Source organism: Streptomyces sp. 4F14, assembly GCF_048159485.1.
In the GTDB taxonomy this organism is placed as follows: Bacteria; Actinomycetota; Actinomycetes; order Streptomycetales; family Streptomycetaceae; genus Streptomyces.
In genome coordinates this window covers 1-54,364 of the sequence record NZ_JBLRVY010000041.1, presented here as the reverse complement: position 1 = coordinate 54,364, position 54,364 = coordinate 1, and the positions used below count along the sequence as shown (strand labels likewise).

The 54,364-nt window shown below is 71.5% G+C and carries 56 protein-coding genes and 2 pseudogenes (1 of these 58 cut by a window edge); 31 read left to right on the top strand and 27 right to left on the bottom strand.

What is annotated here, in order from left to right; translation table 11 throughout:
* Positions 1–52, top strand: the final stretch of a protein-coding gene (locus ACLZOT_RS44960; RefSeq protein ID WP_416975047.1) for a nuclear transport factor 2 family protein. The gene continues 368 nt to the left of window position 1, outside the view; 52 of the gene's 420 nt are visible here — the last part of the coding sequence; its start codon lies beyond the left edge, outside the window; the stop codon is at positions 50–52.
* Positions 53–80: 28 nt separating this feature from the next.
* On the opposite strand, the gene ACLZOT_RS44955 is transcribed toward ACLZOT_RS44960, so the two are convergent.
* On the bottom strand, positions 81–860 hold the full coding sequence (locus ACLZOT_RS44955; protein WP_416975046.1) for an IclR family transcriptional regulator: 780 nt from the start codon (positions 858–860) through the stop codon (positions 81–83).
* 103 nt (positions 861–963) lie between these two features.
* On the opposite strand from ACLZOT_RS44955, the gene ACLZOT_RS44950 reads away from it, so the two are divergent.
* The 5 genes from ACLZOT_RS44950 (at position 964) to ACLZOT_RS44930 (ending at position 6,587) form a co-directional block, all read left to right on the top strand.
* Positions 964–2,154: an FAD-dependent monooxygenase gene (locus tag ACLZOT_RS44950; RefSeq protein ID WP_416975045.1), complete on the top strand. Its 1,191-nt coding sequence runs from the start codon at positions 964–966 to the stop codon at positions 2,152–2,154.
* Positions 2,151–3,251 carry an NAD(P)-dependent alcohol dehydrogenase gene (locus ACLZOT_RS44945; RefSeq protein ID WP_416975044.1) on the top strand — a complete coding sequence of 367 codons (1,101 nt, stop codon included), beginning with the start codon at positions 2,151–2,153 and terminating at the stop codon, positions 3,249–3,251. Before ACLZOT_RS44950 ends, ACLZOT_RS44945 begins: the two co-directional genes overlap by 4 nt.
* 210 nt (positions 3,252–3,461) lie before the next feature.
* Complete coding sequence (locus tag ACLZOT_RS44940) at positions 3,462–5,159, top strand: thiamine pyrophosphate-binding protein (RefSeq protein WP_416975043.1); 1,698 nt, start codon at positions 3,462–3,464, stop codon at positions 5,157–5,159.
* 46 nt (positions 5,160–5,205) lie between these two features.
* On the top strand, positions 5,206–6,024 hold the full coding sequence (locus ACLZOT_RS44935; protein ID WP_416975042.1) for an SDR family NAD(P)-dependent oxidoreductase: 819 nt from the start codon (positions 5,206–5,208) through the stop codon (positions 6,022–6,024).
* 14 nt (positions 6,025–6,038) lie between these two features.
* A complete protein-coding gene (locus ACLZOT_RS44930; protein WP_416975041.1) occupies positions 6,039–6,587 on the top strand; it encodes a VOC family protein in 549 nt (182 codons plus the stop codon).
* 63 nt (positions 6,588–6,650) lie between these two features.
* Here ACLZOT_RS44930 and ACLZOT_RS44925 read toward each other — a convergent pair whose 3' ends face one another.
* The 7 genes from ACLZOT_RS44925 to ACLZOT_RS44895 form a co-directional block, all read right to left on the bottom strand.
* On the bottom strand, positions 6,651–7,592 hold the full coding sequence (locus ACLZOT_RS44925; RefSeq protein WP_416975040.1) for a dioxygenase: 942 nt from the start codon (positions 7,590–7,592) through the stop codon (positions 6,651–6,653).
* Positions 7,593–7,603: 11 nt separating this feature from the next.
* On the bottom strand, positions 7,604–8,671 hold the full coding sequence (locus ACLZOT_RS44920; RefSeq protein ID WP_416975076.1) for a maleylacetate reductase: 1,068 nt from the start codon (positions 8,669–8,671) through the stop codon (positions 7,604–7,606).
* On the bottom strand, positions 8,671–9,267 hold the full coding sequence (locus ACLZOT_RS44915) for a nuclear transport factor 2 family protein (RefSeq protein WP_416975039.1): 597 nt from the start codon (positions 9,265–9,267) through the stop codon (positions 8,671–8,673). The genes ACLZOT_RS44920 and ACLZOT_RS44915 overlap by 1 nt, the downstream gene beginning before the upstream one ends.
* 236 nt (positions 9,268–9,503) lie before the next feature.
* Positions 9,504–10,994: an aldehyde dehydrogenase gene (locus ACLZOT_RS44910; protein ID WP_416975038.1), complete on the bottom strand. Its 1,491-nt coding sequence runs from the start codon at positions 10,992–10,994 to the stop codon at positions 9,504–9,506.
* A 143-nt stretch (positions 10,995–11,137) separates the two neighbouring features.
* Positions 11,138–11,542: a nuclear transport factor 2 family protein gene (locus ACLZOT_RS44905; protein WP_416975037.1), complete on the bottom strand. Its 405-nt coding sequence runs from the start codon at positions 11,540–11,542 to the stop codon at positions 11,138–11,140.
* Positions 11,539–12,504, bottom strand: a complete 966-nt coding sequence (locus ACLZOT_RS44900; RefSeq protein ID WP_416975036.1) for a PDR/VanB family oxidoreductase — start codon at positions 12,502–12,504, stop codon at positions 11,539–11,541. Before ACLZOT_RS44900 ends, ACLZOT_RS44905 begins: the two co-directional genes overlap by 4 nt.
* A 9-nt stretch (positions 12,505–12,513) precedes the next feature.
* Positions 12,514–13,803: a Rieske 2Fe-2S domain-containing protein gene (locus tag ACLZOT_RS44895; protein ID WP_416975035.1), complete on the bottom strand. Its 1,290-nt coding sequence runs from the start codon at positions 13,801–13,803 to the stop codon at positions 12,514–12,516.
* A 219-nt stretch (positions 13,804–14,022) separates the two neighbouring features.
* Between ACLZOT_RS44895 and ACLZOT_RS44890 the strand changes: the two genes are divergently transcribed.
* Positions 14,023–14,664, top strand: coding sequence for a TetR/AcrR family transcriptional regulator (locus ACLZOT_RS44890; protein WP_416975034.1), 642 nt, complete (start codon positions 14,023–14,025; stop codon positions 14,662–14,664).
* A 73-nt stretch (positions 14,665–14,737) separates the two neighbouring features.
* A complete protein-coding gene (locus ACLZOT_RS44885) occupies positions 14,738–15,160 on the top strand; it encodes a GlcG/HbpS family heme-binding protein (protein ID WP_416975033.1) in 423 nt (140 codons plus the stop codon).
* A 61-nt stretch (positions 15,161–15,221) separates the two neighbouring features.
* Here ACLZOT_RS44885 and ACLZOT_RS44880 read toward each other — a convergent pair whose 3' ends face one another.
* Positions 15,222–16,103, bottom strand: coding sequence for a LysR substrate-binding domain-containing protein (locus ACLZOT_RS44880; RefSeq protein ID WP_416975032.1), 882 nt, complete (start codon positions 16,101–16,103; stop codon positions 15,222–15,224).
* Between the two features lie 71 nt (positions 16,104–16,174).
* Here ACLZOT_RS44880 and ACLZOT_RS44875 point away from each other — a divergent pair, with 71 nt between their 5' ends.
* Genes ACLZOT_RS44875 through ACLZOT_RS44865 form a run of 3 tightly spaced genes read left to right on the top strand, consistent with a single transcriptional unit; the run spans position 16,175 to position 18,716 of the window.
* Complete coding sequence (locus ACLZOT_RS44875; protein ID WP_416975031.1) at positions 16,175–17,380, top strand: thiolase family protein; 1,206 nt, start codon at positions 16,175–16,177, stop codon at positions 17,378–17,380.
* Positions 17,377–18,072 carry a 3-oxoacid CoA-transferase subunit A gene (locus ACLZOT_RS44870; protein WP_416975030.1) on the top strand — a complete coding sequence of 232 codons (696 nt, stop codon included), beginning with the start codon at positions 17,377–17,379 and terminating at the stop codon, positions 18,070–18,072. Before ACLZOT_RS44875 ends, ACLZOT_RS44870 begins: the two co-directional genes overlap by 4 nt.
* Entirely contained in the window at positions 18,069–18,716 is a 648-nt protein-coding gene (locus tag ACLZOT_RS44865) for a 3-oxoacid CoA-transferase subunit B (protein ID WP_416975029.1), read from the top strand. The genes ACLZOT_RS44870 and ACLZOT_RS44865 overlap by 4 nt, the downstream gene beginning before the upstream one ends.
* 83 nt (positions 18,717–18,799) lie before the next feature.
* Here the strand turns inward: ACLZOT_RS44865 and ACLZOT_RS44860 are convergent, their stop codons facing one another.
* On the bottom strand, positions 18,800–19,876 hold the full coding sequence (locus ACLZOT_RS44860) for a lipocalin family protein (RefSeq protein ID WP_416975028.1): 1,077 nt from the start codon (positions 19,874–19,876) through the stop codon (positions 18,800–18,802).
* A gap of 354 nt (positions 19,877–20,230) precedes the next feature.
* On the opposite strand from ACLZOT_RS44860, the gene ACLZOT_RS44855 reads away from it, so the two are divergent.
* On the top strand, positions 20,231–20,887 hold the full coding sequence (locus ACLZOT_RS44855) for a TetR/AcrR family transcriptional regulator (RefSeq protein WP_416975027.1): 657 nt from the start codon (positions 20,231–20,233) through the stop codon (positions 20,885–20,887).
* A 565-nt stretch (positions 20,888–21,452) separates the two neighbouring features.
* Here the strand turns inward: ACLZOT_RS44855 and ACLZOT_RS44850 are convergent.
* Positions 21,453–21,803: a YybH family protein gene (locus tag ACLZOT_RS44850; protein WP_416975026.1), complete on the bottom strand. Its 351-nt coding sequence runs from the start codon at positions 21,801–21,803 to the stop codon at positions 21,453–21,455.
* Between the two features lie 211 nt (positions 21,804–22,014).
* Entirely contained in the window at positions 22,015–22,827 is an 813-nt protein-coding gene (locus ACLZOT_RS44845; RefSeq protein ID WP_416975025.1) for an MBL fold metallo-hydrolase, read from the bottom strand.
* 91 nt (positions 22,828–22,918) lie between these two features.
* Between ACLZOT_RS44845 and ACLZOT_RS44840 the strand changes: the two genes are divergently transcribed.
* Both ACLZOT_RS44840 and ACLZOT_RS44835 read left to right on the top strand, forming a co-directional pair.
* Positions 22,919–23,293 (top strand): winged helix-turn-helix transcriptional regulator, encoded by a 375-nt coding sequence (locus ACLZOT_RS44840; RefSeq protein ID WP_416975024.1) that lies wholly within the window; start codon positions 22,919–22,921, stop codon positions 23,291–23,293.
* A 246-nt stretch (positions 23,294–23,539) separates the two neighbouring features.
* On the top strand, positions 23,540–23,815 hold the full coding sequence (locus ACLZOT_RS44835; protein ID WP_416975082.1) for a hypothetical protein: 276 nt from the start codon (positions 23,540–23,542) through the stop codon (positions 23,813–23,815).
* Here ACLZOT_RS44835 and ACLZOT_RS44830 read toward each other — a convergent pair.
* Together ACLZOT_RS44830 and ACLZOT_RS44825 are read right to left on the bottom strand one after the other, a co-directional pair.
* Positions 23,781–23,939, bottom strand: a pseudogene (locus tag ACLZOT_RS44830) (IS30 family transposase); the annotation flags it as partial. The gene ACLZOT_RS44835 and the pseudogene ACLZOT_RS44830 sit on opposite strands and share 35 nt — an antisense overlap.
* Before the next feature lie 73 nt (positions 23,940–24,012).
* Positions 24,013–24,201 (bottom strand): hypothetical protein, encoded by a 189-nt coding sequence (locus ACLZOT_RS44825; protein ID WP_416975023.1) that lies wholly within the window; start codon positions 24,199–24,201, stop codon positions 24,013–24,015.
* 208 nt (positions 24,202–24,409) lie between these two features.
* Here ACLZOT_RS44825 and ACLZOT_RS44820 point away from each other — a divergent pair, with 208 nt between their 5' ends.
* Positions 24,410–25,036 carry a CBS domain-containing protein gene (locus tag ACLZOT_RS44820; RefSeq protein WP_416975022.1) on the top strand — a complete coding sequence of 209 codons (627 nt, stop codon included), beginning with the start codon at positions 24,410–24,412 and terminating at the stop codon, positions 25,034–25,036.
* A 60-nt stretch (positions 25,037–25,096) separates the two neighbouring features.
* Here ACLZOT_RS44820 and ACLZOT_RS44815 read toward each other — a convergent pair whose 3' ends face one another.
* Positions 25,097–25,375 (bottom strand): Hsp20/alpha crystallin family protein, encoded by a 279-nt coding sequence (locus ACLZOT_RS44815; RefSeq protein WP_416975021.1) that lies wholly within the window; start codon positions 25,373–25,375, stop codon positions 25,097–25,099.
* A gap of 103 nt (positions 25,376–25,478) precedes the next feature.
* The gene (locus ACLZOT_RS44810) at positions 25,479–27,170 is read right to left on the bottom strand and encodes a GAF domain-containing protein (RefSeq protein WP_416975020.1); all 1,692 of its coding nucleotides are present in this window, start codon (positions 27,168–27,170) and stop codon (positions 25,479–25,481) included.
* Between the two features lie 198 nt (positions 27,171–27,368).
* On the opposite strand from ACLZOT_RS44810, the gene ACLZOT_RS44805 reads away from it, so the two are divergent.
* The 6 genes from ACLZOT_RS44805 (at position 27,369) to ACLZOT_RS44780 (ending at position 31,038) form a co-directional block, all read left to right on the top strand.
* Entirely contained in the window at positions 27,369–27,710 is a 342-nt protein-coding gene (locus ACLZOT_RS44805) for a hypothetical protein (RefSeq protein ID WP_416975019.1), read from the top strand.
* Between the two features lie 143 nt (positions 27,711–27,853).
* Positions 27,854–28,309 carry a pyridoxamine 5'-phosphate oxidase family protein gene (locus tag ACLZOT_RS44800; RefSeq protein WP_416975018.1) on the top strand — a complete coding sequence of 152 codons (456 nt, stop codon included), beginning with the start codon at positions 27,854–27,856 and terminating at the stop codon, positions 28,307–28,309.
* A complete protein-coding gene (locus ACLZOT_RS44795) occupies positions 28,302–28,466 on the top strand; it encodes a hypothetical protein (protein WP_416975017.1) in 165 nt (54 codons plus the stop codon). The genes ACLZOT_RS44800 and ACLZOT_RS44795 overlap by 8 nt, the downstream gene beginning before the upstream one ends.
* A 775-nt stretch (positions 28,467–29,241) precedes the next feature.
* Positions 29,242–29,595: an STAS domain-containing protein gene (locus ACLZOT_RS44790; RefSeq protein ID WP_416975016.1), complete on the top strand. Its 354-nt coding sequence runs from the start codon at positions 29,242–29,244 to the stop codon at positions 29,593–29,595.
* Between the two features lie 124 nt (positions 29,596–29,719).
* A complete protein-coding gene (locus ACLZOT_RS44785) occupies positions 29,720–30,301 on the top strand; it encodes a hypothetical protein (RefSeq protein ID WP_416975015.1) in 582 nt (193 codons plus the stop codon).
* A 98-nt stretch (positions 30,302–30,399) separates the two neighbouring features.
* Positions 30,400–31,038, top strand: coding sequence for a universal stress protein (locus ACLZOT_RS44780; protein ID WP_416975014.1), 639 nt, complete (start codon positions 30,400–30,402; stop codon positions 31,036–31,038).
* Positions 31,039–31,043: 5 nt separating this feature from the next.
* Here ACLZOT_RS44780 and ACLZOT_RS44775 read toward each other — a convergent pair whose 3' ends face one another.
* The 8 genes from ACLZOT_RS44775 to ACLZOT_RS44740 all read right to left on the bottom strand — a co-directional run bounded on the left by ACLZOT_RS44775 (position 31,044) and on the right by ACLZOT_RS44740 (position 40,682).
* A complete protein-coding gene (locus ACLZOT_RS44775; RefSeq protein WP_416975013.1) occupies positions 31,044–31,535 on the bottom strand; it encodes a flavodoxin domain-containing protein in 492 nt (163 codons plus the stop codon).
* A 12-nt stretch (positions 31,536–31,547) separates the two neighbouring features.
* Positions 31,548–32,216, bottom strand: coding sequence for a CBS domain-containing protein (locus ACLZOT_RS44770; RefSeq protein WP_416975012.1), 669 nt, complete (start codon positions 32,214–32,216; stop codon positions 31,548–31,550).
* Between the two features lie 12 nt (positions 32,217–32,228).
* Positions 32,229–34,898 (bottom strand): GNAT family N-acetyltransferase, encoded by a 2,670-nt coding sequence (locus tag ACLZOT_RS44765; RefSeq protein WP_416975011.1) that lies wholly within the window; start codon positions 34,896–34,898, stop codon positions 32,229–32,231.
* Positions 34,899–34,920: 22 nt separating this feature from the next.
* A complete protein-coding gene (gap, locus tag ACLZOT_RS44760) occupies positions 34,921–35,916 on the bottom strand; it encodes a type I glyceraldehyde-3-phosphate dehydrogenase (protein WP_416975010.1) in 996 nt (331 codons plus the stop codon).
* Positions 35,917–35,947: 31 nt separating this feature from the next.
* Entirely contained in the window at positions 35,948–38,299 is a 2,352-nt protein-coding gene (locus tag ACLZOT_RS44755; protein WP_416975009.1) for a phosphoketolase, read from the bottom strand.
* Positions 38,300–38,326: 27 nt separating this feature from the next.
* Positions 38,327–39,112: a universal stress protein gene (locus tag ACLZOT_RS44750; protein WP_416975008.1), complete on the bottom strand. Its 786-nt coding sequence runs from the start codon at positions 39,110–39,112 to the stop codon at positions 38,327–38,329.
* Positions 39,113–39,138: 26 nt separating this feature from the next.
* Entirely contained in the window at positions 39,139–39,996 is an 858-nt protein-coding gene (locus ACLZOT_RS44745) for a universal stress protein (protein WP_416975007.1), read from the bottom strand.
* A 71-nt stretch (positions 39,997–40,067) separates the two neighbouring features.
* Positions 40,068–40,682: a hypothetical protein gene (locus tag ACLZOT_RS44740; protein WP_416975006.1), complete on the bottom strand. Its 615-nt coding sequence runs from the start codon at positions 40,680–40,682 to the stop codon at positions 40,068–40,070.
* 236 nt (positions 40,683–40,918) lie between these two features.
* Between ACLZOT_RS44740 and ACLZOT_RS44735 the strand changes: the two genes are divergently transcribed.
* The 5 genes from ACLZOT_RS44735 (at position 40,919) to ACLZOT_RS44715 (ending at position 44,500) form a co-directional block, all read left to right on the top strand.
* The gene (locus ACLZOT_RS44735) at positions 40,919–41,383 is read left to right on the top strand and encodes a cyclic nucleotide-binding domain-containing protein (RefSeq protein ID WP_416975005.1); all 465 of its coding nucleotides are present in this window, start codon (positions 40,919–40,921) and stop codon (positions 41,381–41,383) included.
* Between the two features lie 14 nt (positions 41,384–41,397).
* Complete coding sequence (locus ACLZOT_RS44730) at positions 41,398–42,063, top strand: CBS domain-containing protein (protein WP_416975004.1); 666 nt, start codon at positions 41,398–41,400, stop codon at positions 42,061–42,063.
* A 63-nt stretch (positions 42,064–42,126) separates the two neighbouring features.
* Complete coding sequence (locus tag ACLZOT_RS44725; RefSeq protein WP_416975003.1) at positions 42,127–42,828, top strand: response regulator; 702 nt, start codon at positions 42,127–42,129, stop codon at positions 42,826–42,828.
* Positions 42,829–42,866: 38 nt separating this feature from the next.
* Positions 42,867–43,523 carry a helix-turn-helix domain-containing protein gene (locus ACLZOT_RS44720; protein WP_416975002.1) on the top strand — a complete coding sequence of 219 codons (657 nt, stop codon included), beginning with the start codon at positions 42,867–42,869 and terminating at the stop codon, positions 43,521–43,523.
* A gap of 158 nt (positions 43,524–43,681) precedes the next feature.
* Positions 43,682–44,500, top strand: coding sequence for a universal stress protein (locus tag ACLZOT_RS44715; protein ID WP_416975001.1), 819 nt, complete (start codon positions 43,682–43,684; stop codon positions 44,498–44,500).
* 70 nt (positions 44,501–44,570) lie between these two features.
* Here the strand turns inward: ACLZOT_RS44715 and ACLZOT_RS44710 are convergent, their stop codons facing one another.
* Entirely contained in the window at positions 44,571–45,584 is a 1,014-nt protein-coding gene (locus tag ACLZOT_RS44710) for an Acg family FMN-binding oxidoreductase (protein WP_416975000.1), read from the bottom strand.
* A 433-nt stretch (positions 45,585–46,017) separates the two neighbouring features.
* On the opposite strand from ACLZOT_RS44710, the gene pflB reads away from it, so the two are divergent.
* On the top strand, positions 46,018–48,789 hold the full coding sequence (gene pflB, locus ACLZOT_RS44705; RefSeq protein WP_416974999.1) for a formate C-acetyltransferase: 2,772 nt from the start codon (positions 46,018–46,020) through the stop codon (positions 48,787–48,789).
* Complete coding sequence (pflA, locus tag ACLZOT_RS44700) at positions 48,786–49,520, top strand: pyruvate formate-lyase-activating protein (protein WP_416974998.1); 735 nt, start codon at positions 48,786–48,788, stop codon at positions 49,518–49,520. Before pflB ends, pflA begins: the two co-directional genes overlap by 4 nt.
* Here pflA and sulP read toward each other — a convergent pair.
* Positions 49,514–51,196 (bottom strand): sulfate permease, encoded by a 1,683-nt coding sequence (gene sulP / locus ACLZOT_RS44695; RefSeq protein ID WP_416974997.1) that lies wholly within the window; start codon positions 51,194–51,196, stop codon positions 49,514–49,516. The two genes, pflA and sulP, sit on opposite strands and share 7 nt — an antisense overlap.
* A gap of 278 nt (positions 51,197–51,474) precedes the next feature.
* On the opposite strand from sulP, the gene ACLZOT_RS44690 reads away from it, so the two are divergent.
* Genes ACLZOT_RS44690 through ACLZOT_RS44680 form a run of 3 tightly spaced genes read left to right on the top strand, consistent with a single transcriptional unit; the run spans position 51,475 to position 54,206 of the window.
* Positions 51,475–52,320 carry a universal stress protein gene (locus ACLZOT_RS44690; protein ID WP_416974996.1) on the top strand — a complete coding sequence of 282 codons (846 nt, stop codon included), beginning with the start codon at positions 51,475–51,477 and terminating at the stop codon, positions 52,318–52,320.
* A 27-nt stretch (positions 52,321–52,347) separates the two neighbouring features.
* Complete coding sequence (locus tag ACLZOT_RS44685) at positions 52,348–53,370, top strand: zinc-dependent alcohol dehydrogenase (RefSeq protein WP_416974995.1); 1,023 nt, start codon at positions 52,348–52,350, stop codon at positions 53,368–53,370.
* Between the two features lie 5 nt (positions 53,371–53,375).
* Positions 53,376–54,206, top strand: a complete 831-nt coding sequence (locus tag ACLZOT_RS44680; protein WP_416974994.1) for a universal stress protein — start codon at positions 53,376–53,378, stop codon at positions 54,204–54,206.
* A gap of 90 nt (positions 54,207–54,296) precedes the next feature.
* On the opposite strand, the pseudogene ACLZOT_RS44675 reads toward ACLZOT_RS44680, so the two are convergent.
* A pseudogene (locus ACLZOT_RS44675) lies at positions 54,297–54,364 on the bottom strand (DUF397 domain-containing protein); the annotation flags it as partial.

Here is a 54,364-nt window from a genome sequence, read left to right as displayed (position 1 = left end):
GGGGTGGCGGCTCGGGCACATGCAGCTCTCCCGGCGGCAACCTGCGGCATGACGCGCCGATTTCCCCGCGGCGCGCGAGGTCACCACGAGCGAATGGGAATGCCCGGCCGCCAGCCGAGGCTCCGTGACAGCCCCAGTCCGCTCGCGACCAGCGAGGGAACGGCCGCCTGCAGTTTGATCGAGCCTGCGGCCACCACGACGGACAGCGCCGCGACGACCTGGCCGCGGCCGTCAACGATGCGTGTCGCGACCGACTCGGCGCCTTCGCTGAGCTCCTCCTTGACGACAACCGTCCCGGTCGAGCGACAGGACGCCAGTTCGCGACGGAGTTCGGCCGGGTCGACGATCGTCCTGGGAGTGAAGCGCCGCAGCCTGCCCGCCAGTACCTGGTCGATGAACTCCGGACTGCTGTGGCTCAGCAGCACCTTGCCGACACCCGAGCAGTGCAGCGGCAGATGGCCACCGACCTGCGAGGTGAGCCCGACGGCGTTGACCGCCGAGAGACGTTCGATGATCACGGCCTGGTCGCCCTGGAGGACGGCCAGTTGCACATGCTGGCGCAGAGCCGTGTACAGGTCTTCCACGAACGGCTGGGCGGCGCTGCGGAGCGTCTCGGCGCGGGGTGCGAGTGTGCCGAGACGCCACAGCCGCAGGCCGATCGCGAAGCGGTTGTCGCTGGTGCGCTCCAACGCACCGGCCTCCACGAGTTCGAGCGTGAGTCGCCGCGCGGTGGCGTGCGGCATGCCGGTGCGCCTGACCAGGTCGGCGAGGGTCAGCTCGGTGTGGTCGGGGTCGAAGGCGAACAGCAGGTCCCACAGTCGGGAGCTGACAGTCCGGCCGGGCTCGTTTGCGCGAGGCATGGACCTCTCCTTCACTGCTCGTGACCGCAGTCAGCCTACCTCCTCTGTTCGTTGAATGGATAAGTAGGTTCTTCGAATGGTCAGTGTGTCGAACGCTAGGAGCATGATGAGCAGACAAGACGGCCCCAAGATCGCGATCCTCGGCGGTGGCATCGGAGGCCTCGCCGCCGCCGCGTTCCTGCGCGACCAGGGCTTCGACAGTGACGTCTACGAGCAGGCGTCCGCCCTGACCGAGGTCGGCGCCGGCCTGGTGATCGCTCCCAACGCCGCCCGCCTGCTGCGACGTCTCGGCGTCCTGGACCGGTTCATCAAGCGCGCGGTCCGCCTGGAGATCGGCTGGGAGTTCCGACGCTGGCAGAACGGCACCGTTCTCTCGGCGGAGAACCTGGAGGAGGGGTGCATACGCCTGTACGGCGAGCACACCTACGCCGCCCACCGCGCCGACCTGCTGGACGCTCTGAGGTCGGCCGTCCCCGAGCGCTCCCTCCACCTCGGCCGGCGTTGCGTCTCCGTCGAGTTCGAAGGCGACCAGGCAGTTCTGCGCTTCGAGGACGGTGAGACAATCCGCCCGGACATCCTCATCGGCGCCGACGGGGTCCACTCCCGGGTGCGCGGCGCCATCGTCGGCCCGACCCAGGCGCGGGAGTCGGGCATCTGCGCCTTCCGGGCCCTCGTACCGGCCCCCAAGGCACCCGACTTCGCCAAGCGGCGAGCCCAGACCCTCTGGATCGGCCCCGAACACCACCTCGTGCACTACCCGGTCTCCGGAGAGGACTACGTCAACCTCGTCGCCTTCGCGCCGGCCGGCGCCGACAGCGTGGAGTCCTGGACGGCCACCGCGACGGTCCAGGAACTGCTCGACGAGTTCGCCGGCTGGGATCCCCGCCTGGTGGAGCTGATCAAGTCGGCCGAGACGCCGGGGCGTTGGGCGCTGCTCGACCGTGAGCCCCTCGACCGCTGGAACCGCGGCAACGCGACCCTGCTGGGCGACGCGGCCCACCCGATGTTCCCGTTCTTCGCCCAGGGCGCGGCCCAGGCGATCGAGGACGGCGCCGTGCTGTCCCTGTGCCTCGCGGCGGACCCGGGCGACCCGATCACGGCGCTGGCCCGCTACGAGGAACTGCGCCGGCGCCGCACGGCCCGCCTCCAAGACGTGTCGCACAGCCGGTCACACATCAACCACCTGCCGGACGGCCCCGAGCAGCAGGCACGCGACCTTCAGTACTCGCAGGCCGACCCGCTCAGGGAGAACGGCTGGATCTACGAGTACGACCCGGAGGCAGCCGTCTCATGAGGATCACCGCGGCGGTGTCACGCGACAGCCGGACCGCCCCCGAACTGGAGCAGGTCGACCTCGGTGAACCGAGGCCGGACGAGGTCCTGGTGCGCGTCGTGGCAACCGGCATCTGCCACACCGACATCAATGCGCACAACGGCCGTGGGGTGCCCGTTCCTCGCCCGATCGTGCTCGGGCATGAGGGCGCGGGCGTCGTGGAGGCGGTCGGGGCCGGGGTGACGCGGCTCGTGCCCGGTGACCACGTGGTGCTCTCGGGCAACTCCTGCGGTGTGTGCCCCCGCTGTCTCGACGCGCGGCCCACCTACTGCCGTGAGGCGATGCGGGTGGCCTTCGGTGGCGCGCGACTCGACGGCAGCTCACCGGTCAGCCGGGACGGTGACCGGGTCGCGGCGATGTTCTTCGGGCAGTCCTCTTTCGCGACGTACGCGCTGGCGCCCGCACGGAGCGCGGTCCTCCTGCCGAAGGACGTCCCGCTGCATCTGATGGGACCGCTCGGCTGCGGTGTCATCACGGGGGCGGGTTCGGTCCTGGAGTCGTTCCGGCTTCGCCCCGGACAGTCGATCGCGGTGTTCGGCACGGGCGGTGTGGGGCTCGCGGCCGTCATGGCGGCCCGTCTCGCGGGTGCCCGGCACATCGTCGCCGTCGACATCAACCGGCCCCGGCTCGACCTCGCCCGTGAGCTGGGGGCGACGGACACCGTTCTGTGCGGCGCCGGTGCCGAACAGGCGCTGCGGGACATCGACCCCGACGGCTTCGACTTCGCGTACGTCACCGCGGACGTACCGTCCGTCTACGCGACCGCGACGACGTGCCTCGCTGTCGAAGGCACCCTTGGCTACGTGGTGGCACCCGCGAGCGAATGGCTCCCGGACCACGGGTTTCTCCTCGCCGGGGGACGCAGGCTCCAAGGGATCATCGGAGGCTCGGCCAACCCTCACGTGCTGATCCCCCAGCTCGTCGAGTACTGGCGGGCGGGTCGGTTCCCCTTCGACCGGATGATCGAGGAGTTCCCGTTCAGCGACTTCGCCCGCGTGTGGACCGAGACCGGGTCCGGGCGGGTGATCAAGGCCGTGCTCAGGATGCCGGGAACCTGAGGTCGCTTCCGCGAACAACCCGGTCGGCGGGGTCACGACCGGGCGATACCGATCAAGACATTGGCCGTCCAACGAACACAGCCATTGTCGTACCCGACGACCCCACCCAGACTGCGGCACAGGCGGCCCGAGAAGCGGCCCGGCCTCGGAGCCTGGGTCCTAGCACCCCTTGTCGAAACCCCGAGTACGTCCAGAGAGGCGGACCATCGCATGGCAACCGCAACCGGTAGTGGGCTCGTCGTCAGAACGCTCCGGCGAGCCGGGGTCGACGTGGCTTTCGGTCTGCCCGGAGCGCACATCGACGGCATCCTCCAGGACGCCCTGGACGCCAAGCTGCGGGTCGTCGACGTACGGCACGAGATGAACGCCGGCCACGCGGCCGAAGGATACGCACGGGTCACCGGGCAGCTGGGCGTCGCCGTCGTCACGGCCGGGGGCGGCTTCACCAACGTCCTGACCTCGGTCGCCAACGCCCATCTGGACAGGACCCCCGTCCTGTACATCGCGGGCTCGGGCCCTCTGGAGACGGACCAGGTCAACGACCAGCAGGCTGGATTCGACCAGGTCGCCATGGCGGCCCCGGTGACCAAGTTCGCGCACCGCGTCACCCGCACCGAGCTGATCCCGCGTCTGGTCGCCCAGGCGATCCGCATCGCGCAGTCGGAGCCCAAGGGGCCGGTGCTCCTGGACATTCCCTGGGACGTCCTGCGCCAGTCGGTGGACGTCGACGCTGTCGACGACTACCGCGTCGAGGTCGACGGCACCGGTCCATCCCCAGCCGGTGCCGTCGACCGCATCATCGAGGCCCTTCGCACAGCCCGGCGCCCGATCGCACTGGTTGGGAAATCCTTCGTCACCGCCGAGGCACGGGCACAGTTGCACGAGTTCGCCGCCCGCACCGGAGTGCCCCTCTTCTCCGACTGGGAGGGGCTCGGGGCGATCGCCGGCTCCGCACAGCACGTCGGCCTCCTCCAGACCCTGGCCACTGTCCCCGAGGACGAGCGTCCCGACCTGGTCCTGATGCTCGGACTCCGCTTCGGCATGGCCACCCAATTCGGCACCGGACGCCTACTCCCGAAGAGCGCACGGATCTTCCAGATCGACCCGGACGGCCGTGAGCTGGGCCGTCTGCAGGATGTCGAACTCGGCGTCCAGGCCGACCCCATCGGCACCATCGGCCTGCTGAACGAGCGGCTGAGCGACAGCGGCGTGCCTTCGGGACGCGAGGAGTGGCTCACGGCCCTGCGGGACATCTCCGCCACCCGGCGGTCCGCGCTCGCTGAAGAGACCGAGCAGCACGAGGAAGCCGCGATCCACCCGTATCTCGCGGTCCGTACGATCGCCGAGACCGTCCCCGACCAGTCCACCGTGGTCGTCGACGGCGCTCTGACCGAGCTGTGGCTCTCCGAGACGATCGCGCTCGCGCCGCTGGCCCACTACCTCGGCCACGGCTACCTCAGCGCGATGGGCAGCAACTTCGGTGTGGCGCTGGGGGCGCAATACGCGAATCCCGACAAGGCGACGATCCTCGTCACCGGCGACGGCGCCGTCGGCTACAGCCTCGCCGAGTTCGACTCCCTCGTCCGGGCGGGACTTCCGGTCGTCGTGATCGTGCTGAACAACCGGGCCTGGGGCGCCACCCTGCACACCCAGCAGTTCTTCTTCGGACAGGACCGCGTCACCAACAACCTCCTGGAGAACGGCTCCTACAGCGGCGTGGCACGAGCCCTCGGCGCGGACGGCGTCGATGTCACCGACCTGGCCCAGCTGCGCCCCGCGATCGAGGCGGCCCTCGCGGCCCGCCGCCCGACCTGCATCGACGTACGTGTGAGTCTCGCCCCCATCCCGCCGGAGGAGCGCGTCCTGAACGGCGGAGCTCCGTTCGGCGGCGTCGAGATCGACGCGTGAATCGCCCCTCCTGATCTCACACTCCTGACCCCCATGAAGGAGATCCATGAACGCCACGACTGACACCGAGCTTCGCGACCCCGCCGTCCGGGACCGGCGCCGGCGGTTCCTCGGGAAGACCTGCCTCGTCACCGGCGGCAGCAGAGGACTGGGCCTGGCAGCGGCGCAGGCCTTCGCGCGTGAGGGCGCGCACGTGGTCATCATCGCGCGGGACCCGGACCAGCTGAAGATCGCCAGTGGCCTCATCGGTGACGGCACGATCACCGTCGCGGCCGACCTCTCCTCGGTAGCCGGCATCAAGGCCGCTCTCGCCGAGGTCGCGGCGGAGGTCGACCACGTGGACGCCGCCTACATCAACGCCGGGCACGCCGGTATGAAGCGCCTCGACGACATGGACGAAGCCACCTGGGACAGGGTGTTCGACACCAACGTCAAGGGCTCATTCTTCCTCATGCAGGGACTAAAGCCCTTGCTCGCACCCGGCGGGGCCGTCGTCTTCTGCGGCTCGGCGGCGGGCCGAAGGGCAAGCGTGGGAACCGCCGCCTACGGAGCCAGCAAGGCCGCACTGGAGCACCTGACGCGCATTCTCGCCGCCGAGGTCGTCGCCGACGGTATCCGCGTCAACATCGTCGTTCCGGCCGGCATGAACACCGACATCGCCTCCCGTACGACGGGCCTGGCGCCCGGGGGAGCGGATGCCTTCCGAGAGCGGATCAGGCTCAGCACACCCATGCTCCGCGAGGGTGAACCGGACGAACTCGCCGACGCCGTACTCTTCCTGGCCTCGCCCGAAGCCGGGTACATCACCGGTGCCTCCCTCGTGGTGGACGGCGGCCTCACCAGCTTCCTCCGCCCGACGGCATAGAGAGGACGAGTACCGTGGAGTTTCCCTTCGGCCAACCGACCGACGCTGTCGTCCAGTTCGCGTACGCGGTCCCCGACCTCACCGCCGCCATGCACTGGTGGACCGACCAACTCGGCGTCGGCCCCTGGTTCGTGAACCAGAGGATCGGCGGCGCGGGATCCACCTACCGAGGTCAGCCCGGGAAGGCCGAGTTCACCCTCGCGCTCGCCTTCTCGGGGCACATGATGATCGAGCTCGTCCAGACCCTCGACGACGAGCCTTCGATCTACAGGGACGCCTACGAACGCCACGGTTACGGCTTCCACCACGTCGCCAAGGTCGTACCGGACGTCAAGGCAGAGGTCGAACAACGCGAGGCGAGCGGGGCTGTGGTGAGTTTCCACGATATGGCCCCGGGCGGCGACGTCTTCTTCCTGGAGGGTGGTGACGACGCCCTGGGGATGATCGAACTGGTTCAGGACAACGAGATCACGCGGCGGATGTTTACCTCTGTCTGGCGAGCATCCGTCGACTGGAACGGGTCGCGACCGGTACGCGACTTCACGGAGTTGCTCCCGGCCTGACCACGCGTCCATCACGACGGAGGGGCGGTCCTGGCGGACCGCCCCTCCGTCACATGTTCGGGGTCACACACCCGTGGGCGCGAGGACGATGTCGAAGCGCACCCGGCTCCAGGTGCCGTCGATGCCACGGCCGTCGGGCGTCGCTGTACCGGTGGGCTGCCGCTCGAACCGCTTGATGAGGGAGTCCTTGACGCCGAAGACGGTGTCCTTGAAGCCGATCGGGTCGCCCTCGGGGAAGATGTGCGTCACCAGCGTGCGCGCGCCCTCGTGGGAAACCATGAAGTGCAGGTGGGCGGCGCGCAGCGGTGAGCGGCCGACCGCGTCGAGCATCTTGCCGACGGGGCCGTCGTTCGGGATGGGGTACGGCGTCGGGGTGAGGCCCCAGAAGCGGTAGGTGCCGTCGTCGGCGGAGAACAGGTGCGCCCGACCGGCGCGCTTTCCGGCGTCGTACTGCACGTCGTAGAGGCCGTCCTCGTCGGCCTCCCAGACCTCGATCCGCGCGCCGGCGAGCGGGGTGCCGTCGGTGTCGGTGACGGTGCCCTCGACCCAGCAGGGCTCGCCGGGGGCACCGAATGCCATGTCCTCACCGAGTTCGATCCGTGGGGCGTCTTCGACGAAGAATGGTCCGAAGACGGTCGCCTCGGTGGCGCCCTTGTACGCCTGGTTGTTGACGTTGATCGTCTGCATGCTCGCGCCGAGGGTGTCGGACAGCAGGATGAACTCCTGCCGGACGTCGTCGGTGATGTGGCCGGCCCGGGTGAGGAAGTCGATCGCCTTTCCCCACTCGTCCTCGGTCAGCCGGGTCTCACGGATGAAGGAGTGCAGGTGCTTGACCAGACCGACCATGAGTTCCTGCAGCCGCGGGTCGTCGCATGCGTCGAAGGAGGCGATGACATTGTCCACCAGCCGCTGCTCGACCGTCTGTTGCTCCGGCGGCACCTCGCGGTGGATCGTGCCGGCGTCGTCGTCAGTCCGGGTCGAGTCGGGGTTGACGTAGGTAGCCATGGCGGCCTCTTTCAGCTGATCGGTTCGCCTGCCCACGCCGCCTGCAGCAGCAGGGTCAGGTTGGCGTGGGTGACGGGAGTGGGGTTGTTGGCCGGGATCGCCATGATGATCGGCCCCAGTGCCTTGGCGGTGCCGTCCTCGGGCATGCCGTAGTCGCGCAGCGCCCGGGGCGCGCCCAGCACCTCGCGCAGGGCTGCGAGCCCGGCGCTCGCCGTGCGAGTGCCAGCGTCCGTGCCGAGGGCCTGGGCGATTCGAGCCTCCGCCTCCGGGGCGTGCGGGGCGTTGAAGGCCAGTACGTAGGGGAGGACAACCGCGTGGGTCTGGGCGTGGGGGAGGTTGAACATGCCGCCGAGGACGTGGCAGATCTTGTGGTGCATGCCAGAGCCGGCCGAGGCGAACGCGACGGCGGCGAGGTAGGCGCCGTACAGGGTCTGCTCGATGCCTTGGACGCTTGTCGAGTCGTCGGCGACCGCGGGCAGGCCGGCTGCCAGGGCTCGGATGCCCTCCTGCGCCAGCGCCCGGTCGATCGGGTCGGCGCGCGGCCCCCACATCGAGTCCACGCAGTGGGCCATCGCGTTCAGGCCGCTGGCCACCGTCATCTCGCCGGGCAGCGTGGTGAGCAGAGCAGCGTCATAGACGACCGACGCGGGCAGCACCTTGTCGTCCACGCCGGTGGTCTTGGTCTCGCCCTCGGTCAGGCCCCACACGTTGGTCGCCTCGGAGCCCGCATAGGTGGTGGGGACTGCGATGATCGGCAGTCCGGTGGTCATCGCCACGGCCTTGGCCAGGCCCGTGGTCGAACCGCCCCCGACACTGACCAGGATGTCCGCGCCGACGTCCGCCGCGGCCCGACGGGCTCGCTCCGCGATCTCGACCGGGACATGCATCACGACCTCCTCGTGACGCAGGACGACCGGGATCTCCTTGCCGATCGGGTCGGCCAGTTCCTTCTCGCGGTCCGACGCGATCAGCATGACCTTGGAACCGCCGAGCGCCTCGACCTCCGCAGCTACGGCGGCAGGCGATCCGCCCGCCGCGAACACGACCCGTTGGGGAAGGGTCTCGTGGGTGAACCGCATCAGGCTTCTGTCAGCCACTGCTTGCCTTCCGAGTAGAGCTGCTCGACTGCTGGGCCTGTGAGGCCGGGGAGTCCTTGCTTCACCGTGAAACCCGCCTTCGTCTGCAGGTAAGCCAGGTGCCGGTAACCGGTCGGGAACCGGTTGAGGAGGTCGGGGTCCAGCGTGAGTGAGGCAGCGGGGTCGACGACGTCGAGCCGGTCCTTCTCGTAGATTGGCTGGCGGCGTACGAGGGCCCAGCGGCCGGCGTGGCGGGCGAGGAAGTCGTAGAAGCGGCCGGTGCAGACGACGTCGACCTCCACGTCGTCGATGCTCGCGCGCTGGTTGATGGTCATCTTGGTCTGGGCGATGGCCCGGTCGCCACTGACGTCCGCGGTGTGGCCGCCCAGGAAGTGGAGGATGCTGACTCCGTTCTCGAAGCCCTCACGGCTGGCCTTGATGAAGTCGGTGGCGCTGCCCTGGAACCAGGTGGCGCTCATCCGGCCGTCGCGCGGGTGCCAGACCGTGGCGAAGCGGTCCCAGTCCCCGGCGTCGCGCCACAGCGCCCAGTTCTCGACGAGCTGCCGGATCTCGTGGCGGTCCTTGTCGCTCTGCGACATTGCTGACTCCTTGGAGGGGCGGAGATCCCGGTTGCAGGGGTCTCGTCAGAGAGACCGGAAGAACTCCTCCAGTTCCGGGTCGAGCTGTTGGGAGGCCTCTGTCTCCCGGGCGTCCGCCAGCCATGCAGCTCCCAGCGCCGGACTGAACGCCGCGGCAAGGAACCACAGCCGGGGGAGAAGAGGCCGCGGGCAGGGCGCATGCCGAGTGAAGTGCGCCCCGCGGCCTTGTCGCGTCATCAGATGGGGTAGTGGCGGGATCCGGACTGGATGGTGATCCAGCGCAGCTCCGTGAACTCCTCCAGCGCGGCGCGGGAGCCGAAGCGGCCCCAGCCGCTGGCGCCGACCCCGCCGAAGGGCATCTGGGGTTCGTCGTGCACGGTGGCGCCGTTGATGTGGCAGATGCCGGACCTGATCCGGCGGGCCACGTCGAGCGCCGCGGCGGCGTCCTTGCCGAAGACCGCGGCGGAGAGGCCGTACTCGGTGTCGTTGGCGACCGCGACGGCTTCGTCGGTGGAGTCCACCTCGATGATCGAGACGACCGGGCCGAAGGACTCCTCGCTGTAGATGCGCATGTCCGGCGTGACGCCGCGCAGCACGGTGGGCTTCACGAACAGGCCGTCGGCCGTGCCCCCGGTCAGGACCTGCGCCCCCTTGTCACGCGCGTCCTCGATCACCGCAACGACGTGGTCGCGGGCGGCCGTGTGGACCAGCGGGCCGATCTGGGAGCCGGGGTCGCTCGGGGGCCCGACTACCAGCTTGGCGGCACGCTCAGCCAGCCGTGTGGACAACTCGTCGGCGACGGTCCTGTCGACGATGACGCGCTCGGTGGACATACAGATCTCGCCCTGATTCATGAAGGCACCAAAGCTGGCCGCGGCGGCGGCCTCCTCCAGATCCGCGTCGGGAAGCACCAGGAAGGGCGCCTTGCCGCCGAGTTCGAGGACCACGCGGGTCAGGTGGCGGCCGCCGAGTTCGCCGATGATGCGGCCGACCTTGCTGGATCCGGTGAAGTTCACGCGGGTCACGGCGGGGTGGGCGATCAGCGCCTCGACGACGGCCGGCCCGTCCTCGGGCGCGTTGCTGATGAGGTTGACCCCTCCGGCGGGCACGCCGGCGTCGTGCAGCACCTGGACGATGGCGGCCTGGGTGAGCGGTGTCTGCTCGGAGGACTTCAGCACCACGGTGTTGCCCCACACCAGCGGCCACACGATGGCGCGCACGCCGAGGATCAGCGGTGCGTTCCAGGGGGCGATGCCGACGACGACGCCGACCGGCTGACGTACGCCGAGGGCGGTGAGGCCGGGTACGTCCGAGGGGATGACCTCGCCGACGGCCGCGTAGGCCTGGGCCGCTGCCTCGACGAGCATGCCCTTGGCGACGTGGACGTTGAAGCCGCACCAGGGCAGGGTGGCGCCCATTTCGCGGCTCATCGTGGCCACGATGTCGTCGGTGCGCTCGCCGAGGAGGGCGGCCGCACGTTCCAGGACCGCGCGTCGGGCGGCGGGCGGAAGGCCCGACCACTCCGCGAGGGCGCCGGCCGCGGCGTTCACCGCGAGAGTGACGTCCTCGACGGAGGCCGCGGCGACCCGTGCGATCGGTTCGCCGGTCAGAGCCTCGGTGGTCTCGTAGTAGCGGCCGTCCCTGGCCGCCACGCGCTCGCCCGCGATGAGGAGGTCACTGGTCCGGACCGCGCCGGACGTGGGTGCCTCAGTATCAGTGGCTGACATGTGTTGCCTCATCTCCACGACAGCGGCTCACTGCCGCACGAACCTGCATGTCGAAACTCTCTTCGGCCGACGGCCGGTCCTGAACCCTCTTGTCCGTTCATCGAACAGCGGTGTGAGGACACGGCCGTCTGCCGTTCGGGATGTCAGACCGGCGGCATGCGCTTGGCCTGGTGCATGTGTGCCAGGCGCCAGCCCTCGGCGGTCTCCTCCCACACGCGCGTCACGGCCTCCTGCACCGGAAACGGCGGCAGGTTCTCGTCGAAGACGATGTGCATCTCCTGGAGACACGTCGTGATCGCGGTGTTGCCGCGCACGGTGATGCTGAGCTCCTCGGCTTTTGCGAAGACGTGGCGGCGGCGGGTCCAGGTGAAGTGGGCGAAGGTCCTGGCGTCGTCGATCTTCCCGACCGGGCCGTGGACCGCCCGGCTGTCGTCGAGCATGAGGGCGGTCATGGCCTCCTCGCCCTCGGTGAGGGCCACGAGCCAGGCGGCCTCGGCCTGCTCGATGGCCTGAACTGCCTTGCTGGGTGCGGTGGTTGCAGTTGTCACAGGTCCAGCTCCAGAATCGGTGAGTGTGCTCGTGAGGAGCACGTGGTGAACATGCCGTCGGCGCGCTCACGGTCGGTCAGGATGTCGTCGCGGTGGTCGGGTTCTCCCGCGAGTACGCGCACGATGCACTCGCCGCAGATCCCCTGCTGGCAGGAGTAGGGGGCGTCGACGCCCTTCGCGAGCAGGACGTCGAGAACGCTCTCGCCCTCCTTGATCTCGTAGTCGCCACCGGACTTGGCGAGCCGCACCGTGAACGAGCCGCCCTCCGTGTGCGTGGCGGCGTCCTGTGCGGGCGCGAAGCGTTCCTTGTGGATCGCTTCGGCGGACCAGCCCGCTTCCTGCGCGGAGGAGATCACGAAGTCCATGAATCCTCCGGGCCCGCACACGTAGACCGCCGTGTCGGGGGAGACCGGGCCGAGGCCGCCGATGCCGAACCGCTGGTCGTCCGGGCCGTCGTCGAAGTGCAGCCGCACGTGGGGGTCGCGTTCCAGCTCGTCGAGGAACGCCGCGTCCGCGCGGCTGCGGGCGCAGTAGTGGAACTCGTACTCGGCGCCCGCGACCCGCAGCGCGTGGGCCATGGCCAGCAGGGGCGTGACGCCGATACCGCCCGCCACCAGGAGATGGCGACGGGCCCGGTCCGAGACTCCGAACCTGTTGCGCGGACGTGAGATCCGCAGCCTGTCACCCGCGCGGAGCCGGTGCATCCCGAGTGAGCCGCCGCGTGACGCCGTCTCGGCCAGTACGGCCAGCTGGTACCGGCCGCGGTCGTGCGGCGGCCCGCACAGTGAGTACTGGCGGACCAGTCCGGCGGCGCCGTCGCCGTCCAGGAGTACGTCGACATGAGCGCCGGCCGCGAATTCCGGGAGCTCGGCTCCGTCGGGACTGATCAGGTCGAGCACCACGATCCGCGGCGTGGCGTCACGCCGGGCGACCACGATGGTGTCGAGCCATTCGTTGCTCATGGTGTTCGCTCAGGTTCCAGCCGTGGCGTTGGTGTCGGTGTCCTTCGCCGGGCGTTTCCCGAGGGTGAACAGGCCGGACTCGGTGAGGTGGACCTCCGACGGGTCGCGGACGATGTTGATCGGGTCGCGCCCGGCCTCCACGTCGTCGACCATCGTGAGAAGCATGCGGCGCAGCGTGACGACGCCACGGTCCGAGGTGGCCAGGGTCTCCACGGAGTCCAGGGTGATCGCTCCCTGCGAGCCCTGGGCCTCCGCGTCTCCCGGGAACCTCTGGCGCTCTTCGTCGGTCAGCTCGTGGTTCTGCTTGCCGTTCTGCGTGATGCCGATGACGAAGCGCACCATGCGCTCGGGGTCGTTGCCGCGGATCGAGAAGAAGAGCCGGTTGGTGGTGTCGTCGGAGGGCACGACCCACAGCAGCTGGTCCGGATTGTCGGGGTCCATCTTCACGTAGTCGGGCAGCCCGAAGACGTTCGGAAGGTGCTGCTCGACCGCGAAGCCGTACTCGGTGACCTCGCCGTCCTCGCCCTCGACCTCGAACCGCTGGGTGTACTTCAGACCGTGGTCGGTGCGCTCGTAGGTCACGCGCTCGGCGATCGTGGCCGGGTCGAAGAAGCTCTCCGGGTAGCCGAAGGTGCCGGTGCCCAGCATCTGGAAGCCGCTGTGCGTGGAGTGTAGCCAGGTGACGTGCACCGGGTCGGCGCCGTTCTCATACATGTTGAGCCAGTTGAAGTCCGCCGGCATGCCGAGGACGGCGGCGTGCGGGACGGGCCAGCTGGCGAAGTACTTCTCGTCCTCCGCTGGGTTCTCCAGTGCGTCGTAGCGGGGAAGTTCGGGCTTGAGCTCGGGTGGGCCCATGTAGACGAAGACCAGGCCGTAGCGTTCCTCGACGGGGTACCAGGGCTGGCGGGCGGCGTCACGCCGGCGCCCGAGAGCCGGTTCGCAGGCCTGCTCGATGCAGTGGCCCTGGACGTCGAATTTCCAGCCGTGGTAGCAGCAGCGGATGCCGTCGTCCTCGACGCGGCCGTAGAAGAGGCTGGCGCCGCGGTGGGTGCAGCGCTCGATCACGACGCCGGGGTTGCCCTGTCCGTCCCGGAAGACGACGAGGTCCTCGCCGAGCACGCGGGTTTTCTGGGGCAGGGCGCCGGCGAGGAGCGTCTCCGAGCTGGCGATCGGGTGCCAGTAGCGGCGCAGCGCCTCGCCCATGGGCGTACCGGGTCCCACCTCGCGCAGGCGGGCGTTGTACGAGGGTTCCGGGCGGCCGTAAGCCGTGCCGGTGTCGATCTCTGAGGTGGTGGTCATCGTGCTGTCTCCCGTGCGGCTCGGGGACACGGCCGGTGGCCCGTGCAGGGCGTCTTCGGGGGGCCTGCGAGGGCACCGTCGTGTGCGACCCTCAAACTGATAAGTAGATTCACATTCGCATTTCTCCTCGCGGGACGTCAAGGGGTGGTTCGGGTGCCTTCCGGATCCCGGGGTCGAGGAGCTTCCGGAGCGGGTGTCGGCTCCGTATACGGTGAGTGGGTGACTACCGAACCGGCGCTCGATCTGCCGCAGCCACAGCAGGCGCGCAGTCGGCGCACCCAGCAGCGGATCCTGGAAGCGGGCACTGCCCTGCTCGAAGAGGGCGGCACCGAAGCGCTCACCATCGCGGCCGTCGCCGCTCGGGCGGGTGTTTCCGTGGGGAGCGTCTATCGGCGTTTCGGCGGCAAGGACCGCCTGGTCGCAGGCCTCCAGCACGCCATGATCGACGAGTTTCGCGCTGACATCATTCGCCGGTTCGCTCCGGTGCGCACCGATCCGGCCACCTTGGTCGCCTCGGCGGTCGCCGGAATCACTGAGACGTTCGAGGCGCACGCGCGTCTGATGCGTGTCTTCGTCGCCGCGGCCACCACTGATCCGGGAGTGGCTCAAGTGGGGTCCGAGGCCAGCATCGATGCCGGCCAGGTTTTCCGGACGTTCCTGGAGCCGGTCGTGTCGATGATCGGCGGTCCGGAGCCCGAGTTGCGCCTGGATGTCGCCTTCCGCCTGGTGTACGCGGCTTGCATGAACCGTGTGCTGCACGGTGAACACTTCGAGTCCAAGCGTCCGCTGACATGGCGTCAGCTCACCGATGAACTGGTCGACGCGGTCTGTCTGTACCTGCTCGGCAAGCCGGCGCGGTGAGTCCGGCGGTGGTTCCCTCGATGTGAATGTGATTCTATATTCGCGTTCACATCCGATGGGAAGGGACCGCTCCATGCGAGAGCCGCTCAGCTACGAGATCGCACACAGCGCCGCACTCGCCGCTCTGGAGGCAGGAAGGGCCGAGGGGCACAGGCTGTGCGCCGTCGTGGTCAACCGAAGCGGAGTCACCAAGGTTCTGCTCAGCGACGACGGCGTCGGCGTTCTCGGCGTGGAGACCGCGCGTCGCAAGGCCTATACCTCAGCCGTGAGCGGTGTCCCGACGGCCAAGTTCGCGGCCTTCGCCGCGTCCCCGAAGATGCAGGTGGCGCCTCCCCACCTGATAGATGCCAACCTTTTGCCGGTCGCCGGCGGCGTGCCCATCGTGACGGCAGACGGGGAGGTCATCGGGGCCATCGGAGTGGGCGGGGCGGATGACACCACCGACGACCGGATCGCGAACCAGGCTCGTGACGCCGTCGCGAAGATCGTCGCGTAGGTCCATTCCCTGGTGAGCCAGGGCTACCGAGGCGTCTTCGGAGTGTCGCCGTCCCTGGTTCTCAGATCGCCGCGCGGATGATTCCCACGGTCCGGGTCAGGTGTGGTTCGGCGCGGTCGGCTCGGTGGGCGACGGCCAGCTCCACGCGTGCGTCGGCCCCGGCCAGGGGCAGGTAGGCGACACCGTCGAGCGCCAGCGCGGTCACCGGCTCGGGTACGACGGCGACACCCAGCCCGCCTGCCACGAGCGTGACCAGCGTTGAGGTCTCGCCGACCTCATGGCGGATGTGCGGCTCGACGCCGGCGTCGCGCAGCAGACCCAGGACGACGTCGTACATGACGGAGCGGCGGTCGGCGGAGTGCACGATCAGGTCCTCCCCGGAGAGGTCTGCGACGCGGAGCCTCTTCCGGCGCGCGAGGGGATGCTCGACCGGTACGGCGACGACGAGTCGGTCGCGCCGCAGGGTGTGCACCGTGAGGGACAGGTCGGCCGCCGGTGGGCGGAGCAGCGCGACGTCGATCGCGCCGGTGCGCAGCGCCTCGACCTGGTCGGGTGCGAGCATCTCGCCGCGGAAGGAGAAGTCGACGCCCGGAAGCTCCGCTGTGAGCCGGCGTGAGAGCGCGGGCAGGAGGCTGTACGTCGCCGAGCCCACGCACCCGATCGCGAGGTGCCCGACCGAGCCGGCGGCGACGAGCCGTGCGTGGTGGGTGGCTTCGTCGACGTCGGTGAGGATCGCGCGGGCCCGCGCCAGGTAGGCCCGGCCGGCCTCGGTCAGATCCACGCGCCGTGTGGTGCGGTGCAGCAGCTCGACGCCGAGCTCCGCCTCCAGCTGTCGGATCTGCTGGGACAGCGGCGGCTGGGCCATGTGGAGCCGCTCGGCCGCACGTCCGAAGTGCCGCTCCTCGGCCACCGCCACGAAGTACCGCAGGTGCCGCAGATCCATATGTCGTCCATATCAATTGCATCGGATATGTGTACTTCAGAATATCGTGGCCCGGGATTAGCGTCCCTGTCATGAGTGCTTTCCTGTACGCCGCGACCCGGACGCCGTTCGGCCGCTTCAACGGCGCGCTGGCCGGCGTCCGCCCCGACGACCTCGCCGCCGCCGCGATCACCTCGACGCTCGCCCGGGTGCCCCGCTTCGACCCCGCCGCCGTCGACGACGTGGTGTGGGGCAACGCCAACGGCGCAGGCGAGGAGAACCGCAATGTCGGCCGTATGGCCGCGCTCCTCGCCGGTCTCCCGGTGAGCGTCCCTGGCACCACGGTCAACCGGCTGTGCGGGTCGAGCCTCGACGCGGCGATGACGGCCAGCCGCACCATCGAGTCCGGGGACGCCGAGGTGGTGCTCACCGGCGGTGTGGAGTCGATGACGCGTGCGCCGTGGGTACTGCCCAAGTCGGCGAAGCCCTTCCCGGTCGGCGATGTCACCGCCGTCTCCACGACCCTCGGCTGGCGGCTGGTCAACCCGCGGATGCCGAAGGAGTGGACGGTCAGTCTCGGCGAGTCCAATGAGCAGCTCCGGGACCGCTTCGGGATCTCCCGCGAGCGCCAGGACGAGTTCGCCGCCCGCTCCCACCAACTCGCCTACGTGGCCTGGGAGTCGGGCTTCTACGACGACCTGGTGGTGCCGGTCGACGGCATCGATCTCACCCGCGACGAGGGCATCCGGCCCGGATCGACCCCCGAGGTGCTGGCGGGGCTCAAGCCGGTCTTCCGTACGGCGGAGCAGGGTGGCACCATCACCGCGGGCAACGCCAGCCCGCTCAACGACGGCGCCTCCGCGGTGCTGTTGGGCAGTGAGAAGGCCGCGGCCGCGATCGGGGCCGCGCCGATCGCCCGTATCGCAGGGCGCGGGGTGATGGCGCTGGAGCCGCAGGCCTTCGGCTATGCGCCGGTCGAAGCGGCGAACCGTGCGCTGGCCCGGGCCGGGATCGGTTGGGACCAGGTGGGTGCGGTCGAACTCAACGAGGCGTTCGCCGTGCAGTCGCTCGCCTGTCTGGACGCCTGGAAGATCGACCCCGCCATCGTCAACCAGAAGGGCGGCGCCATCGCGATCGGCCACCCGCTGGGTGCCTCGGGCGGCCGTATCCTCGCCACGCTGGCCAAGGTGCTGCGCGAGACGCGGCAGCGTTACGGCGTCGCCGCGATCTGTATCGGCGTCGGCCAGGGCCTGGCCGTCGTGCTCGAGAACTGCGATGCGACGGGGGCGGTCCAGTGAGCCGGGCGGAGATCCTCGAAAGCACCGACGCGGCGGTCGCCGGAATCGAGGACGAGTCCACCGTCCTCGTCGGCGGCTTCGGGCTGGCCGGGATGCCGTTCGACCTGATCGACGCGCTGATTCGGCAGGGCGCGAAGGACCTGACGATCGTGTCCAACAACGCCGGGAACGGCGACGTCGGACTGGCCGCGCTGTTGGCCGCGGGGCGGGTGCGCAAGGTGCTGTGCTCCTTCCCGCGCCAGGCGGACTCCTGGGTGTTCGACGACCTCTACCGCGCCGGGAAGATCGAGCTGGAGGTGGTGCCGCAGGGCAACCTCGCCGAGCGGATGCGCGCGGCCGGTGCCGGGATCGGCGCTTTCTACTGTCCGACGGCGGTCGGCACGCCGCTGGCCGAGGGCAGGGAGGAGCGGGAGATCGACGGCCGGAGGTACCTGCTGGAGTACCCCATCAAGGGCGACTACGCGCTGATCGGCGCCCATGTCGCGGACACCATGGGCAACCTCGTCTACCGCAAGACCGCCCGCAACTTCGGACCGGTCATGGCCACGGCCGCGACAACGACGATCGTCCAGGTCGACGAGGTCGTCGAGCCCGGCAAGCTCGATCCCGAGGCCGTTGTCACCCCGTCCATCTACGTCGACCGGGTCGTCCAGGTCGAGGCCCGTCACTACACCGTGCAGGGGGCACGATGACCGTCACGTCCACCGACCACTGTCTCTCGATGGACGAGCTGGCCGCCGTCATCGCCCGCGACATCCCGGCCGGCTCCTTCGTCAACCTCGGCATCGGGCAGCCCACCAAGATCGCCGACCATCTGCCGGCCGGCTCCGGGGTGGTGCTGCACACCGAGAACGGCATGCTCAACATGGGCCCCAAGGCCGAGGGCGACGCGGTCGATCCCGACCTGACCAATGCCGGCAAGGTCCCGGTGACCGAGCTGCCGGGTGCGGCGTACTTCCACCACGCCGACTCCTTCGCCATGATGCGCGGCGGGCATCTCGATGTCTGCGTCCTCGGCGCCTACCAGGTCGCCTTCGACGGCGACCTCGCCAACTGGACCACCGGCGGGCCCGACGACATCCCCGCCGTCGGCGGCGCCATGGACCTCGCCATCGGTGCCAAGGACGTCTACGTGATGATGTCGCTCTTCACCCGCTCCGGTGAGCCGAAGCTCGTGGCGCGGTGCACCTACCCGCTCACCGGCGTCGGCTGCGTCAGCCGTGTCTACACGGACCACGGCGTCTTCGACGTGGGCAGCGAGGGCGTACGGATCCGCGAGACGTACGGCGTCAGCCCCGAGGAACTCGCCAAGCGGCTCGGCATCACGCTGGCTTAGCGTCTTGCGCGCAGGTCCGCAGCTGCCGACGGTCTCGGTGCCGCCCCTCATGGGGCGGCACCGAGGCCGTCGACTGATCGGCGCTACTCTCCGCTGGTGATTTCGACGTAGGTGGTGCCGGTGACCTTGCCGTGGTCGTAGGTGCCACTGACCTTGGCGCTGCCTTCATAGCCGGGTGCGGGGACCACCAGTTCCTGGTCCTTGGCGTAGACGGTGACGTTCAGCTTGGCGTGCTCGCCGGGGATGCTGACCTTCCACCGCGTGGGGTAGCTCTTGCCGGTGGTCGGGCTGGTCCAGCGGGTGGACTCGTCGGGCGTGAGGGTCGCCTCGGCGAGGGTTTGCGTGCCGTCGGGCTTCAGGATGGTCGCGAAGTTGTTCTTCTTGCCGTCGTACTGCTGGTTCCAGACGCTGACCTTGTCGCCGTTGGACAGGCTGAGGTTCATCCAGGACCAGGAGGCATTACCCGTGGTGAGGTCGGGGAGCGGTCCCCACTGGCGGTCCAGCCAGGACTGCCCGCGGACCTTCTCGGCGCGGCCGTTGAGGGTCAGGGTCCCGGAGGTGTCCACCGTGGGCAGGGCGTACTCGTAGTTGGAATACTTAGCGTCACCGAACATGGGGAAGTAGCCCGTGCCCAGGTTGTAGAGGGTGTTTCCGCGGGGGCGCAGCGTGACGTCGATGGTCCCCTCGGGGACCTTGGCGCGCAGCTTCATCTCCTTGGCGTCGCCGGTCCAGCTGATGTTGTCGGTGTGGATGTCCACGCCCTGCTTGTCGGACAGGCCCGTTCCGAGCGGGAGGGGGATCTCCGACCTCGTGTACCAGCCGGTGTCCTCGTTGACCACCGACACCTTCGAGGTGGCGCCTCCCTGCTTGCCGAAGCCAGCGTTGAGGTAGTGGACCAGGAAGCCGTACCGGTGGCCCCCGGCGGTCACGTGTGCGGTCAGGTACCAGGACTGGTTGGGCTGGTCGCGGTCATAGGTGAGGCCCGCGGCGGGGTCGACGAGGGCCGGGACGCTGGTCTGGGACAACCCCGTCTGGGAGGCGGTGGGGTGCGCCGTGGTCGAGCCGGCGGTCGTCGCGGTGGCTGTCCCCCCTGCGGCAAGGGTGAGCGAGGCGATGAGGGCGGAGGCGACGGCGGCCGCGCCGACGTTGGTCTTACGCATGATGGCTCCTTGTGTGGTTCCCCGTATCGGCACGTGTTCATGGAGTACGAAACGGTTTCGTACTCTCCGAAGTTGCGATGCCGGGCGGAGGAAAGCCTGCATGGTTGGCAAATGGATGCTCCGCCCGGCGGTGCGGGCGGCTTCGTTTGGGCGCCCTGTGGGCGACCGGATTAAATCCTACACATGTAGGATTATCTCTTGCCTGCCCCGTGTCAAGCGAGGGTCAGACGGGATCCGCTGCGCGGAACTCAGGATCGAGCGCTGACCTGGGACATTGTCCAAGCGTGAAGATCTGGACAGCTACGCTGGTCCGACTGGCGAGCAGACGCCCGTGCGGCCGACTGAGGAGGAAGTGTGGAAGACAAGCCGAGTGCCACCCGACGCCCGGGCCGCCCCAGGGCGGACTCCACTGCGGTGCCTGGCGAGCGGGACATCTTGCTCCGGGGCCTGGAGGCGTTCGCGACGCTCGGATACGACCGGGCGTCGGCGCGCGAGCTCGCCCGCCGTCTCGGGGTCGGCCCCACCTTCATCAACGACCGCTATGGCTCCAAGGCGGAGTACTGGCGCGCCGTGGTCGATACCGCGCTCGTGGCTCAACTCGAGGGCATGGTGCCGCCGGCCCCGGGGAGCGACGACGAGGAGGTGGTGCGGCAGTTCGTCACGGAGTTCTACCGCGTCAGCATCGGCGAGCCTTACCTCGCCATGTTGATGGCCGATGAGTCCGCACAGGACACCGAGCGGCTGGACTACCTTTACCAGCGTTACATCGAGCCGACACTCGCCCTCGTCGTGCCCAGCATCGAGAGGCTGATGGCCTCCGGTGGTATGGCACGGGTCCCGATGGATGTCGTGTTCTTCGCCATCATCGCTCCCGTGTCAGGACTGGTCCAGGAACCTCTCGCCCGGCGCCTGGGGAGCCCGGAACGCATGCAGCGGGCGGACCGTCACGCCAGGGCGGAGGCCCTGGCCGGACTCGTGGTGGACGGCCTGCTGGCAGCAAGGCGCCGGTGACCCGCTGGACTGGAAATGAGGCGGGGAACCGTGCCTGGGCCATCGGTGAGCTGATCACCTCGGCGCCCTATGCCGACGGCGTCGTCCACCCTGCCATGCTCCGTTGTCCTCGCCGCCGGACTGATGTGCGGGGCGGGTTCGCTCCTGTCGGCTCGGGCACCCCGCTCGAACGTTGGCCGGCCACGCGCGTGCTGCTCAGGGCAAGGGGAGGCCGTACAGTCGGCCATCCCGTGGCGGCACCGGGCTACGGTGCGCCGTTCCTGATTGATATCCGTACTCAGTGCCTTGTCGGCGCCCAGGTGTCGAATTCCCGTACGCGACCAGGCGGTCGACGACGAGCTGAATTGTGCTGTTCGGAGCGACCAGGGTTGTTGTTGATGCAGGAAGACGGCAACGGTTGATGCGGCGAAGAAGGTTGCCCGTCAGCGTCCATAGGTCGGATAAGACGCTCGGAACTGGCCCCTCGCTCGGGCCAGCAAGCGGCGGCCGCATGGTGAAAGTCGATGCGGCCGCCGCTGCCGTGAGAAGGTTCCGTCGCCCGATGGTGATGCCGGGACGACGAGAATCAGACGCCGTAGGGGTTGTCGATGATGTAGACCCAGTCCCCCTCGCTCGTCCTCCTCATCACCTCGACCGCCTTCCCCTCCACGATGGCGCTTTCGCTCGTGATCCGCCAGGACGGCTGGACCATCGCCAGGTCGCCGTTCTGATGGACCGACGCGGCCACCACCTCCATGGTGCTGGGCGAGGCGAGGTAGGGCTTCAGCGCCTCCTTGATGCTTTCCCTGCCGTAGACGGGCTCCTGTCCCGGTCCCGGTACTAACATGGCGTCTTCGGCGAACAGGGAACCCAGGCCGTCGAGGTCCTGGTCCTTGAGGTACTGGGCGAAGCGCTCGTGCACGACTTCCGGTTTCATATTCTTTCCTTTTCTCTTCGTTTCTTCGTTGCGGACGAGCGGGTCGGCCACAGGCCGATCCATGTGAGCCATTGACCGGTGACGGGCGGCGTCAGCCCCAGTAAAGCTGCTGGGCGCTGTCGTGCGCGCCAGCGCGGTGACCGCAGCCGCTCCCGCGACTGCGGCGGCATAGGAGGAGCGTGCCGGTGCGCCACCGGCACTGGGTGAGGTGTCAGCGGGTGTGCGGCTCCGGCAAGGTGACGGGCTCGCCCGGGGTGGGCCAGTGCAGCGGGGCGCCGGCGGCGTCGAAGGTCTGCTGGACGTGGCTGCGGTCTTCGGTGTAGTGAGCCCAGCCCTCGGCGTGCACGGCGACCACGAGGGGATCGTCGAGCAGGCGGCGGGCCTCGACGGCCTGGACCGCGGTCAGCGACAGCCGTACGGTACCGAACGCCTCGAAGCCGGCCGCGCCCAGGTGCAGCAGCGCCACGTCGACGCGGTACCGGCCGGCCAGGGCGCTCATCGCGTCCAGGTCGACGGTGTCACCGGAGACGTACACCGTCGGTGCCGAGCCGTCGTCGGTGTGCAGGAGGAAGCCGGTGACCGGGCCGGTGAGGGTCTCGGTGCCGAGGGGGCCGTGGCGGGCGGGGACCGCGGTGATGTTCAGCGGCATGCGGCCCGGCTTCGACAGGGTCCGGGTCTGCCAGGGCTCCAGGCCGACGGCTGCTCCCCCGAGATCGGCGGCGCCGGCGACGGTGGTGAACACCTGCGAGGCACCGGAGGCCACCGCACGCCCGGCGGTGTCGAGGTTGTCCAGATGCCCGGTGTGGCTGACCAGGACCGCGTCGAGAGCGGGCAGTTCCCCGGGCTTCAGTGCCGGGTCGGCGGTCTTGCGCACTGGGACCGAGCCGTCCTGGTACTCGGTGCCGGCTGCGTCGAAGGTCGGGTCGGTCAGTAGCGTCCAGCCGGCCAGGCGGATCAGCGCGGTGGGGCCGCCGAGCACCGTCACGGTGTTCGCGTCACGGGTCACGGCGTCGTCGGTTGCCACGGGTTACTCCTTGACGATCAGGGGTTGGTCCCCTCACTCTGACCGAGTTACTTTCTAGAGGGAAGTACATACCTTCAGGTGAGGTGAGCACGTGCAGGAAAGCACGCGAGGCAACGTCCGTAATCCCGCCTGCCCCGGCAGGCAGCTGTTCGACCTGGTCACCGCCCGGTGGGCCGCCCTGGTCCTGGTCGACCTCGTGAACGGCCCGCAACGCTGGTCCGAGCTGCGCCGGCGGGCCGGCGGCGTCAGCGACAAAATGCTCGCGCAGACCCTGCGCGACCTCGAAACCGGCGGACTGATCACCCGCACCGTTTACACCGGCCGCCCACCGACAGTGCAGTACGCCCTGACCGACCTCGCCCGCGACGCCACCCCCGCACTGCAACACCTGCAGAACTGGGCCGAAGAACACACCCACGAATACGACCACCACCGACGCACCCACACCACCCACCCGACACCCTGAACAAGGCAGGTTCAACGCACACACGTCACCGCGTTTCCACCGTCTGAGTCAGCGCTCTGACCAGCATGAACCGCGCGCAAACCTCAGGACTCGATCACGGCTCGCCGTCATTCGTGAGGTTCCCCCGAGACGCGAAGGATGCTGAGCTTGACTCTGTCGGTGATCTTGGAGTTCTCCGGTGCGCCGCGGTGATCGGTGGGCATGCTCGGGGTGTTCCACGAGTCCGTGCAGATGTGGAGGTGTCCGTTGTCGCTCCGTCCTCGTTCCGGTGAGCAAGTACCGCCTCTGACCGCGCAGGTCGCGCGGGCGAGCAACCTGGGTGGCACGACGGCGATGTGGGTGAGAGACCGCCTCGACGGGCTGTGGTGTGACGAGGACTTCGCCGACTGGTACCCGCGAGACGGACGCCCGGGCCTCTCGCCCGCCCAGCTGGCCACCGTCTGCGTGCTGCAGTTCGTGCTCGGCCTGTCGGACCGGCAGGCCGTCATCCGTTACGCCATCGCTTGCCGGTCCGCAGGTTGATACCGACGATCCGGCAGGCTTCCGCGCTGCTGTAGCCCTGCTGCGTGAGCTGGAAGTATGCCTCCCGCTCACGCGTCAGCCGACGCCCTCTCCCAGTCCGGTCGACCCGGATCTCGAAGTCCATCGCACCCCTTGAGCTGGGGTGTTGCAACGACCACTAGAACTGAAGCAACGACGGGGGCGCCCGGACCTGTGCGTCAGCAGTGCGTGGGTGTACGGGAGAGCCGGGGCGAAGGCTGTTCCGTACGGTGGGCGCGCGGGTGCCGGCGGCCCAGCCGGACGACGAGTGTGTCCAGCGCCGCGCTCAGCGCGACCGTCGCCACGATCGCCACGGCCAGCAGGACCGCGAAGCGCTCCCAGAACTCCGGTGTGAGACTCGTGCCCACTGTCCTCACTCTCCTTCACCCGGGCTGTTCCCTTGACTGACAGTCAACTCCGATGCCTCACAGGGGAGATGAGGCGAACGGCCCGCGCACCGGCCCCGCCTCGCAGGGCCGGACGGCCTCTTGCCGGGCCCGAGCGGCCCGTGGCCCCCGCCCGGCACCTCCGCGCACGCTGGATACGACAGGACAGGCCACGACTGCGGAGGATCCCATGGACGCCGGCCCGTACACCGTGAGCGACGTGATGACCCACGCGGTCGTCGCCGTCGGCCGGGAGACCCGTTTCAAAGACATCGTCACCCTGATGGAACGGTGGCAGGTCACCGCCGTCCCCGTCCTGGAGGGCGACGGCAGGGTCATCGGCGTCGTCTCCGAGGCCGACCTGCTGCCGAAGGAGGAGTTCCGCGACAGTGCCCCCGACCGGGTCGTCCAGCGCGAGCGCCTCGCCGACCTGGCGAAGGCGGGCGCCCTGACCGCCGGGGAGGCGATGAGTACGCCGGCCGTGACCGTGCACGCCGACGCCACCCTGCCCGAGGCCGCGCGCATCATGGCCCGCCGCCGGGTCAAGCGGCTGTACGTCATCGACGGGGAAGGGTTCCTCGAAGGCGTCGTCAGCCGCGCCGACCTGCTGAAGGTGTTCCTCCGCGAGGACGGCGAACTCGCCGGGGAGGTACGACGGGTGATCGTTCCGGTCACGGACGGCCGGCTCGGGGTCGAGGTCGCCGACGGCGTCGTCACCCTGACCGGCAGCACCGTGGTGGACACGGCCGAGCGGCTGGCGCGGACCGTCGAGGGCGTCGTCGGCGTCCGCTGCCGCCTCGTACCGACGGCTCCCTGATTCTCGGGACAGAAACGCGCGGCCGGTTCACACCGGCCGCGCATCTGCGTGCTTCCAGGGTCAGCCGCTGTTCACCGGGATGGTCCGGGTGCCCGTCTCCTCGGTGCGCTCGGCCCGCAGGGTCAGCACGCCCTCGGAGACGGTGATCTCGACGTCCTTGCCGGGGTCGACGCCCGGCAGCTCGGCGCGCAGCACGTACCCGCCGTCCGCCAGGTGCTCCTCGACGCGGATGCCGTGCAGCCCTGCGGGGCCGTGCAGCCCGGGAAGCCCGGCCTCGACCCAGCCGAACAGGTCGGGCAGTACCGGCCAGCCGGGGAACCGTTCGATCATGCCGCTCATGCGCTTCCTCCTCTCTGTGTCCGTCAATTCCAGGATGACGGGGGAGAGTCGGAGAAGCCGTGAGCCGACGGTCCCTCACGGGGGACCGGTCGGCCCCGGCGCGCTACCCGGCGGTCACCGGGACCCGCCACACGAGCGTCGTGCCGCCCCCGTCGGGGCACTCCCACTCCAGCCGCCCGCCCAGCTCCCGGGCCCGCTCCTCCATGTTGAGCAGCCCGCTGCGCCGGCCCTGGGCCGGGATGCCGACGCCGTCGTCGCGGACGGTCAGGACCAGCTCGTGGCCGTCGGTGGTCAAGGAGACCTCCGAGGCACTCGCGCGGGCGTGCCGGGCGACGTTCGTCAGGGCCTCGGACAGGACGGCCACGGCGTGGTCGGCGACCGGCTTGGGGACGTCCGTGTCGATCAGGCCCTCCATGCGGACGCTCGGCGCGAAGCCGAGCGCCGGGGCCGCCTCGCCGACCACCCGCACTGCGCGAGCCCGCAGCCCGGTACCGGCGGTACCTTCCCGGGTGCGCAGGCCGAAGATCGTCGACCGGATGATCTTGATGGTCTCGTCGAGGTCGTCGACCGCGCGCAGGACCCGCTCGGAGGCTTCGGAGTGCTCGATGAAGCGGCCGGCGCTCTGGAGGGTCATGCCTGTCGCGAACAGCCGCTGGATCGCGAGGTCGTGGAGGTCGCGGGCGATGCGGTCGCGGTCCTTGAGGACCGCGATCTCCTCGGCGTCCCGGCGCCGCTGCGCCAGCTCCATCGCGATGGCGGCCTGGGCGGCGAACACCTGGAGGGGTTCGATCTCCTTGCCGGTGAACGGCACCCGCCCGGATTCCCGCACCAGCAGCAGCACGCCGCGTACCCCGTCGTCGGCGGTCCCGACGGGCACGGCCACGGACGGGCCGAGGGCGGGGACGAGCGACAGCTTCTCATCGCTGGTGACGGCACTCCCACGGGTGAACGCCGTACCGACCAGACCCCCTTCGGCGGACAGCACGAGACCGCGCAGGGCGTCCGCCTCCTGGCCGATCGCCAGCTCGACCGTGAACGACCCGGTGTCCTCCATCGGCATCGCGACGACGGCGAGTGCGGAGCCCGTGATGTCCCGGGCCTGCCCGGCGATCAGCCCCAGCACCTCCGCCTGCCCGTCGCCCGACATCAGCCGGTGGGTGATCTGCGTGTTCGCGCCCAGCCAGCGTTCCCGCAGGCGGGACTCCGCGTACAGGCGGGCGTTGTCGATCGCCACCCCGGCCGCGACGGCGAGCGTCGACGTCACGGAGACGTCCTCCTCGTCGAACAGGACACCGCCGCGTTTCTCGGTGAAGTACAGGTTGCCGAAGACCTGGTCGCGGACGCGGATGGGGACGCCGAGGAAGGTGTTCATCGGGGGGTGATGCGGGGGGAAGCCGTACGACGCGGGGTGGTCGGAGATCTTCGCGAGCCGCAGCGGCTCGGGGTGGTGGATCAGCTCGCCCAGGATGCCGTGGCCCTCCGGGTACGGGCCGATCTCGGCGATCTGCTCGGGGCTGATGCCGACGGTGTGGAACGCGGACAGGCGTTTCCCGTCGGGGCCGATGACCCCCAGCGCCGCGTACTCGGCGTCCACCAGGACCGCCGCGGCCTCCACGATGGAGTGGAGCGCCTGCTCCAGATCCAGTTCCCGGCCGACCGACAGGACGGCCTCCAGGAGGCTGTGCACCCGGTCCCGGGTCCCCCGGGCCGCGTCGAGCCGTACCTGAAGCTCGTCCAGCAGTTCGTCCAGCCGCAGTTGAGGCAGCCGTACCCGGGCCTCCTCAGGACTTCCCACCAGCACTCCTCGACATCTCCGTGTGCCGGTCTATCCGGTCACGCTCAAGGTAATGGGCGACGACCCCGGAGAACACCGAGAACGGGCCAACTCCCCTCAGGGCCGACCGGCCCCCGGACCGGGACGGACAGCACCTGCCCCACGCGCGCCCGCCGCACGACGCTGGACCCGCGGACGAACAGGAAGGACGTGAGGCACATGACGGAGCACGGAGCCGTACGGGTCAGGGCCCAGGGCGAAGTCGACGAGGAGGCCGTCACCCGGCTCCTCGTGAAACTCCGCGCGGCCTGCGGACGTCTGGGCCTCCCCGCCGAGGGCGCCCTGACCGTGGTGAGGGCGGCGGCCCACCACGTACGACGGCCCTGGACCGCGACGGCCCGGCTCCTGGTGGACGGCACGGTCGTCGTCGTCCACGCCGAGGAGACCACCGCGCGGGCCCTGGCCGACCGGCTGGAGGACCGGGTCCTGACGCGGGCAGGACAGGCCGCGCACCGCCGTACGCACACACCGCCCCCGTGGCGCACGGACTCCGGGACATGAAGGGCCGACCGGCCCCGGATCCGGGACCAACGGCACCAGCGTCCGCGTCCCCATGGCGGGACAGTGGGGACAGGAGCGGCACTCACCCCGGTGGTGCCGCTCCGCCCGTACGACCGGGCCCCGCCCTCTCACAGAGACCCGCCATGACCGACGACTCCAGCTCCACCCCGGCCCCTGCGCGCAGAAGCGTCGAACTCGACAGCGTCGAGGCGCTGCGGCTGCTGGGCAGTGTCTCCCTCGGGCGTGTCGTCTTCACCAGGCACGCACTGCCGACAGTCCGCCCGGTCAACCACGTCCTCGTCGACGGCGCCGTCGTCATCCGCACCCACGAGCACGCCGCCCTCACTTTGCACACCGCCCACACCAACGGCACGGGCGTCGTCGTCGCCTACGAGGCCGACGACATCGACCCCCGCACCCACCTCGGCTGGAGCGTCGTCGTCACCGGCTACGCCCACCTGATCACCGACCCGACCGAACTCGCCCGCTACGACGCCCTGCTGCACCCCTGGGTGGACCGGGCCATGGAACACGCGGTCCGGATCGTCCCGGCACTGGTGACGGGGGTACGGCTCACAGAAGGAGGCCGTCATGCGTAACCGTCAAGATGAAGCAATCTCGCTGATCCTGGAAGATTTAAAAAAATACCGGGCGATCTTATGCGAATTGCAGGATGCCGCAAGGGAGGAAGTGGAATCCGAGGCTGAAAAAGAGAAGAAAAAGAGAGGGTTTGAAGGCTTCTCCTTCCGCTCTTGACGGTCTGCTGACCATAGCGTGCGGCGCTGTGCAGCTATTCACGGGGCTGCACATGCTGGGCGGCGCTGCGGCCGTTGTGCACGGTATCGGACAGCTCTCGGCCCCCGGCTCGAAGTTTACCGAGGCCATGAGTATGGTCCGCAAGGCGCTGACTCCGGCCGAGACCGTGATCCGCGAGACCGTGAACATGATCGCACCTGGCGTAGACGGTCAGCCGGGAGTTCGGAATACACTTTTCTTGGCCGCCGGTTTGGAGGCCGGCGCGGATGGAATCAACGCATTGAACCTCCCTGGCGGGAGGAATGGTCCTCGCGCAGGAAATGCAAGGCGGCGGAGGACTGTTGTGAGAAGGGTCGAGCCGGATGACGGAATGGGTGTTCGGTCGGAATCTCCCCAGGGTGGAGTGCCCGACGTTCCGCGGCCCGGCGAGGTCGACGGGAAGCCGCCAGATCCTCCCGCTCTGCCAGGTTTTCCGACCCGGTTGTAGGTGACGGCACGGGGCATGCCACCCGCAAGGAGCGGGGCAGTACGGTCCGCGCGCCTGTGTCGAACCCGAAGACGCTGCGACCCAGAGTGTGAGCCGGAGGCTCTGGCCACGCTTGTCGGCGTCGATCACGATGCCCCGGATCCACCAGGCACCGGCGTCATCGTTCATCCCTCCCGCACCGCCGGCGCCGGAGAGGCGTCACTTGGGCTGTTCGGTCCCTTTCGAACGGAGTTCGCAGGGTTCGAACGGCCCTTCCTGGCGTCGTGCGTGCTCGGCTTGGCTTGTCTCATGGACGACACGGACATGAGGTCCGCGGCGCTGAGCGCGGCCCGGACCGACGGCACGACCGTCGTGACCCTCTGCGGAGAACTCGACCTGCTGGCGGTGACAGCCCTCGGGCCCGCCCTGGACGACCTCACCACCGGCCCGCGCCCCGATGTGGTGCTGGACCTGCGCCCGGTGACCTTCGTCGACTGCTGCGGGCTCGGCCTGCTGTGCCGGGCCCGCAACCGGGTCCGCGCGGCCGGCGGCAGGCTGCGGCTGACCGTGCCCGGCCCCCGCTTCGTACGGCTGCTGCGGCACGCGGGACTCGGCGACGCCTTCGAGCTGTGCCCGGAGCCGGTCCACAGCCGTGCCGGGTGAGGGTCGAACGGCCCTTCCACCAGGGCGGTTCGTCCCGCAGAGGCCACCTGTCCGGCCCCTGCGCAGGCCCGCCGGGGACTGGCACCTTCGAAGCGTCGTCACGACCCGGAGGAGGTGCGGACCGATGCGTGGAACCCGGCGCGCGAGGAAACGGCTGTGGCGGTGGCGCGGCAATCCGCTGCGACGCCCCGACGACATCACCGAGGCGTGGCTCCTCCTGGCCGTCTGGCTGCTGATCGCCGTGGCCGGCACCGTCGTAGGCATGCTGACGGCCCACGCCGCCGACGAGATGTTCGCCCGGCAGCGGGAGCAGCGCCACCCCGTGCGGGCGGTCCTCCTCGACGACGTGCCCAAGAGCGCGGGCCTGGGCGGGACCGCGGGCGACCGGCACTCCGCGGTGGTCCGCTGGAGCGCCCCCGACGGCTCCGCACGCACCGGCCGAACCCTGGTCGACGCCGGGCAGCGGGCCGGGGCCACGGTCGTGGTCTGGCAGGACATGCAGGGCCGCCTCACGATCGAGCCACCGGACGCCCTGGAGTCCGCCGTCGAGTCGGCGACTCTCGGCGCCGGTGCCGCCTGCGCTCTCGCCGGCGCCCTGTACGGGGCGGGGCGGGTCGCCCGCTGGCAGCTCGACCGGCGCCGGATAGACAGCTGGGGGCGGGAGTGGGACGTGGTCGGTCCGCTATGGGGGCACCGGACGGGATGACGCGGACGCGCGGGCAGCGGGGGAACGTTCGGCCCCTGAGCCCGCGCCCAGACCCCGGGACACACCCACCTCCTCCTCGTACCGGAAGGCGGACAGCCATGGAACCCGTCGTGGTCCTCACCCGCACCGACACCTCCGAGACCGGCCGGGCCGCCGCCCGCTGGGCGGAACAGGAGGCCGCACTGCGTGCATTACCCCTCCGTGCGCCGGACGCCCCCGAGGCGTGCGTCGCCGCCGTGACCGTCGGCGAGACCCGCGCCGTGACGCTCCTCGACACCGTGCCCGGCCCCGTGGTCCTGGTCCCCGACGGGTACGCCGACAGCCGGCGCCGTACCGACGTCGTCCTCGGTGTCGACGCCCGCGAACCGTCGGATGCTGTCCTCGGCTTCGCCTTCGGCAGCGCCCGGCTGCGGGGTGCGCGCCTGCGGGCCGTACACGCCTGGGCGCTGCCTCCCGAGGCCGCCGCGCTGCCCTTCGGCGTGCCGGAGGAGGACCGGGCCGGCTGGGAGGACCACGAGGTGCAGGTGCTGTTCCACGCGCTGCGGCCCTGGCGGGCGAAGTATCCCGAGGTGCCCGTCTTCGAAGACGTCCTCCTGTTCACCCCGGCCGAAGCGCTCCTGCACCACCGGTCCCGTGCCGCCCTGATCGTGGTCGGCGGCCCGCCCGGCGTCGTCGTACGGACCTTGCTGCGCGAGTCGGGCTGCCCGGTCGCGGTGGTGCCGGCGTACGGCGGGTGACGCCGTCAGCGCTTCTTGAGTTCCCCGGCGATCCGCCCCGCCCACTCCTCGACCGCGTCGAAGTCCCGGAAGTCCCCGCCCTTGCCGGCCGCGAGGATCCGCCCGGCGATCCAGCCCCGCGCGCCCTCCTCCAGGCAGCCGCCGAACGTGACGTGCCCGCGGGCGTTCAGTGAGGTCATGGTCCGCCGGACGCCCCGTACGGGCGGGATGTCCCGTTCGGTGGCCGACGCGTCGAGCGGCCCGCTGCTGAACAGCCACAGGGGCCGCTGGGCCAGGGCGCGGCGGTGGCGCCGTACGAGGCGGCGGGCGTCGCGGTGCCAGCGGCCCGCGTACAGGGCGCCGCCGACCACGACGGCCTCGTAGCGGGTCACGTCGGTGACCGAGCGGGCGGGGCGGGTCTCGGTGCCGAGGCCCCGTTCGCGCAGGGCGGCGGCGACCGCGTCGGCGATGCGTGCCGTCGACCCGTTGGTGGTGCCGTAGGCGACCAGGACGGTCATGGCGATCCCCTCTCACCATGCTTCGCGTGTGTGCGTGTCGTCCAGGCGGTGCGTCAGCCGGTCCACGACGTCGACCACGCCGTCGACCCGGCGGGTCATGGCGACGGCGATCTCCGTGTCGCTGCGCAGCTCCAACTGCCCTCGCAGCGTCACCACGCCGTCCGTGACGAAGACGTCGGCGCCGTACGGGGGCAGCAGCAGGCCGCGCACCATCACCTCGGCGACCACCTCGGCGCGGATCTCCGCGTCGGGCCGCAGGAACACCCGGAGCAGGTCGCTGCGGGTGACGATGCCGACGAGCCGGTCCTCGACGTCGAGGACCGGGAGCCGCTCGACGCGCCGTTCGGCCATGGTGCGGGCGGCCTCCGCGATGGTGTCCTCGGCGTGGACGGTGACCGGCGGCTCGGACATGAGCTGTCCCGCCGTGCGCGCCGTCGCCTTGGCGGCCCGGCGCCGGGCCGCGCGGGTCAGCCGGGCCAGGCGGGGCGGCTCCCATCCCGCCTGGCGCACCATCAGGTCCGTCTCGGAGACCACCCCGAGGACCTTGTCGTCGCCGTCGACCACCGGCAGCCCGCTGATCCGGTGGCGCGCGAGCAGCCGCGCGACCTCCTTGAACGGGGTGTCGCGGCCGGCGTGGACGACGTCGGCGGTCATCACGGAGCCCACCTTGTCGTGCTTCATGGCTGTTCCTTCTCACCTCAGTCGGCGCAGGTAGGGGTCGTGGGCCCGGTGCGGCAGCAGCCGGATCCGGGCGTCGAGGACGCTGACGCCGTCCGGCGTGGCGTGGACCGGGTTGAAGTCGGCCTCGGTGAGCTGCGGCAGGTCGCAGGCCATCCGGGACAGCCGCAGGAGGAGCTGCTCCAGGTCCTCCAGGGCGAGCGGGCCGTCGAACAGCAGGGGCGCACAGCGCGGGGATGTCATCAGGTCGTGCACGTCGTGGTCGGTGAGCGGGGCGAGGCGGGCCGCGTGGTCGGCCAGCACCTCCGTCGCCGTACCGCCGAGGCCGAACAGGACGAGCGGCCCGAAGACCCCGTCCTGGACGACACCCGCGAACAGTTCGGTGCCCCGGCCGGCGAGCGACTGCACCAGGACGCCGGCCATCTGCCCCTCGAACCGCTCCTTGAGGTCGCGGAACGCGGTCCGCACCTGTGTGTCACCGCGCAGATCGAGCCGGACGGCGCCCTGGGCGCTCTTGTGGACCAGCCCCGGCCAGTGGGCCTTCAGGGCGACCCGCCCGTCGGCCCCGCGCAGCCGCTCCGCCGCACACACCGCCTCATCCTCCGTCCGCGCCCAGGCCCAGGGGATCTGCGGCACGCCGTAGCAGGCGAGGAGATCGGCGCAGGTGCGAGGGTCGAGCCAGCCCCCGTCGGGGTGTGCGACCAACCAGGCGCCGACGACGTCGCGGGCGCGGGAGGTGCCGACGCCGTCGAGGTCCGGTACGGTCCCGGCGGGCCGCTCCAGCCACGCCGCCCGGTCGGCCGCGTGCGCCAACGCCCGCGCCGCCGCCTGCGGTTCGGCGTACGACGGGACCTCGCCGCCCCCGGCGGCGGGCAGCAGCCGTACCGGCACGTCCTGCTCCAGCCGTACGGCCAGCACCGGCTTCGTACGCCGGCCCGGCCCCGAGGTGAGGGCGCGCACCTGGTCGTCGCCGGTCGCGGCGGCTACCGCCGTCGGCACCAGGGCGACCAGCACGGCGTCGACGCCCGCGTACGTCAGGATCCGGTCGACGCACGCGGTGAGCTGAGCCTCCGTCACGGCGGCGGTCGCGTCGACCGGGTTCCCGGCCGTGGCACCCGGAGGCAGGTCCTCCAGCACCGCGTCCGGGAGCACCGGCAGCGCGAGACCCGCCTCCGTGCACGCGTCGGCGGCCAGCACCCCCGCCCCGCCCGCGTTCGTCACGATCGCCACCCGCGCCCCCTCGGGCAGCGGCTGGGAGTGGAACAGGGCGGCCGTCTCCAGGAGTTCACCGACCGAACGCGTCGCCGTGATCCCGGCCTGGGTGAACAGGGCCCGCCGCGTCATGGTCGGGGTGGCCGCTGCGGCGGTGTGAGAGGCGGCGGCACGCCGGCCCGCGTCGGTGCGCCCGGCGTCCACGGTCAGCACCGGAATGCGCCGGGTGACCCGGCGGGCCGTACGGGAGAACGCGCGCGGATTGCCGAAGGACTCCAGGTGCAGTACCGCCAGCCGGGTCCGGCCGTCGTCCTCCCACCACTGGAGCAGGTCGTTGCCGCTGACGTCGTACTTGTCGCCGAGCGACACGAACGACGACACCCCGATCCCCAGCCGGGACATCCCGTCGAGCAGCGCGATCCCCACCCCGCCGGACTGGACGGCGATCCCGGCGGCGCCGGGCAGCGGATGCCCCGCCGCGAACGTGGCGTCCAGCCGCAGCGTCGGGTCGGTGTCGGCGATGCCGAGACAGTTGGGGCCGACCAGCCGCATGCCGTACGTCCGGCAGGCGGTCAGCAGGCCCCGGGCCTGGCCGGCGTCCAGGCCCGAGGACACCACGACGAGCGCCCGCACCCCGGCCTTCCCGCACTCCTCGGCCGTCGCCGCGACCGCCGGCGCGGGCACCGCGACGACCACCAGGTCGGGGATCTTCGGCAGCACGCTCACGGACGGGTACGACGGCACGCCGAGGATCGAGGTCACGCTCGGGTTCACGGCGAACAGGCGGCGGGTGAAACCGCCCGTGTGCAGGTGGTGCAGGACCGCCCGGCCCACCGAACCGGGTGTGCGCCCCGCGCCGACGACCGCGACCGCCTCCGGCCGCAGCAGCGGGCGCAGGCTCGCCACGTCGGCGCGGCGCCCGCGGCCCTCGACGGCCGCGAGGTAGGCGTCGTCCTCGTCGAGGCGGATCGTGCAGCGCACCTCCGGGCCCTCGAACCGGCGTGAGGTGCGCAGGCCCAGGTCGGCGAAGAGCCGCAGCACCTCACGGTTCTCGCTCAGCGCGTCGGCCGTGAACACGGCGACGCCCTCCGCGCGAGCCGCCCACACCAGGTGCTCGACCAGGAGGGTCCCCACCCCCCGGCCATGTATCCCCTCGGCGACCGCGATCGAGATCTCCGCCCGGTCGCCGTCGCCGCCGGTGTCGTACTCGGCGATGCCGAGGACCTGCCCGCGCACCTCGGCGAGCAGGGCCCGGTAGCCCGGCCGGGCGGGCGCGCAGGCCCGGTCGGCGGCCAGGGCGGCCGAGCGCCGGCTCGGCGAGAAGAACCGCAGCCGCAGGTTCTCCGGGGACATCTCCTCGTACAGCCCTTCCACCTGATCGTGGTCGCCGGGCCGTACGGGCCGGATGCACGCGGTGGTGCCGTCGGCGAGCAGCGCGTGGGCGGGGGAGCGGTCGAGCAGGTCGTCCTTCATCGGGGGGCTCCTTCGGGAACGGTCAGGCCATCAGGCGGGTGAGGTCCAGCAGCCGGTTGGTGTAGCCCCACTCGTTGTCGTACCAGCCGAAGACCTTCGCCAACGGGCCGTTGACCTGGGTCAGGGCGGGGTCGAAGACACAGGACGAGGGGTCGCCGATCACGTCGCGGGAGACGATCGGGGCGTGCGAGACGCGCAGCACACCCCGCAGCGGGCCCTCGGCAGCCGCCTCGAACGCGTCGTTGACCTCGTCCCGGGTCACCGGACGGTTCAGCACCACAGTCAGGTCGGTGAGCGAGCCGTCCTCCACCGGGACGCGCACCGCGATCCCGTCCAGGGCCCCGGCGAGCTCCGGCAGGACCAGGCCCACCGCGCGGGCCGCGCCCGTGCCGGTCGGGATGATGCTGAGGGCGGCGGAGCGGGCCCGCCGCAGGTCCTTGTGAGGGCCGTCGATCAGGGACTGGTCGTTGGTGTAGCCGTGGACGGTGGTGAGCATGCCGCGCTCGACGCCGAACGCGTCGTCGAGGACCTTCACCATCGGCGCGACACAGTTCGTGGTGCACGACGCGGCCGACACGATGCGGTCGTGCTCACGGTCGTAGGCGTCGTGGTTGACGCCCACCACGAGCGTCGCGTCCACGCCCTTGCCCGGCGCGGACAGCAGCACACCGCGGGCTCCCGCCTTCAGGTGCAGAGCCGCCGAGTCGCGGTCGCGGAAGCGGCCGGTGGACTCGACGACGAGCTCCACGCCCAGTTCCGCCCAGCGCAGCGCGGCCGGGTCGCGCTCGGCGGTGACGGCGATGCGGTGGCCGTCCACGGTGATCGACCGCTCGTCGTGGCCGACCTCCCGCCCCAGACGCCCGAACGTCGAGTCGTACTCCAGCAGATGGGCGAGGGTCGCGGCGGGGGCCACGTCGTTGACGGCGACGACCTCGATGTCCTCGCCGCGCTCCAGGGCCGCGCGCAGATAGGTGCGGCCGATCCGGCCGAAGCCGTTGATGCCGACACGTACGGTCATGGCGGTGAACTCCTTCTCGTGGCAGGGGTGTTCAGGCGTCCCAGGTCCAGTCGGTGATCTCCGGCAGGTCGGTGCCGTGTTCGCGGATCCATGCGTGGTGGCGGGTGCGGGCGTCGGTCATGGCCTGGCGGACGGACGCCGCGTGGACCGGGAGGCCGGGGACTCGGTCGATGACGTCCATGACGAGGCGGTAGCGGTCGAGGTCGTTGCGGACGACCATGTCGAAGGGGGTGGTCGTGGTGCCGGACTCCTTGTAGCCGCGTACGTGGAGGTGGGGGTGGCCGGTGCGGCGGTAGGTGAGGCGGTGGATGAGCCATGGGTAGCCGTGGTAGGCGAAGATGACGGGTTTGTCGGTGGTGAAGAGGCCGTCGTACTCGAAGTCGCTCATCCCGTGCGGGTGTTCCTCGCGCGGCAGGAGCCGCGTCATGTCGACGACGTTGACGACCCGCACCGAGAGAGAGGGCAGGTGACGCCGTAGCAACTGGGCGGCGGCCAGGACTTCTTGGGTGGGGACGTCGCCCGCGCAGGCGAGGACGACGTCCGGTGCGCCGCCGTTCTCCGTGCCGGCCCAGTCCCAGATCCCGGCGCCGCGCGCGCAGTGCGCCCGTGCTTCGTCCATCGACAGCCAGTCGAAGCAGGGCTGCTTGCCGGCCACGATCACGTTGACGTGGTCCCGGCTGCGCAGGGCGTGATCGGCCACGCAGAGCAGGGTGTTGGCGTCCGGCGGGAGGTGGACCCGGACGACCTCGGGGCTCTTGTTGAGGACGTGGTCGACGAAGCCGGGGTCCTGGTGGGAGAAGCCGTTGTGGTCCTGGCGCCACACGTGCGACGTCAGCAGGTAGTTGAGAGAGGGGATCGGTGCCCGCCAGGGCAGCTCGCGCGAGGTGCGCAGCCACTTGATGTGCTGGTTGACCATCGAGTCGACGATGTGCACGAACGCCTCGTAGCAGGAGAACAGCCCGTGCCGCCCGGTCAGCAGATACCCTTCCAGCCAGCCCTGGCAGAGGTGTTCGGAGAGGATCTCCAGGACGCGTCCGTGCCGGTCGAGGTGCTCGTCGACCGGCAGGTGCTCGGCCTGCCACGCCTTGCCGCTGGCGCCGAAGACTGCCTGGAGCCGGTTGGAGGCGGTCTCGTCGGGGCCCACGATCCTAAAGTCCCGCCGCAGCCGCGTGTCCTTCATGATCTGCGCGAGCAAGTCGCCCAGCACGCGGGTGGGTTCGTGCAGGGACGTGCCCGGCTTGTCGACGGGGACGGCGAACAGGTCGAGGTCCTTGAGGGGGAGTTCGTGGACGAGGAGGCCGCCGTTGGCGTGCGGGGTTGCGCCGAGGCGTCGGGTGCCCTCGGGGACGCAGGCCAGCACGTCGGCGGTGGGACGTCCGTCGGGGCCGAAGAGTTCCTCGGGCCGGTAGGAGCGCAGCCACGCCTCCAGTTGCCGTAGGTGGTCCGGGTTTTCGCGGACCTGGGTGAGGGGGACCTGGTGCGCGCGCCAGGTGCCCTCGACGGGCTCGCCGTCCACCTCCGCCGGCCCGGTCCAGCCCTTCGGGGTGCGCAGGACGATCATCGGCCAGTGGACGCGTTCGGCGACGCCGTCCTCGCGGGCGGTGCTCTGCATGACGGCGATCAGGTCGAGGGCCCGGTCCATGGCCTCGGCGAGCGCGTGGTGGACCTGCGCCGGGTCGTGGCCGGACACGTACAGGGGCTCGTGGCCGTATCCGCGCAGGAGTTCGTCGAGTTCGGGCTCGGGGAGGCGGGACAGCACTGTCGGGTTGGCGATCTTGTAGCCGTTGAGGTGCAGGACCGGCAGGACCGCGCCGTCGTGCACGGGGTCGAGGAACTTGTTCGCGTGCCAGGACGCGGCCAGCGGACCCGTCTCGGCCTCGCCGTCGCCGATCACGCAGGCGACCAGCAGACCGGGGTTGTCGAAGGCGGCGCCGTAGGCGTGTGCGAGGGAGTAGCCCAGCTCGCCGCCCTCGTGGATGGAGCCCGGTGTCTCGGGGGCGACGTGGCTGGGGACGCCGCCGGGGAAGGAGAACTGCCTGAACAGCCGTTCCATGCCGGCCGCGTCCCGCGACACGTCGGGGTAGGTGTCGGTGTAGCTGCCGTCCAGCCACGATCCGGCCAGGACCGCGGGCCCGCCGTGGCCCGGCCCCCACACGCACAGGGCGTCCAGACCGCGCGCCTTGATGACCCGGTTGAGGTGCGTGTACACGAGGGTGAGTCCGGGGGAGGTGCCCCAGTGGCCGAGGAGGCGGGGTTTGATGTGCTCGGGCTTGAGGGGTTCGGTGAGCAGTGGGTTGGCCATCAGGTAGATCTGGCCGGCCGCGAGGTAGTTGGCGGCCCGCCAGTGGGCGTCCAGGGCGAGCAGTTCGTCGTCGCGCAGCATGGGCGGTCTCCCGGAGTCGTAGAGGTGTCAGCGCCGTTCGGGTACGACGGCGACGGGGCAGGCGGAGTCGTGCAGGACCCGGTGGGTGACCAGGCTGAGACGGCCGGCGCGGGACTGGGTGCCCACGACCAGCAGGTCGGCCGCGAACGACGCGGACACGAGAAGCTCGCGGGCATGCCCCTCGGCGGTACGACGCCGTATCCGCAGCTTCTCGGGCGCGTGCCGCAGCGCCCGCTCCAGCGCGGCGGAGGCCCGCTGTTCGCGGGGCGGGGCGTCGGCTCGCGTGGGGGACCGCCAGGTGCGTACGGCTTCCAGTTCCGCGTCCCGCACCTCGGCCTCACGCACCGCGAACCGCACGGCGGCGGGCCCGCCGACCCCGACCACGACCCGGCCGTGCACCCCGGGGCGGGCCCTGTTGTCGTGGTGGCCGCGCACGACGATGACGGGGCACTCGGCGCGGGCGGTCACGGCCAGGCTCACCGAGCCGCGCAGCAGTTCGGCGAGTCCGGGGCGGCCCCGGCTGCCGAGGACCAGAGCGCCGGCGTCGCGGGCGGCCCGCAGCAGGGCCTGCGGGGGTTCCTCGGCGGCCACCTCGGTGGTGATCTTCACGTCCGGGGCGCGGTGGTGGGCGCGGCGGGCCGCGGATTCCAGGAGGCGACGGTCGTGGGTCCAGCCGTCGTCCCCGTCGTGGCGCCAGGTGGTGGCGTGCACCAGGTGCAGGGGCACGCCGCGCAGGGCGGCTTCGTCCACCGCCCAGTCCATGGCCCGCAGGCTCGGCTCGGAGTCGTCGACGCCGACGACGATCGGTCGCATGGGATCCTCTTCTTCCTTCCGGGCCGTCAGTTGTGGGAGACGACGGCGACGGGGGCGGGGGAGTGGTGCAGGACGGCGTGGGTGACGTGCCCGATGTGGGTGCCGAACGGGCTGCGGCGGCCCCGGCGTCCGACGACGACCAGGGACGCTTCCCGGGAGGCGGCCACGAGGTGCGCGGCGGCGCTGCCGTGGACGGATTCCTCGGTGACCTCGACGTCCGGGAACTTGCGCCGCCAGGGCCGCACCGCGTCGGCCAGCGTCTCGGCGTCGTCCAGCGCCAGTGCCTCGTGCAGCGCCGGGTTGTCGGGCGTGCCGTACGCGATGTACGGCGACGGATTCCAGGCGTGCACCACGCGCAGGGCGGTGCCCCGACGGGCGGCGGCGTCGAAGGCGAAGTCCATGAGGGTGCTGTCCGGGTGGTCGGTGTCCAGGCCCAGGACCACGGGACGCTCGGCCTCCTGCCAGGGGGCCCTGACGAACACCACGGGGCGCTGGGCGTGGGCCAGCACGGACAGGCCGACGGAGCCGACCAGGAAGCCGCCGATCCCGCCGAGTCCGCGGGAGCCCAGGACGAGGAGCTCGGCGTCCTTCGAGGCCCGGGCCAGGACGTCGGCGGGCGAGCCGGAGAGATGCTCGCCGGTCACCTCGATGCCGGGGTGGCGCTCGCGCAGCCCTGCGGCCGCTTGGCGGGGGATGCGGTCGGTCCAGTGCTGGTGGGTCTCGGCCCCCAGGAGCGGGGCCTGCGCCATCGGGGCGGGCACCGGCTCCCAGATCTGCAGGAGCTTCAGCGGCAGTCCGAGGGAGTGCGCTTCACGGGCGGCCCATTCGGCCGCGGCGAGGCTTTCGCGGGATCCGTCGAGACCGACGGTGATGGTACGGGGCATGGATGTCCGCCTCCTTGCGGGCGCGGTGGGCCGAGGGAGAGAGCCCACCGCGCGTCCGGGGGTTCGGTTGTTCAGCGCAGCCAGGTGTGGTCGCGGACGAAGGCGAGGCGGGCCCACCGGCGGCCGAGGCCCAGTGCGTCGCCGGCGGCGGCCACCGCGAGGACGATCAGGACGATCGCGTAGATCAGGTGGTAGTCGGCGAACGGGTTCGTCGACATGCTTGCCGTCCCGTCGGAGAGGTGCTTGGCCGGTGGCCATTCGGCGATCCACATGAACGCCATCAGCGCGGTCCCGGCGGCGGCGGTGAGCCGCAGCGCGATGCCGGCGGTGAGGGCGAGGCCGATGCCGAGGAGGGCGAGCATGAACAGCCAGTCGGCCCAGGCGTCCCCGGCCCAGGAGTGGAACGTCGACTCCATGGGGCCGGCGGCGACGTGGGAGAGGAAGCCCTTCGTGGGGGATCCGCCGTCGATCCAGCCCTTGCCGGACGCGGTGGCGTAACCGAAGCCGAAGGTCTTGTCCAGGAACGCCCACAGGAACACGAACCCGGTGAGCAGCCGCAGCGAGGCGAACGCGTACGCCGACGCGGAGTACGTGCGGACGGTCTCGCCCGCGGTGGTGGTCCGGTGCCCGCGCAGGGACGGCAGGTGGAACCCGGAACGGTGGTGGGGGTGCTCGTGCACGGCCATGGCGGTGATGTCCCTTCGGATCCGGTCGGTGCCTGACACCTCTCACTCTCACGAGGTGAGCCGGGAGTCGCCGGATGCCGAAGGTCGGTGCCCGCAGGGCCGAACGGCCCTCTTCGCGCGGCCGTTCGGATGCGGGTGCCGTTCGGCGCGGCGGACGGGCCGGGCGGCCCATGGCCCACCGCCGACGGCGGATCCACGCTGGCAGCAGACCGCCGTACACTCCTGGAGGAGCCGCCATGAACGCCGCCCCCACCCCCAGCATGCTGCGCGCCCTCCCGGCGGAGCACCGGCAGCGGCTGATGCGCTTCGCCCGCGAGGTGTCCTTCGAGCCGGGCACCCGGCTCTTCGAGGAGGGCGGCCGGGCCGACCGGTTCTGGGTGATCCGTACGGGCCGTGTCGAACTCGACATGCACGTGCCCGGCCGGCGCGCGGCCGTCATCGAGAGCCTCGGCCACGACGAACTCGTCGGCTGGTCCTGGCTGCTCGGCCCGCACGCCTGGCACCTGGGCGCCAAGGCGACGACCTTGGTACGGGCGTACGAGTTCGACGGCACCGCCGTGCGCTCGCTGTGCGAGGACGACCCGGTGCTCGGCAACTCCATCGCCCTGTGGGTGGGCGGCATCCTGGCCCACCGCCTGCGCTCGGCCCGCACCCGGCTGCTCGACCTGTACGCGCCGTACGGTGCCGGCACCCGTATCTGAGAGGGAGGGACGCGATGCACGGCACACCCCACGTCGTCAGCGACGTCATGACGCACACCGTCGTCAGCGTCGGACGGGACGCGACCTTCAAGGAGATCGTGCGGCTGATGCAGGAGTGGCGGGTCAGCGCCCTGCCCGTCGTGGAGGGCGAGGACCGCGTCGTCGGCGTCGTCTCCGAGGCGGATCTCCTGTGCAAGGAGGAGTTCCGCGACGGAGATCCCGACCGGTACACCCAACTGCGCCGCATCAAGGACATCCAGAAAGCAGGCGGCGTGCGGGCTCGGGACCTGATGACGGCGCCCGCTCTGAGCGTCCGGCCCGACACCACGCTCGCCCAGGCCGCCCGCGTGATGGCGCGCGCTCGCGTCAAGCGCCTGCCGGTCGTGGACGCTCTGGGCAGGCTGGAGGGCATCGTCAGCCGCACCGACCTGCTCAAGGTGTTCCTGCGCGGGGACGAGAGCATCGCCGAGGAGGTCCGCCGCGAAGTCGTCGCCCATCTCTTCCCGCCGCCGGCCTCCGAGCTGCGGGTCGACGTCCATGACGGCGTGGTCACCCTCGCCGGACGGATCCGTGACAGCTCCCTGGTGCCCGTGGCGGCACGGTTGGTGAGGGCGGTGGAGGGAGTCGTGGACGTGGACTTCGAGTTGGTGCCCCAGGAGAATGGGGCCGGTCGGCCCTAGTGTGCTGTCCTGCGGCCGGTGATGATCGGCATGGGCAGCACCGGCACACAATGAGAGGCCGTCATGACGCAGGCGCGTGCGTTCACCGAGCAGGACCCGATCCGTGTGTTCCTGCTCGACGACCACGAGGTCGTACGCCGGGGCCTGACGGACCTGCTCGACGCGGAACCGGACATCACGGTCGTCGGTGACGCCGGGACGGTCGAGCACGCGCTCGCGCGGGGCCCGGCGCTGCGGCCCGACGTCGCCGTCCTGGACGTCCGCCTGCCCGACGGCGACGGCATCACCGTCTGCCGGGAACTGCGCGACCGCATGCCCGGACTGGCCTGCCTGATGCTGACGTCCTTCGACGACGAGGACGCCCTCCTCGACGCCATCATGGCCGGGGCCTCCGGCTACGTCCTCAAGCAGATCAAGGGCTCCGACCTCGTCTCGGCGGTCCGCACGGTCGCCACCGGCCAGTCGATGCTGGACCCCGCCACGACGGCTCGCCTGATGCGCTCCCTGCGCGCCGAACCCGCCGGGACCCCGGCCGTCCCCGACGAACTCGCGGGCCTGTCCCCCCGCGAACGCGACATCCTCGCCCTCATCGGCGAGGGCCTCACCAACCGGGAGATCGGCAAGAAGCTGTACCTCTCCGAGAAGACCGTCAAGAACCACATCTCCCGCCTCCTCGCCAAACTCGGCGTCCAGCGCCGGGTCCAGGCCGCCGTGCTGGCCTCGCACCTGGAGGCGACGGAGCCGCAGGAGCGGCGCGGAAAGTAGGAGACGCCCGCGTCGCACGACGAGGGGAAGCGATCACCGTGACGGCACACGACCCGCCGCCGCGCGTGGGCGACCTGGGACGCCGCATCACCCGGCGCCGGACCGAACTCGGCCGCACCCGCCAGGAGATCGCCCTACGGGCCGGCATGGCGCCCGGCTACCTCGGCTACCTGGAGGAGCGGGCCGGGGCGGCCCCCGGCTCCGGCGTGCTGCGCAGGCTCGCCGACGCCCTGGAGACCACCGTCGCGGCCCTCACCGGCGCGGCGGCCGAGCACCCCGCCGGCCTCGGCGGGGCCCGCCGCACCCACCTCGTCGAGCTGACGCCGGCCGAATGCCGTGACCTGCTCGCCACGCACGGTGTGGGACGCCTCGCCGTGCCCACCGTCGAGGGCCCCCTGGTCGTGCCTGTCAACTACGGTGTCGTCGCTGGCGCCGTCGTCTACCGCACCGCCCCCGGCACCGTCCTCGCCCAGGCCGACGGCTGTCGCGTGGCCCTGGAGACCGACCGGATCGACGAGGCGTTCAGCGGGGGCTGGAGCGTCCTCGTGCGGGGATACGCCCGCCGAGTCACCGACCCCGCCGAAGCGCTCCGGCTGGCCGAGACGGCCCACAGCGACCCCTGGGCGGGCGGCCCGCGCGACCTGTGGCTGCGCATCGAGCCCCTCGCCCTCACCGGACGCCGCATCGAGGGCTGACAGGGCCGGCCGGCCCACCGCAAGGGGCCGTCCGGCATACCGGGAGGGTTCCTGAGGCCCCTGTCTCCCGCCCCCGCGGAGGACCAGCATCGCTTCACAGCGGCGGTGCCGACCACCACCGCTCGTCGTGGGGAAGTCGTGGGGAAGGGGAACGAGTCATGACTCGCCAGAACGTCGTCGTCGGCGTGGACGGTTCACCGGGCGCCGTCCGCGCACTGGACCGCGCCGCCGAGGAAGCCGTACGCCGCGCCACCGCGCTGCGCGTCGTGTACGCCGTGCGCGACCGTGACGAGGCCGGGCCGGTGCTGGCCTCGGCCGCCACCCGCACGCGCCTGCGGTGGCCTGGGCTACAGGTCGTCGCCGAAGCGGCCGAGGGCGGGCCGGTGGAGGTGCTCGCCCGCGAGAGCGCGAGCGCGGCCCTGACGGTCGTCGGCACCCGGGGCTTCGGCCCCGTTGCCGGTCTCCTCGCCGGGTCCGTGAGCCTCAGGCTGGCCGCACGGGCACGCGGGCCCCTCCTCGTCGTACGCGACGACCGCCCCCGCGACCCCGCTCGCGACGACCGCCCGGTGGTGCTCGGCCTGCGGGGCGACGCCGACGACGAGGCGGCCGTGTACGCCTTCCAGGAGGCCGAACGCCGTCAGGCACCCTTGCGGGTCCTGCACGCCATGGCCCACCGGCACACCACCCCCGAGATGCCCTCGCCGATCCCCGCGACCAGCCCCGGCCAGCGGCGCCGGGCGCAGGACGAGCGGGCCGAGCGGGCCGTGCCCCGGTTCGGCGTCGCCCGGCTGCGCGAGGAACACCCCCACGTGCCGGTCGAGATCCGCGCCGTGGACACCGACCCCGCCCACGCCCTCCTGGACGCCGGCCACGAGGCGTCCGTCGTCGTCATCGGCGCTCACCACTCGGGGCCGGTCACGCACACCCTGCTGGCGCATTCCCCCTGCCCCGTGCTGCTGGTGCCGACCGGCGGGTGAGCGGCGCCGCCGGGCCCGCACACCGCCGTTCCCGGAACGGACCCGGCGCTCGCCGTGGCCGTCACTCTCGCTAGGCCGGGAGCCGTGGACCGGGGACGTCCCGCACCCTTTCGTCCATGGCCTGCCACGCAGGGCGGCGCGGTGTCGCGGCGCCCTCCGGGCCGTAACCGAGCCGGATCACCATCTGCGCGTGAGCCCTGCGGCCGTCCACGCCGGGGACGAGTTGTTCACGCAGGTCGGGCCATTCCAGGGACTGGTGCAGGAGGGACGCGCGCAGGCCGTGGGCGGTGGCCACCAGCAGCAGGCGCTCCAGGGCCTGCCCCGCCCGCAGCCAGTCGGCACGCCGGTCGTGCGCCGTCGACAGCACGACGAGCACCGGACACCGCTCGAAGGGCCGGGAGGGCAGGTCCGACGGGTGCCGGTGGGCGCCGAAGTCCCGCAGGGGGACGCGGTCGCGGAAGTCCTGCGGCCCGAGCACACCGGGCGGCAGCCCGAGGCCCTCCCCGTCCGGCCCGCGCACCCAATGACGGCTCTCCTCGGCCCGGTCGGCGTCGGCGGTGTTGCGGTGCTCGGCGTCCCACGTGAGCCGCAGCAGCCGCTCCGTCTCCTGCGGACCGGGACGGCTCAGCACGGCGCCCTCGTAGTGCGCCGCCTCCGCGAGTTCCGTCAGTACGGCCCGGGGAACCGGCACGTCGGAGAAGGGGAGCCGGCTGCTGTGCCGATACCACAGCGCCTCGTACAGCCTGGCGGCCGGCGCACCACCTCGCGCCGGGCCGCCGAGCCGCACGGTGGCCAGCAGTTCCGGCTCACCGGGGGAGGGCAGCAGCCGGGTCACCGGCTCGCGGCCGAACCGGGCCACAGCCACCCGCAGATTGAGGACCGCGCAGCCGACGGACACATGCAGGGCGCGGCCCATCGGGTCGATGTGCCGCAGCCCGCGGTGCGCCGCGGCCCGGACCTCGAACGCCGTGCCGTCCGGGGTGAGGCGGAAGCGCCAGGGCTGGGTGTTGTGCACGGACGGTGCCGCCACGGCCGCCGAGACCAGGGACTGGGCCGTCAGGGCGCTGAGAACGGTGGACCACATCAGGACTCCTCCCCGCCCCGCACCGCGGAGCCGGCGGGTCTGGCAAGCGGGTCCCGCCCAGTGTGCGGGCCGCAGCGCGGCCCCGAGCAGGGGCCGTCCGGCACCTGGAGTGGTCCGGACGGCCCCCTGTGGCGCGGTCCGGTCCGTGATGCTCTGGGAGGAGACGGAGGGGAGGAGGTGGGCCGTGCGGGGATCACCACGGTCGGCGTACTGGGGGCGGTACGCGCTCGCCTCGGCGGGCGTCGCCTTCGCGCTGAGCGCCCTGCGGGACGCCCGGGTGCTGCGCCGGCTCCGGAGAAGCGCCCGGCATCCTTCCCGGGAACAGGCCAGGAGGCGTGCATCATGCTGCGTCACGTGACCGCCGGGGTGGACGGATCGGCCGAGAGCCTGGCGGCCGCTCATCGCCTCCGACACCCGGCCCCTGCACCGACTGGTGGCCGCCCTGGCCCCGCTCGGCCCCGCGATCCACACCCTGCGCGGCCCGACGAGGGGCGGCCTCGCCGCCGCCCTCAATGAGATCGCCCGCGACTCCTCGGTCGCCGTCGAGATCGACGAGCACGCCGTCCCCGTCCCCGAACCGGTCGCCTCCGCCTGCGACCTCCTCGGCCTCGACCCCCTCACCGTCGCCAACGAGGGCTGCCTGATCACCTTCACCGCCCCCGATGCGGCCGAGGCAGCCCTCACCGCCCTGCGGTCCCTCCCCGAGGGCACCGGAGCCGTCCGCATCGGCGAGGTCCTCCCCGCCGGTCCCGGCGGCCGGGTCACCCGCGAACTCTCGTGGGTGCCCGCCGCACCGTCGAGATGCCGTTCGGCGAACAGCTTCCGCGGATCTGCTGAATCCAGGGCCGAACGGCCCTCTGCCGAGCCCTGTCCGGCACTCCTCCCGGCGATCACGAACGGCGAGCATCGAGAGGCAGGACACGAGGCACGAGCCAAAGGGAGAGGAACGGCGATGACCGTGACCACGGCGGAAGAGGGCCGGACGGCCTGGCGGGGCTTCGCGGGCGGCGGCTGGCGGGAGCGGATCGACGTCCGCGCCTTCATCCAGGCCAACTACACCCCGTACGAGGGCGACGCGTCCTTCCTGACCGGCCCCACCGACCGCACCCGGGCCGTCTGGGAGAAGGTCAGCGCCCTGTTCCCCGAGGAACGCGCCCGGGGTGTCCTTGACGTCGACACCGCCACCCCCTCGACGATCACCTCCCATGCCCCCGGCTGGATCGACCGCGACCGCGAACTGATCGTGGGTCTCCAGACCGACGCGCCCCTCAAGCGCGCGATCATGCCCAACGGCGGCCTGCGCATGGTGGAGAGCGGTCTGCGTGCGTACGGCTACGAGCCCGACCCGTTCGTCACGAAGGTCTTCGGCACCTACCGCAAGACCCACAACGACGGCGTCTTCGACGCGTACACCCCCGAGATGCGCGCCGCCCGCCGGGCCGGCGTCATCACCGGCCTGCCCGACGCCTACGGACGCGGCCGGATCATCGGCGACTACCGGCGCGTCGCCCTGTACGGCACCGACCGGCTGACCGAGGCCAAACAGGCGGAACGGGCCCTGCTGGACGCCCGCCCCTCCAGCCCCGACGTCATCCGCGACCGGGAGGAACTCGCCGAGCAGATCAGGGCGTTGGGCGAACTGACGACGATGGCCGCCTCCTACGGCTGCGATGTCTCCCGCCCCGCCGCCACCGCCCACGAGGCCGTCCAGTGGCTCTACCTGGGCTACCTCGCCGCCGTGAAGGAGCAGAACGGCGCCGCGATGTCCCTGGGCCGCACCTCCACTTTCCTCGACGTCTACCTCCAGCGGGACCTGACCGACGGCGTCCTCGACGAGACCCGCGCCCAGGAGCTGATCGACGACTTCGTCATCAAACTCCGTATCGTCCGCTTCCTGCGCACCCCGGAGTACGACGCCCTCTTCTCCGGCGACCCCACCTGGGTCACGGAGTCGATCGGCGGCATGGGCGCCGACGACCGCACTCTCGTCACCCGCACCTCCTTCCGCTTCCTCCAGACCCTGTACAACCTCGGCCCCGCCCCCGAACCCAACCTCACCGTCCTGTGGTCACCCCGACTCCCCGCGGGGTTCAAGGAGTTCTGCGCCCGCGTCTCCATCGACACCAGCGCCGTCCAGTACGAGTCCGACGAGCTGACCCGCCCGCACACCGGCGACGACACCGCGATCGCCTGCTGCGTCTCCGCGATGGCGGTCGGCCGCCAGATGCAGTTCTTCGGCGCCCGCGTCAACCTCGCCAAGGCCCTGCTGTACGCGGTCAACGGCGGCCGGGACGAGATGACCGGCGACCAGATCGCGCCCCCGGCGCCCCCGCTGACGGGGGAGTACCTGGACTTCGCGGAGCTGTCGGCGGCGTACGACAAGGTCCTCGACTGGCTGGCCGCGACCTACGTCAACACCCTGAACGTCATCCACTACATGCACGACAAGTACGCCTACGAACGCCTGGAGATGGCCCTGCACAACCACCCCGTGCACCGCTTCATGGCCTGCGGCATCGCGGGCCTGTCGATCGCCGCGGACAGCCTGTCGGCCGTCAAGTACGCGCGCGTGAAGGTGTTCCGGGACGCCACCGGCCTCGCCGTCGACTTCCGTACCGAGGGTGACTTCCCCGCCTACGGCAACAACGACGACCGTGCCGACACGATCGCCGTCGGCCTGGTCGAGTCGTTCATGGCGAAGGTGCGCCGCCACCCCACGTACCGGGGCGCCGAGCACACCCAGTCCGTCCTGACGATCACCTCGAACGTCGTCTACGGCAAGCACACCGGCAACACCCCCGACGGGCGCCGCGCCGGACAGCCCTTCGCGCCCGGCGCCAACCCGATGAACGGCCGCGACCGCCACGGCGTCGCCGCCTCCGCCCTGTCGGTGGCGAAACTGCCGTACGAACAGGCCCGCGACGGCATCTCCCTCACCACGACCGTCACCCCGGAGGGCCTCGGCCACAACCCGGCCGAACGCGCCGGGAACCTCGTCGGCATCCTCGACGCCTACACGGCCGGCGGCGGCTTCCACATGAACGTCAACGTCCTCGACCGGGCCACGCTGGAGGACGCCATGGCCCACCCGGAGAAGTACCCCGACCTGACCATCCGGGTCTCCGGATACGCCGTCAACTTCGTCCGTCTGACCCGCGAGCAGCAGCTCGACGTGATCAGCCGCACCTTCCACGGGTCGCTGTGAGTGCCACGACCGGCCGGATCCACTCCTGGGACCTGTCCACCGGCGTGGACGGCCCCGGGACCCGGTTCGTCCTGTTCCTCTCCGGCTGCCCGCTGCGCTGCCTGTACTGCGCCAACCCCGACACCTGGCACCTGCGCGACGGCGCGGAGACGACCGCCGACGAGGTCATGGCGAGGATCGAGCGCCACCGCCCCTTCCTCACCGCCTCGGGCGGCGGCGTCACCCTCACCGGCGGCGAACCGCTCCTCCAGCCCGCCTTCACCGGAGAGATCCTGCGCCGCTGCAAGGACCTCGGCCTCCACACCGCCCTCGACACCTCCGGCTTCCTCGGCGACCGCGCCGACGACACCCTCCTCGCCCGCACCGACCTCGTCCTGCTGGACATCAAGTCCTTCGACATCGCGGCCTACCGGCGCCTGACCGGCGCCCGGCTCGCTCCCACCCTCACCTTCGCGACCCGCCTCGACCGCCTCGGCGTCCCGATGTGGATCCGCTACGTCCTGGTCCCCGGCCGCACCGACGACCCCGACGCCATCGACGGCCTGGCCCGCTTCGTCGCCGGCCTCGCCGCCGTGGACCGCGTCGACGTCCTGCCCTTCCACAAACTCGGCGCCCACAAGTACGACACCCTCGGCATCCCCTTCCCGCTGCGCGACACCCCCACCCCGTCCCCGGAGCTCACCGAGAGCGTCCGCGCCCGCTTCCGGGCCCACGGCGTCCCCGCCTACTGACGCCCTTCCCAGGCCCGGTACGCGGCCACCGCCGTCGGCAGCGTCGGGAAGATCCGCTCCTCGCCGACCGACTCCACCAGCCCGTACGCCCGCAGGTCGGCCAGCAGATCCTGCTTGACCCGCGCGAGCGCGAACACGACACCGCGGCGGCCCAGTTCACGGCGCAGTTCGTCCACGGCGTCCAGCGCGGTGATGTCGACCTCGACGTTGGCCTCCGTGTTGAGGACGAACCAGTGCACCGGCCCGTTCTGGTCGTCCACGGCGGCGAGCGCCCGGCGCCGGAAGTCCTCCGCGTTCGCGAAGAACAGCGGCGAGTCGTAGCGGTACACGAGCAGCCCGGGAACCGTACGGGCCCCCGGGTAGTCGTCGACGTCGTGCATGCCGGCCACCCCCGGCACCAGCCCCTCCACGGCGTCGTGCGGACGCGCCACCCGGCTCAGCAGCTTCGCCACCGACAACCCGACGGCCACGAGCACCCCGTACAGGATGTCCAGGGCCAGCACCCCGGCCAGACAGCCCACCGCCAGCAGCAGCTCACGGCGCCGGAAGGACGCCAGCCGCCGGAAGCCCGCCAGGTCGATCATCCTCGTCGCCGCGTACACGACGAGCGCCCCGAGGACCGCCGTCGGCATCCGGGTCAGCAGCGGGCCGAGGAACAGCAGCACGGCCAGCACCACCACCCCCGCGACCAGCGAGTACGCCTGACTGCGGGCGCGCGCCGAGGCGGCCAGCGCGGTACGGCTAGCGCTGCTGGACACCGGGAAGCCGTGCAGCACGCCCGCACCGAGGTTGACCGCGCCCAGCGCGAGGAACTCCTGATCGGCGTCGATCCCGGGACCGTCGCTGAACGCCCGCGCGGTCAGCACGAAGTCCGTGTAGGCGACCAGCAGGACACCGAGCGCGGGCAGCACCAGGTGCGGCAGCTCGCCCAGGTCGGGGACGGCCGGGTCCGGCAGGCCGGCCGGGATCTCGCCGATCACCCGCACGCCGTACCGCTCGTCGAGGTCGAACACCGCGACGGCGGCCGTGGCCAGGGCGACCGCCAGGAGCGGGCCCGGCACGGAGCGCGTGTACCGGGCCGTCAGGAACAGGAACACCAGGGCCGCGGCGGACAGGAGGGCGGTGGCGGGGCGGACGTCCGGCACCCGGCGCACGAAGGACCACAGCTGGGGGAGGAACTCCGTGCCGGACGTGCGCACCCCGGTCAGCTTCGGCAGCTGGTCCACCATCATGATCAGGGCCACGCCGGTCAGGTAGCCGACGAGGACCGGGCGCGACAGCAGGTCCGCGAGGAACCCGAGCCGCACCGCACGCGCGGCCAGGCACAGCAGCCCGACCGTCAGCGCGAGGGCCGCCGCGAGCGGCGCGTACGCCCCGGGGTCACCGGCCGCGAGCGGCGCCACCACGGTGGCCGTCATCAGCGCGGTCGTCGACTCCGGGCCCACCGACAGCAGCCGCGAGGAGCCGAACACCGCGTACAGCGCGAGCGCCGGCAGGATCGCCCACAGCCCGGCGACCGGCGCCAGCCCGGCCACCCCCGCGTACGCCATGACCTGCGGCACCAGGTACGTCGCCACCGTCACCCCGGCCAGCAGGTCGCCGGTGAGCCACGCACGCCGGTAGCCCCGGAGCGTGACGAGACCGGGCGCCAGCCGGTGCCATCGGGGGACGCGCATGTCCTCGGGCATCTCCTGCCTTCCGCCGGGTGTTCCTCATGATCCGCTTCGGTACGACCGGACGCGAGCATCGCGCCGAACGGTCCCCGGGGGACAGGGCCGTTCGGCCCCCGGTGGTGGACCTTCGGCATCCGGCGGTGGCGGGAGCGGGCGAGAAGAGTGAGGGGTGTCAGGCAAGGGTCGCGCACGAACCCCGTCTCGCCTGGCTGCGCTGAACCCCCGGACGCGCGGTGGGCCTCTCTCCCTCAGCCCACCGCGCTCGTAAGGAGACGAACCCCATGCCCCGTACGGTGACCGTCGGTCTCGACGACTCCCCCGAAAGCCTCGCCGCGGCCGAATGGGCCGCCTCGCTGGGCCTGCCGCTCACGCTCGTCCAGGTCTGGGAGCCGGTCCCCGAACCCATGGCCCAGGCCCCGCTGCTCGGCCCCGAGACCCACCAGCACTGGACCGACCGCGTCCCCCGCGAAGCGGCCGACGGCCTGCGCCGACGCCATCCCGGTATCGAGATCGGCACCACCCAGGTCACCGGCCACCCCGCCGACGCCCTGATCGAGGCGTCGAAGGACGCCGAACTCCTCGTCCTCGGCTCGCGCGGACTCGGCGGCGTCACCGGCTTCCTCGTCGGCTCCGTCGGCCAGTCCGTCGTCGCGAACACCCACCGCCCCGTGGTGCTCGTGAAGAAGGACCCGCCGGTCTCCACCGGCCCCGTCGTCCTGGGCCTCGACATCGACCGCCCGGACAACACCCTCATCACCTTCGCCTTCGAGGCCGCCGCCCGCCACGGCGTCCCCCTGCGCGTGGTCCACGCCTGGAACCCGCCCCCCTACGTCGCGTACGGCACCCCCGCCGACCCGACGCTGCACGAGGCGCTCCTCCAGGAGGCCGCCGAGAAGCTGGCCGAGGTTCTGCGGCCCTGGCGGAGCGACCACCCCGGCGTGGAGGTCTTCGAGCAGGTCCGGTACGGCAATCCCGCCGTCCGGCTCGTGGAAGCCGCCCGCGACGCGTCCCTGCTCGTCGTCGGACGCCGCACCCGCCACAACCCCTTCGGCACCCACATCGGCCACGTCACCCACGCCGCCCTGCACCACTGCGCGGCGCCTGTCGCCGTCGTCCCCCACGACTGACGCATCCCCCGGAGAAGAGGAACCCCCATGAAGGCAGCGGTCGTCCGAGCGTTCGGCGAGCCCCTGGTCATCGAGGAACGCCCCGACCCGCGGCCCGGCCCCGGCCAGGTCCGCGTCCGCGTCGAGGCGTCCGGGCTGTGCCACACCGACATCCACGCCGCGCACGGCGACTGGCCCGTGAAGCCGACGCCGCCGTTCGTCCCCGGGCACGAGGGCGTCGGACTGGTCGAGGAACTCGGCGAGGGCGTCACCACGCTCACCGTCGGGCAGCGTGTCGCCGTGCCCTGGCTGGGCCGGGCGTGCGGGCGGTGCGAACACTGCCTGTCCGGCTGGGAGACCCTGTGCGAGGAGCAGGTCAACACCGGGTACGGCTGCGACGGCGGGTACGCCGAGAAGATGCTCGCCTGGGCCGACTTCGCCCAGCCGGTCCCCGACGGCGTGTCCCCGTTCGACGCCGCCCCGCTGACCTGCGCCGGCGTCACCACGTACAAGGCCCTCAAGGTCGCGGGCGTCAGGCCCGCCCAGTTGGTGGCGGTCTCCGGCGTCGGCGGGCTCGGCCACCTCGCCGTGCAGTACGCCAAGATCGCCGGAGCCACCGTCGCGGCGATCGACGTCACCGACGACAAGCTCGACCTCGCCGCCCGGCTCGGCGCCGACCTCGTCATCGACGCCCGCAAGGACGACGTCGGCGCGGTCCTCAAGCGGCACGGCGGAGCCCACGCCGCGATCGCCCTCGCGGTCGACGACGCCGCCTTCGAGGCGGTCAACGCCGGGCTGCGGCGTGGCGGCAAGCTCGTCATGGTCGCCCTGCCCGCGCACGGCACCGTCCGCCTGCCGATCTTCGACACCGTCCTGAACGGCACCAGCGTGATCGGCTCGATCGTCGGCACCCGGCAGGACCTCGCCGAGGTCTTCCAGCTGCACGCGGCCGGCCGCACCGAGGTCGTCCGCGAGACCCGCCCGCTCACCGCCGTCAACGACGCGATCGACGAGGTGCTGCGCGGCGAGGTCCGGGCCCGGATCGTCTTCGACCTGGGCGCGGGGCGGTGAACGCGATGACACCCCCGGTCGTCGTCGGCGTGGACGGGTCCGAACCCAGCCTGCGCGCCGTCGACCTGGCCGTCGACGAGGCCGCCCTGCGCGGCGCCCCGCTGCGCCTGGTCCACGCCAACCTGTGGGAGCGCTACGAGGCCCCCTCAAGTGCGCGCGTCAGCGCCGAGGACATCCTGCGCACGGCCGAACTCCGGGCGGCGCTGCGCAGGCCCGGCGTCGAGATCTCCCTCGACGTCCTGCCCGAGGAACCCGAGTACGCGCTCGTCCGCGAGGGGCGCGAGGCGTCGCTCCTGGTGGTCGGCACCCGAGGGCGCGGCGGGCTGGCGGAGCTGCTGCTCGGCTCGGTCGGCCTGGCCGTCGCCGCCCGCGCCGACTGCCCGGTGATCGTGGTGCGCGGCGACCACCACCCCCGGGCGCGGATCGTCGTCGGCATCGGCGAACGGGGCACGGAATCGGCGGCCCTCGACTTCGCCGTCAAGGAAGCCCGGCTGCGGCACGCCGCCCTGGACGCCGTACGCGCCTGGCGCTGCCCCGCCCGCGAGTCCACCGACCACCCGCTGCTCGCCGGGGAACCGGCACGGCTGCACGAACTGCACGCGGCCGAAGCCCTGGAGCAGGCGCTGAAAGACGCCCCCGACGGCGTCGACCTGTACCGGCACACGGTCGAAGGCCCTGCCCGCACGGCCCTCCTGACCGCCGCCCACGGAGCTGACCTCCTGGTCGTCGGCGCCCGCCGGCACCCGGGACACGCCGGCCTCCAGCTCGGACGCGTCGCCCACGGAGTCCTGCACCACAGCCCCTGCGCCGTCGCGGTCGTCCCCGAACCGGCGTGAGCGACAGGCACAGCGGCCCGGGGGCCCCCGGGGGGGGGGGGCGGGGGGGGGGCCCGGGGGGGGGGGGGGGGGGGGGGGGGGGGGGCCGGTGGGGTTCTTGGAGTCGCGGACGCCGATGTTGGGGGAGAGGGCGGCGACTTCAACGCAGTTCTGACCGG

Excerpts from the sequence above, each read along its gene's own strand:
- ACLZOT_RS44955 (WP_416975046.1), bottom strand. The coding sequence starts at position 860 with ATGCCTCGCGCAAACGAGCCCGGCCGGACTGTCAGCTCCCGACTGTGG.
- ACLZOT_RS44950 (WP_416975045.1), top strand. The coding sequence starts at position 964 with ATGATGAGCAGACAAGACGGCCCCAAGATCGCGATCCTCGGCGGTGGC.
- ACLZOT_RS44945 (WP_416975044.1), top strand. The coding sequence starts at position 2,151 with ATGAGGATCACCGCGGCGGTGTCACGCGACAGCCGGACCGCCCCCGAA.
- ACLZOT_RS44940 (WP_416975043.1), top strand. The coding sequence starts at position 3,462 with ATGGCAACCGCAACCGGTAGTGGGCTCGTCGTCAGAACGCTCCGGCGA.
- ACLZOT_RS44935 (WP_416975042.1), top strand. The coding sequence starts at position 5,206 with ATGAACGCCACGACTGACACCGAGCTTCGCGACCCCGCCGTCCGGGAC.
- ACLZOT_RS44925 (WP_416975040.1), bottom strand. The coding sequence starts at position 7,592 with ATGGCTACCTACGTCAACCCCGACTCGACCCGGACTGACGACGACGCC.
- ACLZOT_RS44920 (WP_416975076.1), bottom strand. The coding sequence starts at position 8,671 with ATGCGGTTCACCCACGAGACCCTTCCCCAACGGGTCGTGTTCGCGGCG.
- ACLZOT_RS44915 (WP_416975039.1), bottom strand. The coding sequence starts at position 9,267 with ATGTCGCAGAGCGACAAGGACCGCCACGAGATCCGGCAGCTCGTCGAG.
- ACLZOT_RS44910 (WP_416975038.1), bottom strand. The coding sequence starts at position 10,994 with ATGTCAGCCACTGATACTGAGGCACCCACGTCCGGCGCGGTCCGGACC.
- ACLZOT_RS44900 (WP_416975036.1), bottom strand. The coding sequence starts at position 12,504 with ATGAGCAACGAATGGCTCGACACCATCGTGGTCGCCCGGCGTGACGCC.
- ACLZOT_RS44895 (WP_416975035.1), bottom strand. The coding sequence starts at position 13,803 with ATGACCACCACCTCAGAGATCGACACCGGCACGGCTTACGGCCGCCCG.
- ACLZOT_RS44885 (WP_416975033.1), top strand. The coding sequence starts at position 14,738 with ATGCGAGAGCCGCTCAGCTACGAGATCGCACACAGCGCCGCACTCGCC.
- ACLZOT_RS44880 (WP_416975032.1), bottom strand. The coding sequence starts at position 16,103 with ATGGATCTGCGGCACCTGCGGTACTTCGTGGCGGTGGCCGAGGAGCGG.
- ACLZOT_RS44875 (WP_416975031.1), top strand. The coding sequence starts at position 16,175 with ATGAGTGCTTTCCTGTACGCCGCGACCCGGACGCCGTTCGGCCGCTTC.
- ACLZOT_RS44865 (WP_416975029.1), top strand. The coding sequence starts at position 18,069 with ATGACCGTCACGTCCACCGACCACTGTCTCTCGATGGACGAGCTGGCC.
- ACLZOT_RS44860 (WP_416975028.1), bottom strand. The coding sequence starts at position 19,876 with ATGCGTAAGACCAACGTCGGCGCGGCCGCCGTCGCCTCCGCCCTCATC.
- ACLZOT_RS44850 (WP_416975026.1), bottom strand. The coding sequence starts at position 21,803 with ATGAAACCGGAAGTCGTGCACGAGCGCTTCGCCCAGTACCTCAAGGAC.
- ACLZOT_RS44820 (WP_416975022.1), top strand. The coding sequence starts at position 24,410 with ATGGACGCCGGCCCGTACACCGTGAGCGACGTGATGACCCACGCGGTC.
- ACLZOT_RS44815 (WP_416975021.1), bottom strand. The coding sequence starts at position 25,375 with ATGAGCGGCATGATCGAACGGTTCCCCGGCTGGCCGGTACTGCCCGAC.
- ACLZOT_RS44805 (WP_416975019.1), top strand. The coding sequence starts at position 27,369 with ATGACGGAGCACGGAGCCGTACGGGTCAGGGCCCAGGGCGAAGTCGAC.
- ACLZOT_RS44800 (WP_416975018.1), top strand. The coding sequence starts at position 27,854 with ATGACCGACGACTCCAGCTCCACCCCGGCCCCTGCGCGCAGAAGCGTC.
- ACLZOT_RS44795 (WP_416975017.1), top strand. The coding sequence starts at position 28,302 with ATGCGTAACCGTCAAGATGAAGCAATCTCGCTGATCCTGGAAGATTTA.
- ACLZOT_RS44790 (WP_416975016.1), top strand. The coding sequence starts at position 29,242 with ATGGACGACACGGACATGAGGTCCGCGGCGCTGAGCGCGGCCCGGACC.
- ACLZOT_RS44785 (WP_416975015.1), top strand. The coding sequence starts at position 29,720 with ATGCGTGGAACCCGGCGCGCGAGGAAACGGCTGTGGCGGTGGCGCGGC.
- ACLZOT_RS44780 (WP_416975014.1), top strand. The coding sequence starts at position 30,400 with ATGGAACCCGTCGTGGTCCTCACCCGCACCGACACCTCCGAGACCGGC.
- ACLZOT_RS44775 (WP_416975013.1), bottom strand. The coding sequence starts at position 31,535 with ATGACCGTCCTGGTCGCCTACGGCACCACCAACGGGTCGACGGCACGC.
- ACLZOT_RS44770 (WP_416975012.1), bottom strand. The coding sequence starts at position 32,216 with ATGAAGCACGACAAGGTGGGCTCCGTGATGACCGCCGACGTCGTCCAC.
- ACLZOT_RS44765 (WP_416975011.1), bottom strand. The coding sequence starts at position 34,898 with ATGAAGGACGACCTGCTCGACCGCTCCCCCGCCCACGCGCTGCTCGCC.
- gap (WP_416975010.1), bottom strand. The coding sequence starts at position 35,916 with ATGACCGTACGTGTCGGCATCAACGGCTTCGGCCGGATCGGCCGCACC.
- ACLZOT_RS44755 (WP_416975009.1), bottom strand. The coding sequence starts at position 38,299 with ATGCTGCGCGACGACGAACTGCTCGCCCTGGACGCCCACTGGCGGGCC.
- ACLZOT_RS44750 (WP_416975008.1), bottom strand. The coding sequence starts at position 39,112 with ATGCGACCGATCGTCGTCGGCGTCGACGACTCCGAGCCGAGCCTGCGG.
- ACLZOT_RS44745 (WP_416975007.1), bottom strand. The coding sequence starts at position 39,996 with ATGCCCCGTACCATCACCGTCGGTCTCGACGGATCCCGCGAAAGCCTC.
- ACLZOT_RS44740 (WP_416975006.1), bottom strand. The coding sequence starts at position 40,682 with ATGGCCGTGCACGAGCACCCCCACCACCGTTCCGGGTTCCACCTGCCG.
- ACLZOT_RS44735 (WP_416975005.1), top strand. The coding sequence starts at position 40,919 with ATGAACGCCGCCCCCACCCCCAGCATGCTGCGCGCCCTCCCGGCGGAG.
- ACLZOT_RS44730 (WP_416975004.1), top strand. The coding sequence starts at position 41,398 with ATGCACGGCACACCCCACGTCGTCAGCGACGTCATGACGCACACCGTC.
- ACLZOT_RS44725 (WP_416975003.1), top strand. The coding sequence starts at position 42,127 with ATGACGCAGGCGCGTGCGTTCACCGAGCAGGACCCGATCCGTGTGTTC.
- ACLZOT_RS44715 (WP_416975001.1), top strand. The coding sequence starts at position 43,682 with ATGACTCGCCAGAACGTCGTCGTCGGCGTGGACGGTTCACCGGGCGCC.
- ACLZOT_RS44710 (WP_416975000.1), bottom strand. The coding sequence starts at position 45,584 with ATGTGGTCCACCGTTCTCAGCGCCCTGACGGCCCAGTCCCTGGTCTCG.
- sulP (WP_416974997.1), bottom strand. The coding sequence starts at position 51,196 with ATGCGCGTCCCCCGATGGCACCGGCTGGCGCCCGGTCTCGTCACGCTC.
- ACLZOT_RS44690 (WP_416974996.1), top strand. The coding sequence starts at position 51,475 with ATGCCCCGTACGGTGACCGTCGGTCTCGACGACTCCCCCGAAAGCCTC.
- ACLZOT_RS44685 (WP_416974995.1), top strand. The coding sequence starts at position 52,348 with ATGAAGGCAGCGGTCGTCCGAGCGTTCGGCGAGCCCCTGGTCATCGAG.
- ACLZOT_RS44680 (WP_416974994.1), top strand. The coding sequence starts at position 53,376 with ATGACACCCCCGGTCGTCGTCGGCGTGGACGGGTCCGAACCCAGCCTG.